Here is a 54353-nt window from a genome sequence, read left to right as displayed (position 1 = left end):
GTTTGAATTGACTGTGCTGAATCCGAAGATTCAATGGTCACTTCGTTTCATTGAAACCTAAATTGTTTCCGAAGAAACTATTTGGATTATCATCAACGAGTGCCCACACAGATTGATAGGTTTATATTGTTAAAGAGCTTTTCTAACTTATCCAGCAACTTAGTTGCTCGTCGTTAGGGGTGCGTATCTTACTCCGCACCGTGAGAGAGTCAAGCATTTTTTCAAATTTCTTTTTCTCTCACTCCCGACTCGCTGTGTGACTTTCGTCTCACTCCGTGTCGGTGGATGCGCAGTATAGGGAGTTGAGAAATTAGTACAAGCGTTTTTTGCAAAAAAACTTTCAACAGGTCATTAGTTAGCCAAAAGCGTGATATTTGCATATTTCTTCGTCACATTTGAGACATATCACAGCAATTGGTTGGAAAAACACCAACCATATACGTAAGATTCATGTGTCTATTCTGTTAATGGACAATCGATCTCTTTATCACTATGTGTAGTAATTAAAATGACGTCTAAAAAAAATCTGATTTTATGTGCTGGGCTGGCCGTCGTTGGGGGAATCGTCTTCTCTCAAGTCACTATCCCACCAGCCTTGAGTTTTCTCATTGGTGTTATCGCTACTGCTTTTTTATTTTCATTTTCTAGCCAGACACCTTCTATTCAATCAACGGACTCGGATCCATCGACTAAAACTCTGTATGTAGGCAACCTTCCTTATAAGGCCAATGAGAGTCACGTTCGCGATTTGTTTGCTGAATATGGACAGGTCTATGCAGTACGCTTAATGAAAGATAAGCGCACTGGAAAAAGAAGAGGGTTTGGTTTTGTCGTGATGGCTGCGGCAGATGCCAAGCCAGCTATCGCTAAACTTAATGAAAAGGAATATATGGAAAGAACGCTAAAAGTGAGAATTGCGAACGATCCTAAACACCCGGATGGTGGTAAACCAGAACAGGATTAAAACCTAGCTTCTTTAAACAAATGTTCAGTGCATCTTCCTGCCAAGGAGTTGCACTGGCATAAATCGACTTACTTCCCTCTTCCGTATCCTCAATTTCATCACTTAATAGTAATGCTTTTACTCGACGTGCAATGGCTGCACCCGAATCAATTAAAGTAACGTCCCCACCCAAAGCTTGATGAATTTCCTCTTTGATTAAAGGGAAGTGAGTACAACCGAGCACCGCAACGTCTACTTTATCGCGAAGCGGAAGCAGGATTTTTGTCAGTTCGTCTAGAGAAACGCTGTTGCCTCGCAACTTCTCTTCGGCCATATCCACCAAGCGAGTTGATCCCAACAGCTCAACTGGTTTGCCTTGCGCAAAGTCTCGTATTAACTCGTGAGTATATTGGCGTGTTACTGTCGCCGGAGTGGCGATCAGCCCTACCCCTTTTGATGCCAAAAGCGATGCGGGTTTAATCGCAGGGACAACACCAACAACGGGAATCGATAGATTTTCACGTAAGGAAGGAAGCACTATGGTGCTTGCCGTATTACAAGCAATGACAACAATGTCGACTTGGTGTTCTTCGACTAATGAAGAGACCAGTTGGTTAACTCGTGAAATGAGTACCGCCTGATCGAGTTCACCATAAGGGTAAGCCTGATTATCGAATAAGTATAAGTAGTCAAGATGCGGCAATAGGCGATGTATCTCTTGGAATACAGAAAGACCACCAACACCGGAGTCAAAAACTAGGACTTTTTTCTTACTTGCTACTCGCACGAGCCTTACCTAAAGAACAGAAACGTTGCGATCATACTGCTTAGATTTGTTTTGGCAATGCTTTAGCATGGTATCTTTGATGGCTGAATCTATCTCCAGATTCTACATCTCGCTTCGTTAGCTCGATATGCCCTTGAAAAGACGGCGAAGACGTGACCAGTGTGTGAAATTCACCATTTTCCCCACAGGGATCAATTTGACTTGGTAATGACTCTATTAGGACTTTGTCATACCAGCGACCACACCACTCTGGAGGGAGAACACTTCCGTCGATGGTGATCAACATCGTTTGAATACCACGCTCTATGATTTCCATCGCTAGTTTGTCGCTGCTCTCCCCTAATAGCGGAAAGACGCACTCCCAGCCAGCAGGTTCAATATAGCTGCGTCGGTACTCGGCAATGCCATTGCAAAACATATCGCCAAATGCGACAGCTTCTATGTTCAGACCACTACTTTGTAATGCATTAACGATGGTCGATTGATAAATGTCGTTACTCGGAAAGACTTCAGGCAGTTCGATAGTAATGAGCGGAAGCGCAAGTAAGTCTGCTTGCATTTGTACAACGTCAAGCGGAGTTGCTTGGAAAGGGACTTCTTTCCCTACGTAAGTCGTGTACAAACCGACAACTTGATAATTTGGATTCTCGTTAAGGCGCTCAAGCGTTAATGTCGAATCTTTACCGCTGGACCAACTGATCACCACTTGCTTAGGTTTCGTCATTCGATTTTCCACCACAAAATATTAAAAACCGCCCGAAGGCGGTTTGTGTTCATTCACGATTAGAATTCGTAGCCAACGTTTAGATAGTACGCTCGCTCCGCGGCAGGGTAACCTTTTGCCATCTCATACTCTTTATCAAATAGATTATCGATACGAGCGCTAATAGAGGTCGACTCATTCGGATAGTAAGTCACAGCCGTATCAACCAACGAGTAAGAAGAAAGCGTGATATCTTGTGAAGGCCAAGTGCTGTAATCCACATCTGGTCGGTTACCTACATACTGATAGCTAACCGACCAGTCCACTTTATCGAAGCTCACTAAAGCGTTCCACTTATACATTTCTTTAGCGCGGCGCTGCAATTGATGCCCTTTATCGTCTTCAGCATCTTTGTAATCCGCACTCAACTGGTGCTGCACAATCCCTGTATCAAACTCAGCAACAAGCTCCACACCTTGGATATGTGTTTCACCATCGACATTCAAATATTTGTATGTGGTTGGATGGTAATCGATAAGATTCGTGATTTTATAGTCATAACCCGTTACGGACCAAAAAACGCCTTGGACATCACCGCTGAATGCTAGCTCCCAAGCATCTGACTCTTCCGGCTTAAGATCTTTCTCACCGTACGTTGGGTCATACTGTTGATATAGGTTTGGAGCCTTAAACGCAGTACCAAAAGAAGCTTTAACCCCAAACTCTGGCACAAATTGGTAACCAGCCGCTAAACTGTAAGTGAACTCACTACCGTATTCTTCGTTATCATCCAAGCGAGCACTGCCCTCAAGCATTGCTTTATCAATACTAGTGGTTGCCATACCAAACAGAGCGCCATTGGTACGATCAAACGTTTTATTCGCACTCTTGTCTTTGTAAGATTCGTTGCGCCAATCAATACCACCAGCAAACGTCGTATTGTTGTTTAACAAGTAACTGTTGGTCCACTGGACATTTTGCTGTTCAAGTTCATCTTCAGTACCTGAGTGTTTGCCTTTTGCTTGCTCATAGTTCCAAGACTTCTGTTTCTGTGCCGTTACTTGTAGTTCTGACATCACGTTACCAGACTGATACTTACCGCCCAGAGTGGCAGAAAGGTCGTCTTTTTCTGCTTCGTAATAACCGCGACTGCCGTAGCTGCTGTCATATTGATAAACATTTTCGTAAGCACGTAGGTTACCAAATACAGACCACTGGTCATTGAAGTTATGCACGTAACCTAGCAGACCATTCTTTGTATCAAAGCCATGGCGATCGCCGTCATTAACTCCCGGTACAGGACGAACGTTATAGCCATCATCACTTTCACTACCAAGCGCGATATTCAGTTGGCCGCTCTCTGTGACTTTAATGCCAGATGCCACACTCAATTCTTGGTAATCTAAGCTACCTAAACCAGCGCTTAACTTCGTTCCTTCTTCGTCAGCACGCGCAATGGTGATGATATTGATCACGCCACCAATCGCTTCTGAACCATAAAGTGACGCACGCGCACCACGCACGTACTCAATCCGTTGAACGTAAGTAAGTGGGATTTGGTTAAAGTCCACAGCGCCCTTCGCTGCTCGCGCAAAACGTACGCCATCAACCAGTACTAGAACTTGGTCGGAACTGGTACCACGAACAAATAAAGACGCTAACTGACCACGACCACCATTTTGTGAAACTTGAATCCCCGTAAGACGGCGCAACACATCTGGTAGGGTTTTCGCTTGAATGCGATCAATGTCTTGTCGAGTAACCACTTCGACATCTGCCAACGTACGGCTTTCGGCTTGCTCAAAACGGTTTGCAGTAACAACGATGGTTTCGTCAGTGGAGGTTTCTTGGGCCTGTAGATAAGAGACAGGTGAAAGCAGCGATGCCAAAGTGATCGCCAGTGCGGATTTTCTCATTGTATTGTCCTAAATCGCGTAATTCCTTCCGAGCCCTGTCATCATGACAGTCCAGTGCTGTGGCTCAGTTGTTGGCAGGTATTCGGACTCAAGAGCACGGGTGTACCGCCTACTTGCTCGACTTCCCACATAAACTAATGCAGTGTCTGATGAGCGTTCGTTCTCTTTTACCGCTGCGCGTCAGTTCTGGATTCACACCAGATTCCCATTTCAGCCATCTAGATTGCTAGATAACACCAACTTGAGGCAAATATTATTCAGCTATTGATTATTTGTCCAGCCAATATTGCCCTTATAAGTTGTAACGTTTTGATTGATTTTGCTTTCTACTCTGTCTGTACGCACTATCTTTAAATCAATTCCAGTACAAAACTGGACATCCTATTGAGATTGAATAAAATCTGCGCTCTTAAATTGAATGCACCATAAAAGGTAAGATCATGGCTACTCTTGATGTAAATCCACAACGCTACCAAGAACAACTGGCTGAAAAAGTCGAACGTCTCACGGATATGTTCGCGCCATACAACATGCCAGAACTGGAAGTGTTTGAATCACCAGAGCAGCACTACCGCATGCGTGCTGAGTTCCGTGTTTGGCATGAAGGCGAAGATCTTTACTACATCATGTTCAACCAAGAAACTCGTGAGAAGTACCGTGTTGACCAATTCCCTGCAGCAAGCCGTCTGATCAACGACCTGATGCCGCTATTGGTTGAAGCGATGAAAGACAACGACTCACTACGTCGTAAACTGTTCCAGGTGGATTTCCTATCGACACTAAGTGGTGAGATTCTGGTTTCACTGCTTTACCATCGCCAACTTGATGAAGAGTGGATTGAAAACGCGAAAGCCCTTAAACAGCGTTTAAATGATGAAGGCTTCAATCTAAATATCATTGGTCGTGCTCGTAAGATGAAGATTGTCCTAGACCGCGACTACGTTATCGAGAAGCTCGATGTAAATGGTCAAAGCTACATCTACCAACAAGTAGAGAACAGCTTCACTCAGCCGAACGGCAAAGTCGCAGAGAAGATGCTGGAATGGGCGGTCGACTGTACCCAAGAAAGCACTGGTGACCTACTAGAACTTTACTGTGGTAACGGTAACTTCTCGCTGGCCTTGGCACAGAATTTCGACCGCGTCCTGGCAACTGAGCTAGCTAAACCATCGGTGGTATCTGCACAGTACAACATCGCTGCCAATAAGATTGATAACGTACAAATCTTACGTCTATCAGCAGAGGAATTTACTCAAGCGATCGAAGGTAAGCGTGAATTCCGTCGTCTACAAGATGCAGGTGTGGATCTGAAGAGCTACAACTGCAACACGATTTTTGTCGATCCACCACGTGCTGGGATGGATGCCGATACTTGTAAAATGGTGCAAGGTTACGAGCGCATCATGTACATCTCTTGTAACCCTGAGACTCTAAAAGAGAACTTGGACATTCTATGCGAAACACACAACGTGACGCGTTTTGCTCTGTTTGACCAATTCCCTTATACCCACCATATGGAAGCGGGCGTGCTATTGGAACGCAAAGCGTAACCCACCGCGTCAAATACAAAAAAAGCGAGCTCAATGGCTCGCTTTTTTTAATTTGATTCGTTTTGCTTATTCCGCAGAAGTCTTCTTGCTGACAAAACCTAGCTTCTTACCAATCCATGCGAGTAAGATCATTGAAACCATGATCGCAAAGAAGTTTGAGCCTGCTTCTGGGTATTGCGCTTTAATAAACGCAGAGTGACCAAACGCACCTACGAAGAAACACGCCAAGCCAACTAATGGGATATCTTCTGATACCGGATTATTTAGGTACTCTTGGTAAAGAGCTTGTACAGCCAGTACGAGTGCAATCAATGGGAAGATTGAAAACGATACTTCACTCATGGTCAACCATGACAACAAAGCATCACCACACATACCTGCAACCAGTGCCAAAATCAGCGTTTTCTTTTCAGATTTATTTCCATTCGACATTATTCTATCCCGCCTTTTAATCGGTTACGTTCACGTTCTTTGCGATACCAATAGGCCCCTTTGGCTATCATTCGCAATTGCATGATCAATCGCTCGGCGAGTTCATCGCGCTCACGTCGATCTAAATCTAAAGCTTCAGCCCCCGAACTGAAAACCAAAGTCACAGACGCTTCTGCTTGAGTATACGCCTCTTCTCTGGTCACGCCGGTGCTCATTAAATACTCGGTTAATTCTGCCGCAAAATGCTGGATTTCTCGAGCAACAGCGGTACGAAATTCAGCAGAAGTGCCGGAGCGCTCACGCAACAACAAACGAAAAACGTTCGGACTACTTTCAATGAATTCCATAAAGGTTTCGACCGAGGTACGAATTACGCTACCTTCTTTCACAATACGTTGACGCGCCTGACGCATCAGTTGACGTAGTAGCAAACCGCCTTCATCGACCATAGTTAAGCCTAGCTCATCCATATCTTTGAAGTGGCGGTAAAAAGAAGTCGGTGCAATCCCTGCCTCTCGGGCGACTTCTCGCAAGCTAAGGCTGGAAAAGCTGCGATCCGCACTTAATTGACTAAATGCCGCATCGATCAATGATCGACGTGTCTTCTCTTTTTGCTGTGCGCGGATTCCCATCGATTTCATTCTTAACTTGCTCTTTTTCTGTAGGGTACAAGAGCCTCAATATAACGCAATTTGCTCCTACGGAGAAAGATATGTTGCTTCGCTCGCTCTGAGCGCGGAGAACGTTACTATTGGCATGCATCTAATTGCAATGTTCTCGATGCAATTTATAGACATACAACATACCAAATCATCCTTTTGTTCGATTCTGCGTGATCACTTCCACTCTCTAACAGGCATTACGTGTACCAATAGAGTAAATGAGTTAAAATCGCGCTAAAGCAATGTTAAGCAAATATAACAAGGAAGGCATCATGGCGCATGTTAATCACTATGACGTGATCGTAATCGGTAGTGGCCCTGGCGGAGAAGGGGCTGCAATGGGATTAACCAAAGCGGGACTGAATGTTGCCATTGTCGAGAAAGAAAGCAGTGTCGGCGGCGGTTGTACTCACTGGGGTACCATTCCATCAAAAGCACTGCGTCATGCCGTTAGCCGCATCATCGAATTTAATAGCAACCCGCTATTTTGCCGAAACAACACCAGCGTTCATGCAACATTTTCTGACATTTTAGGTCATGCCAAGTCGGTCATTGATAAGCAAACTCGACTTCGTCAGGGCTTTTATGACCGTAACTCATGCACACTTTTGTTCGGGACCGCGCGATTTATCGATAACTACTCTATTGCAGTGATGCAAAGCGATGGTACAGAAGAAATCTATTCTGCGGATAAGTTTGTCATCGCGACGGGTTCTCGTCCGTATCAGCCTAACGACGTTGATTTCTTGCATGAGCGCATCTACGACAGTGATTCCATTTTGAGCCTGAAACACGACCCTCGCCATATCATCATTTACGGTGCAGGCGTTATCGGTTGTGAATACGCTTCTATCTTCCGCGGCCTTGGAGTGAAGACTGACCTTATCAATACCCGCGACCGCTTGTTGGAGTTTTTGGATAACGAAGTGTCAGATGCGCTGTCTTATCACTTCTGGAACAGCGGTGTGGTAATTCGTAATGATGAGACCTATGAAAAAATCGAAGGCACAGAAGATGGCGTGATTATTCACCTACAATCTGGCAAGAAGATGAAGGCGGACTGTTTGTTGTATGCGAATGGTCGAACAGGTAACACCGATAAGTTGAATTTGGGTGCAGTGGGTCTGGAAGCGGATTCTCGCGGACAACTAAAAGTAAACCGTAACTACCAAACCGATATTGAGCACATTTACGCTGTAGGCGATGTCATCGGTTACCCTAGCCTTGCAAGCGCCGCTTATGACCAAGGGCGATTTGTCGCACAAGCCATTACGAAAGGTCAGGCAGAAAACTATCTGATTGATGATATTCCAACAGGTATCTACACCATCCCAGAGATTAGCTCTGTGGGTAAAACCGAGCAAGAGCTAACAGCTGCGAAAGTACCGTATGAAGTAGGACGCTCTTCCTTCAAGCATCTAGCTCGTGCACAGATCGCAGGGAAAGACATCGGCAGCTTGAAGATATTGTTCCATCGTGAAACCAAAGAAATTTTAGGGATTCACTGCTTTGGCGAACGTGCCGCGGAAATTATCCACATCGGTCAAGCCATTATGGAGCAAAAAGGCTCAGCGAATACCATCGAGTATTTCGTCAATACCACCTTCAACTATCCGACGATGGCCGAAGCGTATCGTGTCGCTGCGTTGAATGGTTTGAACCGCTTGTTCTAATCTATGCTTCTTGATAGCAAACAGAAAAACAGCAGGCTTGGACCTGCTGTTTTTATATCAACATTGTGCGAGGAAAGTATCCTTGCGCCATTGGTAGAGAAAGATAACCCCCAAACCAACACCCCGCATCAACATAAAGCTCGTCATTGCAAACCACAGCGCGTGATTTTCCCACTCGGCGAATAAGTAAAAGACAACGAAGAAACTGCTGGTCGCGACAAACATACTATTGCGCATGTCTTTGCCTTTGGTTGCACCGACAAAAATGCCATCCAATAGAAAGCACCACATCGACGCAAGTGGCATCACCACCAGCCAAGGTAGATACACCGATGCTTGCTGTTGTACCGCCTCAATTGAAGTGATCATGGCGATCAACTCCGGTCCCGCCAAACCAAAGAGCGCGGTCAGTCCTAAGCAAATAATCAAACTCCAAAAGAAAGTGCCGACAAGCGATGCACTCAATTGTTGCCTATCTTTGGCGCCAATCGCCTTCCCGACCATGGCCTCCATTGCATAAGCAAAGCCATCCATGCCATACGAGATAATCATCAGGAAGCTCATCAGAACCGCATTTGCAGCGACAACCTCATCACCAAAGCTCGCGCCTTGGAACGTCATAAAGCTAAAAGCCGCTTGCAGACACAAAGAGCGTAAGAAAATATCGCGATTCAATTTCACGAATCGCCCTAAACCGTGTTGAGTGCTGGCTAGCAACTTTTGAGGTGATGGTAATTGCCTCTCTCGCCAGGTTTTCCAGACACACATGAGACCAAAACCCATGCCTGAGTAGTCAGCAATCACCGATGCAAGCGCAGCGCCTTCTACTTTCCACCCCAAACCCATCACAAACAACAAATCGAGGGCAATATTAGTCACGTTGGTGATGATCACCATCCACATTGGTGCTTTGGAATTTTGCGTTCCGAGCAGCCACCCCAACAACACAAAGTTCATTAGCGCAGCGGGGGCACTCCACACACGGATAGAGAAATATTGCATACCGTAGTGTTTTACCTCCGCGCTGGCGTCACTCCAACCAAAGATCAAATCAGCTATCGGGGTATGGGCAATAAGGAAGACTAACGCAAACAGCAGCGCCATAAGTGAGCCTTGCATAAACACCAAGGCAAGTTGCTTTCGGTCTTCACCGCCATAGGACTGCGCCGCCAACCCAGTAGTCGACATACGCAAAAAACCAAGCAGCCAAAACGTCACGCTGATCATGGTGCTGCCCAACGCAACACCACCCAAATACCAAGCGTGGTCTAGATGACCAATCACCGCAGCATCGACCAAACCGAGCAATGGAACAGTAATATTCGACAGCACCATAGGTATCGCTAAAGCTAAGACCTGGCGATGAACTTGTGGGTTAGATAAAGGAGAGAAGATTGAATTTGTCACAGGCACCTCATCAGTAAGATCGACGAGTGTACCTGAGCGCTTAACGACTAGCCAATTACCACTTGATATGAACGAGGACTGGCGTGAGGCGATGCTTCAACATTGGAATCTTATTAAGCCAACGCTGCCAAGCTTTCCAACGAGAACAGAATCTATCGAATGGCGAGAAAGCTTTCACCCACTGTGCCCATGGTAACCATTGCAATATCTGTTCTGCAGGCGCTTCAAAGCCATGAGCATAACGATCAGAGCCAAGCTTTTGTCCCCATTTGGTTTCCGTTAAATCTCCTGCCAACACCATACACAGTTCAGCAGAGACAAAATGTCGACCCAAGGTTTGAATAAATTTCGCGACTTGGCGCTCTGTGCAATCGAGCAGTGCCATTTCACATAAAATGAGTACTGGTGCTTGCTCTGGAATGGCTAACGTCTCTAGCCACGACATTTCATCCACACTGCCACAGCGATGTTCATAACGTTCATTTTTGTGGAACAAGCGCTGACGCCATACCAAATTTTCCGTCACGTCCAGCTCTATCCAATGGCAGCGCCCATTATCCAAACGATAAAAGCGGGTATCTAGCCCAGCTCCGACATTGATTATCCAAGCATCGGGATACTGCTGTAAGAAATGACTAACCTGCTGGTCACAAAGCTGAGTCAGCGTCACGTGCAGCAATTGCTTCTGCGCAATATCACCACTCAAACAATCCGGCGCCATCTTACAGCTCAAACACGCTTTAGCAGCTATCGGATCGTACACCAAGCCATTGTCGACCATGCTTTCACGGCTACGCAATAACAGTGGTTTTAATAAATGGTTAGGAACTTGATGTTTAGACTGAGACATGGGCATTTCCTGCGCCAGAGAGAAAACATAGACATTGAAATAGATGATAATGAATATCAATTACATTATCAAGCTTATAAATTGCTCAAAACAAACAAGGTCAGGATGATAAGCAAGCTTTTAGAGGAAGTAGAACAAAGAGAAGAGAAAAGACAAAACAGCCCAGAAGAACTGGGCTGCTAAAACACACTTACATCCAATCGGTATTGCGAATAATACCAACGGCTAAGCCTTCAATCGTAAGGTGCTGAGACGTTAAGTCCACTTGAATTGGGGCAAACTCTTCATTCTCAGCATGCAGTAATATGGTTGAACCTTTGCGCTCCAAACGCTTCACAGTCACATCATCATCAACACGCGCAACGACAACTTGACCATCTCTCACGTCTTGGGTCTTATGCACCGCGAGCAAATCACCATCCATAATCCCGATGTCTTTCATACTTTCGCCATTTACACGAAGTAAGAAATCCGCTTGCGGTTTGAACATCGCAGGATCGACTTGGTAATGCGCTTCTACGTGTTCCTGAGCCAATATGGGCTCACCCGCAGCAACTTGACCAATCAAAGGCAAGCCCTGTTCGTCATTAGCGGCAGAGTCATCAAGTAGGATACGAATCCCACGCGATGCACCTGGGATAATTTCAATTGCTTGCTTACGAGCAAGCGCTTTTAGGTGTTCCTCTGCGGCATTCGCAGAGCGGAAGCCAAGCTCACGCGCAATCTCTGCACGAGTTGGTGGCATTCCGGTGTCATCGATTTTACTTTTGATCAAATCGAAGACTTGTTGTTGGCGTGGCGTTAACGGCTTCATGTCTCACCTGTCTTTTTATACAGTTAACTGTGAGTATATCCAGTAAATGCTCAAATGAAAACCCAATTGGTTGTTTTTTAATTTATTTGTGGAGTGCACTTCGTTTGCTGACTAAGTTCATTATTCATGCGTTTAAAACACCGCCTTTTCAGTTAATCAAAGTAAAGCAACAACTTAGGAGTTCGACTAATTTACAGCCAATAAAATTAAAAGGTTTGACCAGTTTCTGGTATCCTTGCTGCGCTTAAATTTTATCGCCTAGGCTTATTTCTTTTGCCGTACTCATTTCTTTTTCTATAGAAGACATGCAAAGCGGACACTGAAATAAGGTTAGGCCTGTTTGAATACCTATTGAGGCTGTGAACTTTATGTCTTCTGGACAATCATTTTCACGTTCATTACTAAAACTACCTTTATCGGTACTGGTAAAGGGCACCACAATCCCGTCGAACCCGATTGAAGATCTGAATATCGACCTCGCTAAGCCGATTGTATATGCCCTACCGTTCCGCTCGAACGTGGATTTGCTGACACTGCAAAAACAAGCCATGAGCCTTGGTCTGCCTGACCCGCTCAGTCCGCTGGAAATCAATGGCAAAACGCTGAACCGTTTCGTCTTTATCGCTGCGCGTCCAACTGTGATGAACAACGATAATGATGTCCCAACCGACTCTGTCTCTCTGTTCACAGACTTGCTGGAACTGCATAAACTGGACAGTGAATTGGACGTTCAAATGATCCCTGCAACCGTGCTTTGGGGTCGTAAACCAGGTAAAGAAGAAAACCAAAAGCCTTACCTTCAGCCAATGAATGGCCCGCAAAAGGCGAAAGCGGTAATGGCAGCAGGACGCGACTGCTTGGTTCGCTTTAGTCCCGTGGTATCTCTGCGTTATATGGCAGACTCTCACGGTACCGACAGCGCAATTGCGCACAAATTGGCTCGCGTGGCGCGTATCCACTTCTCACGCCAGAAACTGGCTGCTTCAGGCCCAAACCTGCCTCAACGCCAAGTGTTGTTTGCTCGTTTATTAAAATCCCCAGCTATTGAACTGGCGATCGCTGACGAAGCCAAAAGCAAAAATATCTCGATTGATAAGGCACGTAAAGAAGCCCACGACATCATGGATGAGATCGCCGCCGACTTCTCCTACGGTCTAGTGAAAAACGGCGACCGCATCCTGAGTTGGCTATGGACAAAGCTGTACCAAGGGTTGCACATCAATAACGCCTCGACTGTGCGTCGTTTAGCGCAAGACGGCCACGAGATTGTGTACGTTCCGTGTCACCGTAGTCACATGGACTACCTACTGTTGTCTTACGTTTTATACCATGAAGGCATGGTGCCTCCGCACATTGCGGCAGGTATTAACCTGAACTTCTTCCCGGCCGGTCCTCTTTTCCGTCGTGGTGGGGCGTTCTTTATTCGTCGTAGTTTTAAAGGCAACAAGCTGTACTCAACCATTTTCCGTGAGTATCTAGCCGAGCTGTTTGCCAAAGGCTATTCAGTCGAGTACTTCAGTGAGGGTGGCCGTTCACGTACAGGTCGCTTACTGCAAGCGAAAACGGGTATGCTGGCTATGACCATCCAAGCAATGCTACGTGGTCTAAACCGCCCAGTAACATTAGTGCCGGTCTACATCGGTTACGAGCACGTAATGGAAGTAGGCACTTACGCTAAAGAGCTGCGTGGCAAACGCAAAGAGAAGGAAAACGCAGGGCTTGTACTGCGTACTCTGCGTAAACTGCGTAACTTTGGTTTGGGCTATGTGAACTTCGGTGAGCCAATTCAGCTCAACCAATACTTGAACGAGCACGCTCCTGAATGGACGAAAGACATCGACAGCATGGGTGGTAACAAACCACAATGGATGAACCCTGTGGTCAACGACCTTGCTAATAAGATGATGACGCACATCAACGATGCGGCGGCAGCAAACGCGTTGACCTTGTGTGCAACCGCACTGCTTGCCTCTCGTCAACGTGCACTTTCTCGTGACTCGCTGATCAACCAGATTGAGTGTTACTTAAAGCTACTCAAAAACAACCCGTACTCAAGCACCTCCACTATCCCTACCGAAAGTGCCGAGGAGTTGGTCGATCATGCAATTTCGCTTGATAAGTTCGTGATTGAAACCGATAGCATGGGTGACATCATTTCGCTGGATCGTAGCCAATCGATCCTGATGACCTACTACCGCAACAACATCATCCACTTGTTTGCTCTGCCATCATTAATTGCTCAGATGATCATTCGTCAGCGCAACCTTTCGGTAGAAAAGATTCAAGCGAATGTCGCGCAAATCTACCCATTCTTGAAGAAAGAGTTGTTCTTAAGCTATCAAGAAGACGAGTTGGATGAATTGGTCGTTAAAACACTGCATGAGTTTGCCGATCAGAAAATGATTAGCCTCGATGGTGATAAGCTGGAGATCAATCAGTCGAACAACCAGCCTTTGGTTCTGCTAGGTCGTACAATCACGGAAACACTGCAGCGCTACTCTATCGCGATGAACTTGCTTGTTGCTTACCCAGAGCTCGGTAAATCGGACCTAGAACAGAAGAGCCAAGATATTGCTCAACGTTTAGGACGCTTACACGGTATTAATGCGCCAGAATTCTTCGATAAAGGTGTGTTTACCGCGATGTTCAATACGCTCAAACAGCAAAAATACCTCGATAACGATGGTAACTGTGACACGAAGAAAACGCAGCAATTTGCACGATTACTATTCACTCTGCTTTATCCAGAAGTGAAACTGACGATCGAAGAGAGTATTCATCAACTTCAGTCGTAACCGTTTTACCTTCTTCCAAAATAAGAAAAAAGGCATCCAATCGGATGCCTTTTTGCTATTTCTTCGCTTACCAAAATGCGACCAATAACCCTATCGCTATCACCATGCCAACATAGTTGTTGTTGAGGAAAGCCTTAAAGCACAACTCCCGCTCACGGTGACGAATTAAGTGCTGCTGATAAACAAACAACGACGCAGCAATCAAAAGGGTCCAGTAGTAACTTTGTCCCAATTGGTAGAACTGCCCTAACCAAACCAACATCGCGAGCGTAATCAGTTGCAATACCCCAATGATGAGTTTGTCATGACGACCAAACAAAATTGCCGTCGATTTAATACCAATCTTTAAATCATCATCGCGATCGACCATCGCATACTGAGTATCATAAGCAATGGTCCATAAAGCGTTAATCAGAAACACAAACCAAACTATCAGTGGTAGCTCCCCGGTTTGTGCAGCCCACGCCATTGGAATTGCCCAGCTAAAAGCTAAGCCTAAAAAGAGTTGTGGAATATGAGTATAACGCTTCATAAATGGATAAATGAACGCCAACACGATGCCAGCGAAGGATAGCTGAATCGTCAACGGGTTCATGGTCAACACTAACAAGAATGAGCTGATACCCAAAACCAAAAATAATCCAATCGCTTCTTTTGCTGTCACTTTCCCTGATGGCAGTGGGCGTTGTTTGGTACGTTTTACATGGCCGTCGACTTTGCGGTCAGCAAAATCATTAATCACACACCCCGCGCTACGCATTAGGAATACACCCAATACAAACACGATAAATACATCCCAACTCGGCATCCCTTGGGCTGAGATAATCAGCGCCCAAATCGTTGGCCACATCAGTAACAGTGAACCAATCGGGCGATCCATGCGCATCAGTTGCCAATATGCTTTGGCTTTTTCTGCGGACATTTACACTGTCTCCTTAGCGTAAACTGGTGAATTAGATAAGAATAACTCGGCGACCAGCATCGGTTTGTGATTCATCCACAACCTTGAGCGTCGCGCTAACAAACGTCCTTCTGGTACGGCTACCCATCCCATTTGCAAAGAGTCTCGCTCAACGTTGTCTGCGCTGAACACTGTTAGTCCTAATGGGATATCCCCTTGTTGAGCCAAATCATACTGCTGATCAACTAAGGTTGAGCGAGGAATTAATGTCCGTCCGATAACCCAGTTATCATTGTCACCACACAAAATTACCTCTCGCAGTAAGCAATCTTGTTCGGACAATAACTGGCTTTCGTCCTGTTTTAACGTCGCCGCAGTGACGATCTGATTTTGTAGCAATTCTACCGTTAATGCTTGGCAGTGTTGCTTTAAACGACGTGACAAAGACCCTTGCTCTTCAAGCCAGTGCTTGGCAAATTCATTTGGAAATTCGAATTCTTCGGGGTTTTGCCACTCTACTTCCAATAAAGAAGCAAGATAGAGTGATGTTGGCTGATTCATACTAGTATTCAATTGGAGGCTTTATGCGTACAATAAAGCAACAACTTACCGTCCATAGTAATGTATGTAACCGTAAGTTCCGTTATTTGTTATAGACGGCCCATTGTATCAAGACTGAAGCGATTCGAATATCGCGATCCAGAGAAAGAAAAGTTAGAAATATGTACAAACGTTATATAGCCCAAATTATTTTTGCGTTAACCATACTGTTCGCCGCACCAAGTTGGGCTGAAACGGAAGAAGCTGGACCTAAGTTGGCATACTTTACCCTTGAGCCTGATCTCACTACTAACTTTTACACCAAAGGCAAAAAGTTAGGTTATGTGCAAGTGCGCATCGACATCATGGTAATGAGTCAACAAGATTTATCGATTGTTGAGCATCACCAACCTTTGATTCGCGATGCAGTGATTGAATTACTGGGTAAGCAAACAGAAGATACTATTAAGTCCCTTTCTGGCCGAGAAGATCTGCGCAAAACCTTAGTGACGACCCTCAACGAAACACTTTTGCCCGAAACAGGTAAAACCATCATTGCCGATTTGTTGTTTACAAAATACCTTTACCAATAAACCCAAATCGTTTTGAACATAAAAAAGACCGCTCTTGAGCGGTCTTTTCATTTCAGCTTTAGGCTTGCTGTTGGTATTTCATCTTGCCTGAATCAAACAGCGCAATCGCCATCCCCGACAGTAAACCCACTAAGTGAGCGGTGTTTGCAATCGCCATGAACGGCTGCACAAAACCAAGAACTAACCATACCAACATAAAAACGATGATTGGCTTGGGTAGCGTAAGGCCTAAATGTGGCAAGCGGTAACCCAATATCCACAAATAGCCAAGCAGTGCATAGACCACGCCAGACAAGCCGCCGAAGTTAGCCCCTTCAACATAGAACTGGCCTGCCCCTGAAAGCGCTGCCGACACCACAAAGAGTTGCAATAGCTTACCGGAACCGAGACGACGTTCGATGTCGCCACCCAACTGCCACCACCATAGTAAGTTAAACACGATGTGAGTTACTGAAAAGTGCAGTAACGCATGACTTAGCCATCGCCACACTTGCCATTGTTGTCCCTCAAAAGCCGGGAAGTGCAACAACTTAAACACGCCATTGCCAAAGCCAAACATTTGTAACAAGTAGAGGATGATACAGACTGTCATGATCAGCAAAGTCATGGGGCCAGCTTTCGCTTTGACCATGCTCATGATACTCGGGCTAGAATAATGAAATGTGCTCTTGCGAGTATCGGCAACGTCCCACGAGGCGGCGCTGTATTTTGAATCAGACGGGTTAGCAAGGAACAGCTTAAGTTCAGCTTCCGCTTCTATTTCATGTTGGCTATCGGTCAGCCACAGCGCAAATTGCCCGTCTCCTTCTGGCATCATTTCGATGTCAATTTGGCGAGAGGCCATATAATCAATAAAGGCTTGCGCCATACGTGGATTATTTAACGTTACCAATCTCTTCATTAACTTCTCACTATCGGTAGTTCTGCTCGATGCCAGGCTTCAAAGCCACCATCCACACTGTACACCTGTTCAAAGCCTTGGTTAACTAAATATTGCGCCGCACCTTGGCTACTAATGCCGTGGTAACACATCACCAGAATGGGTTGTTCGAACTCCACTTCATCCATAAACGCAACGATCGTATCGTTAGTTAAATGATACGCGGGCTCCGCATGCGCAACGGCAAACGATTGAGGGTCACGGATATCTACAAGCTTCGCATCACCCTGCTCGAGCAGCGCTTGCGCACCTTGTATATCGATATGCTTAAACTGATCCATTTACTTTCTCATTCTCTTATTAATATACCCAAGCAACCTCGAACCTAACGTGCTAATCAGCACCCGTGGTACAGCATAAAATCTATATTTGAAGCCGCTTGGGTATACTGCCGCTATTGTAACCTATCCAACGGCAAACTTAGACACATGGATAATCAGGGTTTTCAAAAGTGTACACATTCCAACCATTTGTGGATAAAGCTGTGAATTGCGTTGATAAAGTGTATTTGGATCTTTTGATCCACAATATGTAGTGATGATCCTGATCTAACTGTGTGTATATCTATAACTATCCCCAGATGGAAAAGTGCTTGAATCCCTTATTTTGTCCGGGTTTCGAACAGTTGATAAATAATTACTTCACAGAGTTATACACAGGTAGCACATAAAATCCGGATCGCAAACGCTATCGATTTTCGATCGACAATAAAAAAGCCGAGATCATATGATCTCGGCTTTCTATGAAAATCTTACTTTCAATTAGCAGTGGAAATTAAAATTCACCCACGGCCAATTTTAGTTTCTTCATTGCGTTTTTTTCTAGCTGGCGAATACGCTCGGCAGAAACACCGAACTCATCAGCTAAGTCTTGCAATGTTGCTTTCTCATCATCTAACCAACGAGAACGCACGATGCGCTGACTACGCTCATCCAAACTCGCTAATGCATGACCCAAGCGGTTGTTGGTGTGCATTTCCCAGTTTGCAGCTTCGATGTTGTCAGCCACATCAGACGATTTGTCTTCTAGGTACAGCATCGGCGCTGTGTAAGCGTTTGAGCTGTCGTCTTCATCAGTTGGCATATCAAAGGTTGAATCCACCGCCGCTAAGCGTGATTCCATCTCGCGAACTTCAGAAGGCTCAACACCTAACTCACGCGCAACGGTTTCGACTTCACCGTTGTTAAACCAACCCAAGCGCTTTTTCGACTTACGCAAATTGAAGAACAACTTACGTTGCGCTTTAGTGGTCGCAATTTTCACGATACGCCAGTTACGTAGCACGTATTCGTGGATCTCTGCTTTGATCCAGTGGACAGCAAAAGACACCAAGCGAACCCCTACTTCTGGGTTAAAACGCTTAACGGCTTTCATTAGACCGATGTTACCCTCTTGCACAAGGTCCGCCATTGGCAAACCGTAGCCAGAGTAACCACGAGCAACGTGAACAACGAATCGTAGGTGCGAAAGAATTAGACCTTTTGCAGCCTCAATCTCACCTTTGTAGTGTAATCGTTCTGCCAGCTCACGCTCTTCGTCTGCAGTCAGCATTGGGTAGCTGTTTACTGAGCGAATATAGCTATCAAGGCTATCTTGCGTGACTAGAGCCATCGGATACGCTTCTTTTGTCATTCAATTCCTCATCAATCTCTGATCTGGAGCATTACATTGCAAATTTAGCTTCGATATCTTGAACTCAAAATGAACAAGTTTCAAGAAGGGGAAGCAATTATCCATAAACATTCGGTCTAAACAAGGGATCCAGATTAGCTAGTGCTAATAAAATCCAAGTAGTAAGACCTTCATCACTTAAACTGGTTCAATTTCTTTTAAATGTCGTTGCGCAGAAAAGCGCGCCACAATGCATCCCAAAAGACTACCAATGATGATTAATAGCAAAGATTCATCCCAGCTTAGACCAATCAGGCGAAACTGGCTGTCGTACAACGCAGCAAGATCTTCCACCGCACTATTCATAACAATGGTCACTAAAGCCGTTACCAACCACGCGATGGTGGCACCTAATACGCCAAACCACATCCCCGTGTACAAATAAGGGCGCAGAATAAAACTGTCCGTCGCACCGATCAGTTTCATGGTTTGAATTTCTTCTTTATTCGCCAGCACATTAAATCGCAACGTGTTGCCAACGATTAAAAATACCGCACCGAGCATCAACACTGTCAGAGTAATGACAATAATACTCGCGAGAGTTTTGATCGCATCAAGACGCGCCAGCCAATCTTCATCAAGTCTCACGTCGGTCACATCTTGTTGCTCTCGAACGTCTTTGGCTAATGACTGAATATCACTCTTTAGCTCCGAGGCTGGCGTAATCACCAACACACCGGGTAGCGCATAGCCACTTAAAAGGCTGATAGCCTGATCGAATCCTGCATATTGGCTTAAATCAGATAGACCTTGTTGCGGTGAAATATATTCCACCTCTTTTACCAAAGGCCAAGTTTCAATTTGATCTTTGAGAACCATCACACGTGCATCCGGCATGCCTTCTACTAAGTAAGCACTAACTTGCGAGGGAGATGCCACATCTTCCGCGGCACCCGCGACGTTTTTGCCCAGTAGATACAAACAAGCTGGCATAGCAAGTGCCATTGAAATCACGGCTAGGGTCAGGATATTACCTAAAGGTCGTTGCCATAACGCGCTAAAAGAGGATTTTGCTTGTTTTGCGTGGACAGAGAAAAAACCATCGGTATTTGCACGCTTGGCACTGCGGCCTTTCCCCTTCTTTTGGGAGTGCTTGTTACCTGCCATAGTCTTCTACCTCACTTAGGAAGCCTTGGTTTAATTCAAAATGACGATACTGTGGGCGAGTGTTTACTAACCCCACATCGTGCGTGGCGAGTAAGATGGTCACTCCCGCACGATTAAATTCTTCGAACAACCGCAATACGCGATTGGATAGTTCGGGATCGAGGTTACCTGTCGGCTCATCAGCCACCAGCAACGTTGGTCGATTGACTACGGCACGAGCAATACCGACGCGTTGTTGCTCACCACCAGAGAGTTGGCTCGGCAGGCAACGAGCCTTATCAAGCAAGCCCGTTTTATCTAACGCCGCAGAAACGCGGCGTTTGATTTCGTTTTCAGAAATCGATTCGATGCGCATCGGCAGAGCGACATTGTCGTATACGCTGCGATCCATCAATAGACGATGATCTTGAAAAACAATCCCAATATTGCGGCGCAAAAAAGGGATGTCTTTGCTTGGAATACGCGTGATGTCGTGGCCATTAAAATGGATTTTCCCATCAGTTGGTCGCTCTATCGCGCAGATCAATTTCAGCAAGGTACTTTTACCAGCCCCAGAATGCCCGCCTAAAAACGCCATTTCACCGCGCCTCAGGTGAAAATCGACTTTTTGCAGTGCTTGTCGACCACCTCGGTAAGCTTTGCTTACTTGCTGAAATTTGATCACCGTTGATTTCCTCTAACTCTTTTTATTCTTCACGACTAAACAGTGCGTCAATAAACTCTTGAGTTTCAAATGGACGCAAGTCTTCGATACCTTCACCCACACCAATGTAACGAATTGGAATACCAAACTGATCAGCAATAGCGAAAATTACGCCGCCCTTGGCTGTACCATCCAGCTTAGTCAAAGTAATCCCGGTTAGAGGGGCAACATCACTGAAAAGTTTCGCTTGGCTGATGGCATTTTGCCCTGTACCTGCGTCTAGCGTCAGCATGATCTCGTGTGGTGCAGAGTCATCAATTTTCTTCATCACACGTACAATCTTACGCAGCTCTTCCATTAGGTTCGCTTTGTTCTGTAGACGACCCGCTGTATCAGCAATCACAACATCCACACCACGTGCTTTTGCCGCTTCAATCGCATCATAGATAACAGAAGCACTGTCTGCGCCAGTATGTTGAGCAATCACAGGAACATTATTACGTTCACCCCACACTTGTAGCTGCTCAACCGCTGCGGCACGGAAAGTATCGCCCGCTGCAAGCATCACTTTTTTACCTTGAGTTTGGAACTGCTTGGCAAGCTTACCGATGGTCGTGGTTTTACCCACGCCATTTACACCCACCATTAAGATAACGTAAGGCGTTTTGTTGCTATCGATTTCTAGTGGCTGCTCGACTTTAGAAAGAATCTCAGCCATTTCTTCTTTCAACAAACCATAAAGGGCTTCGCCGTCTTTCAGATCGCCACGTGTGGCTTTTTCTGTCAGGTTGTTGATAATTTTTGTTGTGGTATTCATGCCCACATCAGCAATAAGCAGTTGCTCTTCTAGCTCTTCAAATAAGTCTTCATCGATTTTCTTACCGCTGAACAGACCGAAGAAGCCAGCGCCGATGTTTGCTTTTGTGCGGCTTAGGCTGCGTTTGAGGCGAGCAAAAAAGCTTTCTGTTGGCTTTTCTTGTTCTTGAACACGAGGCGCGGCCGATACGACTTCTGGCTCCTCTGCTTCTGCTTCTGCTTCTGCTGGGGCAGCCTCTGATTGTTTCGCTTCTTCAAGTTCTGGCGTTGCTTCCGCTTGCTCAGCAGCTGCGTCGGTTTGCTGCTCTTCAGAAGGCGCTTCCACTGCTTCTTCTTTTACTGTTTCTTCAGTTTTTGGTTTTGGGCTTTGTTCTTCGTCACCAAAACCTAGCCACGAAAGTAATCCGCGCTTCTTTTTTTCCGTCATCTGGGGCTATCCTAGATTGTTCTTTTATCTATTAATGACTCTTTTTTGACAAGATTATTATCTGTCTAAAAAAGGCTAATGACAAAGTTGTGAAAACTTTCCGATTAGGTAATTCTAATCTTATTAGTGTTACACTCTGTCATCTTGAATATTCTGGGCTGTATCCAAGCTCCAAGCTCACGGCTTGGGCGATTAGATATAGTATCACTTTATTAGCGGTCAAAAAATCTATGGTAAGACGTCGCCAGCAAAACTCATCACAAAAAAAGCCAACAACGGGCTTTGTTCGCATTATTAGTGGCTTATGGAGAGGCAGAAAACTTCCTGTACACGATGCTGAAGGCTTACGCCCAACGACCGATCGCGTCAAAGAAACGCTATTTAACTGGCTGGCTCAAGATGTGCCGCAAGCAAAATGTCTCGACTTGTTTGCCGGCTCCGGCGGCTTAGGCTTTGAGTCGGCTTCGCGCCAAGCAGAGCAAGTGACCATGGTCGAGCTGAACCCACAAGCTTTCCAGCAATTACAGAAGAACGTGACATCTCTTAACGCGAACAACATCCAAGTAGTGAATACCGACGCACTGAGCTTTTTAAAACAGCCGGGTACTGCGCACCATGTGGTGTTTATTGACCCACCGTTTCGTAAGGGACTATTGGATGAAACCGTGGCTCTGCTAGAACAAAATGGCTGGCTCGCGGAAGACGCGATGATTTATATTGAAACAGAAAAAGAACTCAATATTGCCGACTTACCAGAAAACTGGCAGTTACATCGAGAAAAAACAGCAGGCCAAGTGAGTTACCGTCTGTATGAACGTACCTCCGCATAGCGCCTCGATTTAAAAGGACACTTAAATGAAAGCATTAATTCTGCTGGCCAAAGCGGCTATCGCCTTTGTTTGGTTAGTATTGATCCTCAATATCTTTATGCCGTTTCCCGGTAATGCCGCGATTGCGCTGTACATCATGACCGCTTTTTTGTTCATCATGCACGGTTTACAAATGGCCATCTTCATTGGCGCATTTGGCGACAAAATTAAAATGAGCAGTTGGGAAAAATATTCCATCCTGATCTTTGGTATTTTTGCCCTGCTCGATATTCGTCGTAAACACATGATGTAATCGCCCAAATACTAAAAAGCCGCTCTCAAGAGCGGCTTTTTTATTGCGTTTATTCCGTCACCCAAGATAACTCTTAACACCATCCAAAAACATTTGAGTGGAGATCATCACCAGCAACAAGCCCATTAAACGCTCTACCGCTTTTAGACCACGCTCGCCCAACAAACGATTAAAGAAGCCATAAAACATTAGAATAAAAAATGTTGCGCCCCACGCAATCACAACTGATGCGGACATTTCCAACATTTTTTCTGGATGCTGTGAAGATAGCAAAAGCAATGCTGCAATCACTGAAGGGCCCGCGATCATAGGAATGGCCATCGGAACAATAAAGGGCTCCTCCCCTGCCGCCAGTCCAGTGATACTGCCAGCGCTCGGAAAGATCATCTTAATCGCGATAATGAAGAGAATAATGCCACCTGAAATGCTGAGCGTTTCTGGCTGGACATGCAAAAAACTTAAGATGCTTTGTCCTGCAAACAGAAACAACATCAAGATTAGTAAGGCAAACAGTAGTTCACGAATCAATACCTTACGGCGACGCTTAGGATCGATGTGCTTGAGAATAGACAACACAATCGGCAAATTACCGAGAGGGTCCATGATTAGAAACAGCATGGTCGCTGCAGAAAGAATGTCCATATTCTGGCCTCACCTAAAAAATGGCGGCCAGTGTATAGCAAACTGACAACGTGAGTACATGGCTGAGGGCGAAAACAGCATATTCACCCTCGCATCATAGCCGCCGCTTAGTGATTGCAGACACGCGCCATATTGACCACAAACTTACCTTCAAGCTCACGGATTTTGTCGCGTTTGAGCAAAAATGCTAGCAATGTATCTAAGTCTAGATTATTCAGTTTACAGGTGTGAAAGCGAACGGTGTTGCCAAAGTGCTGTGCCAGCGCTTCGCGATCCATTGGCGTTTCTCGAAGTAGGTTTAGCAGCTCGTGGGCATGGATTTCACTCATTATTGACTCCAGTCATCAAGAACAATACGTCCAGTTTACTGAAATCTTCGGGAGCTGCTTTGACTTAAATTAGTAAATGATAGAGGCAACAATGAGGGCGTGGGCAAAGAAGTAGCTACCACTTACCCACAAATAGGCGTGTTTCATCGGTTTTCGGTAACCGTGTATCGCATACGCCAACGCCGAATAGATCAAAACTAGGGTTCCGCTGAAACCGATAGCATTAGCATAGCTCGGGGCCTGCAACCAAACTTCACCCGCCGCCCAAGCAAGCTGAACCAACATCATCCCCATGATCACAACAGGAAACACCAGAGAGTCGAGTTGAGGTAGCAACAAAAAGAACGCCACGATACTCGCTGCGAGCAGTAGGGCCAACAGCCACCAGACAATCTCACCATTAAGCTGCACCCAAAATGACTTGCTATAGCACACCTGAGCAAGCAAATACGCAGCAAAGTAAATTAGCTTGCGAGTTTTAAACGAGTGCAGCGTATCTGCCACCATAGACACAATAAGCCCACCCGCAATCCAGTAGGTATATGTTGCGGATGCGCCTTGAGTTAACACCAACACAAGAAGAAGTAGCAGAGTAAAGATTTTAAACACGAGGGATTGTGTCGGGTTAGCTTGTTTTGCTCCCAACACGGAATACACACCTGATAGCCCTATCGCCAACCAACTCCACATGCCGTATACACCTTTTACTTAAACTCGCCGCTAGTCTAGGTAGACCAGTTTTGATGTAAAGACACAATCTGCGAAAGTTGGATCTCGCTAGCGATTCGAAACATTTTGTAACCCTCAGTCTGCACAACAATTAAGTCGATGAGCCTTAATGACGGCCATAAATATGGGGCAGAGCCCTATCCCATGAGCCAAGTTCATCAAATCACACGGCACAATAACCCGCGCTTAGTCAGGCCATTTAACTAAAAAGCAGCCCAACGGCCTTGGTAACCCATCACGTCAAAAACTGATGACTAAACCATCAGACTGTATACATCACAGGCAACAAGAATAAATAACAGACACAAAACAGAAAATCGTCTTGGTAGCGAGCTAAGATAGTAGAAACCACCGATGAACAGATTAGAACAATATGAAAAATCAAACTTAACTCAATAACAAAAACATCAAATAACGAACGTAAGCTAATGATAAATAAAGCCACATTCTCAATAACCATCGAAAACACCGACTTCATAAACCATCAAATCACTAAACACTTTTTAAGCCCATATTTTCTCATTAGATAAGAAAATTCCCCTTTCACACCTCAACTCAATGATGCACCTCCATAGCACATCTTTTTATTTTCTCAATTTTTGAGAAACACAGACAAAATCGGCAATCAACATACCAACCGAAACAAAAAACAATTTCCAAGCCAACAACAAACCAAGATTGACACTTTAAAATCATATACTTAAATAAAATACGAACAACAATCACACAATACGAGCATTTTAAATACAACACAAAAAACACAGTTTCATTAGTCAAAAACACGTAAAAAAATACAAGTTAAGTGTATTTTTTGAAAAGATTATCGAGCATATGTTGATCAAACCCCAAAAACAGTGCTATATTAAATTCATCGAGTTCATCAAAGATTAAGGGGTAGTGTTATGATTTCATCTTCTCAAAAACAAGGGCTGGTAATGATTGCAGTGGTTGTGGGTTTAATGACACTGCCAATGATGTACTAACCTACTGATTAAAAATAAAAAAGGACGCAAATGCGTCCTTTTTTATTTATCTGTGTTTTTCTACTGTATGTGTTTGGACAAGATATCCCAGTGCATGTAGTAGAAACCAAGAGCGGCGAGCGTAATCAACGTCATTAGCAAAATTGCTGCACGCCAAATAAAACGAGAGCTTCTTGGCGTTAGCTCTTTTTCACAAGCGTCACATGCCGCCATAAAGCCTTTCCGATCATCCAGCTTATAATCGTCTTCGTGAACCACTTTATTACGCACAGTAGCGATAAAACGAAGTTTCGCTATCACGTCATGTGGTAAACGTTCTTCACAACTATTAATAAGTTGGTGTAACCCTTTCCCTTCTGCATGGTACTGAGTACGCAAAAGTTTTTCGATCGTTCGGGTACGCATGACTACTTTTTCAATATCTGACATCGTAACCCTCCTTACCAGACCCTTCCCGTGTTCGTTATTTTTATTCTTCTATAAATTTAGAGCTTTTTCGAGCCGTTAAGTGCAATTTTACTTTCAATTTGTGCCCTTGAGCGCATATAGCCAGACAAGTGAAAGCTGCTTAGTTCAGCTTTAGTGACGTAGCTTGCAGATGAAGCAACGATTTCATCGCGTCCCCATTGAGATAAACCGTGAAGTGCGCCGAATAAAATTCATGTCCCTTTCATTAGATTATGAATAAGTTATCTCAACTCATCGTTTCATCAATGAGTTCTGTAGAATAGAGCTCAATGAAACATCGGAGGTTAACATGCCAATCTCACTTATTGTCGCCCTGTTCGCCCTTATTGCTTTGGGCGCATGGGTATTTTTTCGTTTCTATAGCAAGCACTATGTGGGCGAAGACGCTCCAGAACAAAGTGCACAGGTAACTATTTTAGATAAGCAAGCTATCGACATCCCAGATGCACCACCAGGCCAAGACGACCAAGAATATTGGATTTATGTCCAACGCGGTTCTATTGGCCCTAAACGAGAGTTCCAAATTGGAGTGCACTACTACCATGCACTCAACCCTGGAGATAAAGGAACGCTAACCTATCGTGGTAACAAATTCCTTCACTTCGCCATCAAACGTTAAGGCAGTAACCAACGAGTCTTGGCAGAGCGAGAAAATAGATAGCTCATCGCCAAGGCTCCAGCTCCACTGATAATGATCCAGACTGGAATCACCCATGCGGGATGTCCGGTGTACCAACCAAACGCTTTCATCGGCCATAAGAAAATTGGGTGAAGTAAGTAAATCCCCAAGCTGTGCTGACTGATCACACTCACCACTTTTTGTACTTTTGGTGACAAGCCTTCCCCAAAGTAACGACCGATCATGAAAATCATCGAAGCTGCTAGAATGACATTCAGTGTTTTGTAAGATAGCCAGCGTCCAACCGTGTACTTCTCAGCCTCTAGACTGTTTGTCACGACCATAGTAAATGTCACAGCCAACGCGACGAGACCAAACCCTGTAAATAAGGTCACCATAGAGCGGTTCAAAGGCACTTTTTGAAATAGAACATAACCCAGAGGAAGGTAACCCATGTAGAGCCACATTTGGTTACTCCATGGACCATCAATCTTGAACAAAAACAGCGTGCTGGTGAAAAGCCAAAATGCGAGATAGGTATACAACACATTGTCATCAACGTTGCGTACCATCCATTGGAACAACGGAATCACAAAATACAGAGGTATAAAGTAATAGAAAAAACCGAGGTGGTAATACGTTGCGTGAAATGGGCTATTGCTTAACACCTCTTTTACGGTTTCAAAATCAAACCCTTGAGCCGTCCAGCCAGAGAGGTATGCATAAAACATCGACCAAATAAGAAATGGGACTAAGACTTTGCCTAAACGCCTTTTGATATAATACTTACCGTCAAATGGTCGAGTGTCACTGAGCATCAACGCTCCGGTGATCAGAATGAAAACTGGCACCGCCCAGCGGGTAACGCTATTAACGCCTACGGCCGTCAACCATTGGTCAAACGGAATCACTCCTAACTCATTTCGATAAGGGGCCAAGACGTGAATGGCGATCACTGCCACCGCAGCAAAGCAGCGCAATAAATCAAAAAACAGAACCCTTTCTCTCATACCTTTCCCTACTTTGAGTCGCTTATCGTTTATAGCATAGGGTAAATCTCAGCCAGTGAAATGGTTAACAATCTGTTTTTGCTTATTTTTAACGCAACAATGACCTACAACGGGGATTTCATCGCCACTCTAATCCGTTGGCGGGAACAAAAACCAAACATCAGCATGAACTCACGAGACCGAATCCACACCACTTGATTACGCCGCGTGACGTACAAGAAACAAAAAATGGCTCCAAGTTGGAGCCATTTTGTACGATCTACAGATAAAAACACCGGGCAAAATTTACGCTGTGGCAACGTTAGCTTTTGGCAACTTAATCGAAATCAACGTCGTCAGCGCCAAGAAAGCAAAGGAGACCCATAAGCACGCCGCAAGACCAGCCTCTTGGTAGATCCAACCCGATAATACCGTGCCAATCAAACGTCCCATCGCATTGGCCATGTAATAGAAACCCACATCCAGAGATACGCCATCGCCTTTGGCATAGCTCACAATCAGATACGAGTGCAGTGAAGAGTTAATGGCAAACACAGCGCCAAAAATCATTAACCCCACAACAATCACCAACTCAGGCTGCCAACCGATTTGCACACCATAAGCAATACCGCCCGTAATTAACGCAAGAATTCCTGCCCATACTAATGCTGCACTACCATCAGGCACGCGACCTTGCGCTTTGCCAGTAATACGCGGCGCAAAGCCTTGCACAAACCCATAAGCAATGACCCATGCGGCTAAAAAGCCACCGACCCACAAGTGATCCCAGCCAAACACACTGCCAAGATAAATAGGCAGAGCGACCACAAACCACACATCACGCGCCCCAAACAAGAACATACGCGCCGCAGATAAAATATTTATAGATTCGGACTTGGAGAAAATTTGGCGAAACTTAGGTTTGCTCTTTGCTTTACCCATGTCTGCTTCTAGCCAGATCATGCTGCAAACAAACACCAATGCCAGCACACTCGACATAATAAACATCGAGTTTTGGAAGCCCACCCAAGATAGCAGCAAGCCACCAACAAAAAAGCCCGCCCCTTTGAGTGCATTCTTCGAGCCTGTCAAAATCGCCACCCATTTGTAGAGTGCGCCTTGCTGCTCGTCTGGTACTAATGTTTTAATCGCACTCTTGGCACTCATCTTGTTGAGATCTTTGGCAATCCCCGACAAAGCTTGCGCCGCCATCACCCAAGGAATCGTCAGCCATGCGTTGGGTACTGCCAGCATCAACAACGCAAACACTTGCATAGCTAAACCAATGTTCATGGTTTTGTTCAGGCCTAACCTTGCGCCCAACCACCCACCAATCAAATTGGTCACCACACCAAAAAATTCATAAAAAAGGAACAGTGAGGCAATAGCTAACGTGGAATAACCCAAGTCGTGAAAATAGAGCACCACCAGCATACGCAGCGCTCCGTCGGTCACGGTAAAGTTCCAATAGTTAAACGTCACTAACATGTACTGACGAATACTTTTGCTCAATTGAGAAATCATATTGACCTCTTATGTACAGCGATAGAAGCATTTAGATCATCATGTGCCAAATGCTTATTAACCTGTACACCAACCATAAGGCGATACAACCTTAGTTCGAATTCACAAACACACCGAAATTTACAAATGGACAAATATAACCAATAAAAACAAAAATTTAGACTAAAATCTTTAGTTTTACTGCTGACCTATTTTCCATTATATAAACTGGAAAATAGCTTTTGGATCATGATGTTCCAAAAGCTATTTAAGCTGATCAAGCGTCTTGCGCCACGCGTTCGATGTACTCAAGCTGCACCGGTTTTGTAAACGCACCAGGGCGAAGAGCCTGCACTTCTCGCACGATATCTTCTAACTGCCATTTCTTCTCTAGCAGCAAGTGAGCCGCAAACAAACCTGTGCGACCCGAGCCGCCCATGCAGTGCATCGCGACTTTGCCACCTTGAGCAAGAATCGCATGCAGTTCCGGACTGGCTTGGTGCCACTTCGCCGCAAATTCGTCACTTGGTGCGCAGTCATCTTCAATCTCGATCTGGAACCATTTCATGCCCAGTTGCTGAGTGGTGTCACCCAAAGCCGCAACGTCTTTCGCTGCTAGCTCAGCATTGTCCAATGCCGTAACCACGGCTTGAACACCCTGCTCTTTTAATTGCTGTAAAGACGTTTGCAAATCGACGCCTTTCGTACCCGGGCACGGTGTTAGGACTAATGCACCAGAGTCCAAATCTAATTGCCATGTAGGATGAGACATTGTGAACTCCGGTTATGCCAGACCAACGTTACGAACCAATTCTGCGGTGCGCGTTGCGTAACCCATTTCATTGTCGTACCAGGCGTAAATCTTCACCATTCGTGAGCCAACCACCATGGTGGATTGTGCATCAACGATGGTTGAGCGTTGGTCGCCTTTGTAATCGATCGACACTAACGGACGTTCCTCAAAGCCAAGAATGCCTTTTAACTCCCCTTCCGACGCCTCTTTCAGCAAAGCGTTCACTTCTTCTGCTGTGGTATCGCGTTTTACATCGAAGATGATGTCGGTCAATGACGCATTCGCCAATGGTACACGTACCGCGTGGCCGTTAATCTTGCCTTTTAAATCTGGGAAAATTTCCACAATCGCAGTCGCACTACCAGTAGTGGTCGGGATAAGACTCATGCCGCACGCACGAGCACGGCGCAGATCTTTGTGCGGTGCATCCAAAATGGTTTGCGTATTGGTCAAATCGTGAATTGTCGTGAAAGAGGATTGCTCAATGCCCAACTTCTCATGAATGACTTTCACAACAGGCGCAATACAGTTTGTTGTGCACGAAGCGGCTGTCACGATACGATGTTTTTCAGGGTCGAAAATATGATCGTTCACGCCAACAACAATGTTCGCAATGCCTTCTTCTTTCACTGGCGCACTCACCACCACGCGCTTCACACCTTGATCGAGGTATTGGTCTAGGTACGAGGTTTTGCGGTGTACACCTGTCGCTTCAATCACAACATCGCAGCCAGACCAGTTCACGGCGTCGATATCACGTTGCTGAGTCGTGGCGATGCGCTTGCCGTTGATGACGAGTTCATTGCCCTCAACCTGCACTTCATGGTGCCAACGACCTTGCACTGAATCGAACTCTAATAAATGGCCAAGCGTCGCTGCATCACCTGCGACATCGTTGATTTTCACAAACTCTAACTCTGGCCAGTCGAATGCCGCTCGCAGTGCTAAACGACCAATTCGACCAAAGCCATTAATTCCTACTTTAATTGTCATAGTTTTACCCTTTAATCTTCTACCTTGAATCTCTGTGTGCTATTAACAGCAAGCCTCACGACTTTTATCGTGCAAGCGTGTGATGTCGTCTTGGTACTCTTGCTTCAAACAGTTTGATGCCACTAAGTCTTCAATCAGCTTACGCATCCAACCTGGTAATTGCTGCGATAACTCGTAGTACACCCATTGCCCTCGGCGTTTATCCACCAAGATGCCACTGGAGCGTAACTGAGCAAGATGACGAGAAACTTTCGGCTGACTCTCTTGCAACGCAAACGCCAAATCACCCACGCAAGTTTCGCCTTCACGGGCCACCAGCATTAAACAACGTACGCGCGTTTCATCGGATAACAGCTTGAAAAACTGATGTGGAAGCATAATAAACATACCTATATATGGATATGCGTATATATTTATTTAACTCTGAGATGTCGTCAAGAGTGATCCCATCATCGTCATAAAAGTTTCACATCGAAACAGCCAATAAAGATTGAGAGAAGAACGGTTAGAGAGAATAAAGATACGGCAGAAATTTACGCGGTTGCGACGTTTTGACTCCAGCGAACCGCTTCGCCTAACGAGAGCTTGACCTCTTCCAAAGACAATCCCAGCTGCGTCGTGATTTTTTCAACGCCTGACCAGTCGGCACGCTCGTAACACTCTTCGAGAGAAATCAGCGCACCATAAACCCCCTTGCGATGTAATAAGGCTTGTTGTACAGATTCGCTAAGTGGCAATTGCTTGACTAAAGATTCCACCGACAAATCAAGCATCGCATCTAAAATCGATAATAAACCGACCATAAACCCTTGTTCGTTGAGGTGGGAAAATGGCTGATAACGCGACATTAATTGGCAGAACTGCGCTCGTTGTAATGAAAGGTGATACAGCTCTCGAGGCTTGTTACTAGAGATATACGACGCCACGACCAAGGAGACAAACTGCTTAAGATTATCCTGACCAAGGTAGATCAAGGCCTGACGAAACGAGCTGATTTCGACAGCGAGGTTTGGCGCTTGCGTATTTACAAAGCGCAATAATTTGTACGACAACGCGACATCTTGCGTAATGATGGTTTCAATACGAGAAAAGTCTGGCTCTGGTGAGCAGACTTCACGAAAAAGCTGTAGCGCTAACACTTGCTCAGGGCTCACGTATTTTGTTTGCGAAACTAATGGCTTACTAAAAAAGTAGCCTTGGAAAAACTTAAAGCCAGCCGCTTTGGCTTGCTCAAACTCTTCTGCGGTTTCAACACGTTCCGCCAAAAAGTGGTATTTGACGCGTTTAGCAAGGTGACCTTTGACCAACGCACACGCTTTTTCCAGCCCCATTGCCATGATATCGAGTTTAACGATGTGCACGTAAGGTAAGAAGCGACGCCACTCCGGCGTTAAGGTGAAATCATCCAGCGCGATCAAATAACCTTCTCGATACAACTCGCGAATCGCATCGAGAAGATCATCGGTCGGCTGGCAAGTTTCCAGTACTTCGACGACGATTTTGTTTTTTGGCAAGCTGCGCGGTAAGCGGCGCACCAAGCTTTGATGAGGAAAATTGATAAAGCATCGCGAAGAAGCAATCACTGGGTTAGTGCCCAGTGATAGGAAATTCTCGACAATTAATCGGTATGTTGCTCGGTTTGACTCAATATGCGAAGGGTATGCGTTACTCTCCCCATCTCGAAACAACAATTCATAACCCAGCGTCTGTCTTTTGCGGTTAAAGATCGGCTGGCGAGCAACATACGTTGTATTCATGCTAAAGAAGGACCTATAAATGGCTTATGACTTTGCAGCTGCTAATAATGCACCACAACCCATAAACATTGAACCGAAGACTTTGTTTATTTTCCCCATGATTTTATCGGAGCGAATAAAACGTCCCATTTGCGCCGCCAAGGTGGTGTAACCCAACATCACGCACGCGTCGATCACAACAGTCGTAACACCAAGCACCAACAGTTGCGTCAGTTGGTCTTGTGCCGGGTCAATAAACTGTGGAAACAACGCCACCAGAAAAACAATCGATTTAGGGTTCGTTAGGTTAATCAAAATAGCTTTGTACAAGAGTGCCATGCCAGACATGTCTTTGTGGCTCTCAGCCGCCACCAAGCTGGAGGTGTCTCGCCATTTCTGGATACCCAACCAAACCAAATAAGCCGCACCAACCCATTTAATGACAGAAAATGCCGTTGCCGACTGTGCGACCAGCGCACCAATTCCCGCCCCAACTAACGCAATGTGAATGGCCAAACCAATTTGGAGACCGATCACAGCCCCCAAAGATTTGCGAGTACCGTAACTCAAACCATTGCTGATTGAGTTCACCGTGCCAGACCCCGGAGCCAAACTAAAAACGATTGCAGTTACTACATAAGCTAACCAGACGTGGGTATCCATTGCATTTCCTCACTAATTCTTCGATGATACATCGCGTAAACAACGTATCTTCAGGTAATCGACTAATGGCTACTAACCATTCACCTTTGACTTATACTCAAGAGTCATTATTTGAGCAAGCAATTGGTGGTCCGATCGCGGCACTTTGGCAAACTCGCCAAGAAGGCTTTGTTAAAGGAACTGAGAAAAAGAACATTTACTGGTGCAAACTGACCAACCCAGAACATAAAAAAGCCGTGCTCATCGTTAATGGGCGCATTGAATCTTCCTGGAAATACCAAGAACTGTTTTACGATCTCTATCGCCAAGGCTTCGACGTCTATTCCTTTGACCACCGCGGACAAGGTTTATCAGATCGTCTATTGTCTGACTCAGATATGGGTCACGTCTATGACTTTACTGATTATATTGACGATATGGACGTGGTCGTAAACAAACACGACCTTAGCGACTATCAGCAATGTTTCATCATTGCCCACTCCATGGGCGGCGCAATCGCTACACGTTATCTGCAAACTCACCCAGAACATCCCTTTACTGGTTTGATTCTCAGTGCGCCTATGTTTGGTATTAATCTGCCATGGTACTTATCGCCAATAGCGATTCCAGTGACACAGATTATGTCAGCGGTATCCACTTTGCCACGTTATGCGCCAGGACATCAGGCCTACTTTCCTAAACCCTTTGAAGATAACCCGCTCAGCCAAAGCTATGGTCGCTACCAATGGTTCCGAAATCTCTATACGGAAAAACCGGAACTGCAAGTCGGTGGACCGAGCACACGATGGGTATGGCAAGGGCTAATGGCAGCAAAACAATGCTTTTTATTGACTCGCCAAGTCAAAGTACCGGTGCTCCTGATTCAAGCTGGGAACGATCGTATTGTCAGCAATCTGGCACAAAAACGTTTTATCGATAAATTGCGTAAAACCAACCCACATGCGGAGCTACTTTCTATCGAAGGCGCACAGCATGAGATCTTATTCGAGACCGACCAGTATCGTAATCAAGCACTCGATGCGATCTTCCGCTTTATGAATGACCCGAAATCATCGCCAAACGAAAAAACATAATAAGAACTCTAGGCGACCATTTCACGGCCATGATTAAAGAGGAAATGTCTGCACATTGATTTACCCTCTTTTTCATCCTCATTTTGACGTACACTGCTTAGGTCTGGCTGCGTTTAACCACGTAGATGCAACCGACCAAAGTTCCCCCGCATTCGGAGCAGCATGATCTAGTCAGTCTGCTGTACTCCGTTTGCAATCACCTGTTCCACACTATCCAAACCGTTTACGAGGACTTCATGAGCACATCGCTACCTTGCAAAGAGATCACTAAAATCGTTGCCTCAGATCTGGATGGCACGTTACTCGCACCAAACCATCAGCTCAGTGCTTACTCAAAAGAGACGCTAAAAGCGCTGCATGAAAAGGGTTACACCTTTGTCTTTGCAACAGGCCGTCACCACGTAGACGTTGCGAGCATCCGTCGTCAGGTCGGTATTCCGGCTTACATGATCACCTCGAACGGTGCCCGTGTGCATGACCAGGAAGACCAGCTGATGTACAGCGAGAATGTCCCTGCAGAGCTGGTTCAAGGCGTGATCGACACGATCAAGCACGATCAAGAAATACTTATCCACATGTATCAAAATGACAGTTGGTTGATGAACAAAGACGACGAAACATTGCGTGATTTCCATGACGAATTCACATACGTCTTATTCGATGAAGACCAAGCGCCAACTGACGGTATTGCGAAAATCTTCTTCACCCATCCGGCACAAGATCACGAACGCTTGGTGGTGTTTGAAAACAAACTACGTGAACAATTTGGCGATAAGCTGAATATTGCGTTTTCAACACCATGGTGCTTGGAAGTAATGAGTGCAGGTGTGTCTAAAGGCCATGCTCTTGAAGCGGTAGCGAAAAAACTCGGCCTCACGTTAGAAAATTGCGTGGCATTTGGTGATGGCATGAATGACGTAGAAATGCTGTCGATGGCAGGTAAAGGATTGGTCATGGGTACATCACACGAGAAAGTGATGAAAGCATTGCCAAATAACGAAGTGATTGGCAGCAATGCAGAAGATGCGGTTGCACACTACCTACAAGATCACTTGCTGTAAGCTGCAAATACTCCAAACAATAACAAAGGGCTGCACATTCGCGCCCTTTTCTTTTATCGCTGACTTGGCCACTTCTCTTTGCCAAGGATCGCTTCCCACTCTTCTTCTGTCACAGGCATGATCGACAAGCGATTTCCACGTTTCACCAATGGCATGTTCTCAAGTTCTGGCATCGCTTTCATCACCGATAACGGAATCACTCGCGCCGTTTTACGCACAAACTCGACATCCACCATAATCCAACGCGGGTTATCTGGGTCTGACTTTGGATCGTAATAATCGCTTTCAGGATCGAACTGGAAATGATCGGGATAGGCTTCTCTCACGACTTTAGCAATACCGGCAACGCCAACATTCTTGCAAGAAGAGTGATAAATCAGGACTAAATCGCCCACCTTCACTTGGTCACGCATCATATTGCGCGCCTGATAATTACGAACTCCCTCCCAACATGAAACCTTTTGGGTTCGAAGCGTGTCAATAGAAAAGGTATCTGGTTCAGTTTTAAATAACCAATATGCCATAATGCCATCCGATGCCGATTGAGTAACAATAATGAGGAAGATATAACATGAAGGCTTTGAAAAACCCAGTGGCGCTTGCCACTCTGCTGGTTCTGCAAGCATGTAGTTCGCAGCCGCCACAATCTGGCTCTGCCGACCCAGCTTCTCCACCAGCCACCTTAGATAAGCCTGACACCATTCAACCTCAAACCTTTATGCTACGTGGAAAAGTGATCGTCGGTCACGAGAGCCAATACATCATGCCTTGTGGCAGCGACAAGCAATATTGGTTACAACTGTCACCACAGCAAATGCAACGAGCAATTCAGTTAAATAACGAGCCTTACCAAACCATGTATGGCGAGGTTATCGGCCATCTCAACCCACCGGGCATCGATGGGTTTTCTGCCGATTTCGATGCTAACTTTGTCGTGGAACAAGTGAACTTCCTGACAACGGAAAACCCAAACCGTTGTCAGCAACCAAACAAACCAACTCGCGTGTTTGGTAATGAGCCTTCTTGGTCGGCAAGCTTTGAGGCTAATGGACTGACATTCCAACAAATCGGCAAACAAACCACAAAATTAGCGATTAAGAGCAGTCAACTTCAACCTCGCCAGCGCACATATCAACTACAAGATGGTGAACTTCGCCTAACAGAAAACCTCTGCTCAGATACGATGAGTGATTCTTTGTATGGCTGGAAAGCGACGCTAAAACATGATGGCGACACTTATCAAGGTTGTGGTACAGCTGCAAACGTGGACGCTACGCTTGGCTGGGCCAATACCTATGTCGCGACTTCAACCCAATCACAAGGTTTTGAGGTGCAAATGACCTTAAACCCAGACCACAGCGCCACAACAAAATACAGTTACGCCAATGGGCAGGCACCGTTAATCGAGCGTGGGTACTGGCAACAATTAAGTCCGTCTCAGGTTCAAGTCGTCATGACGCATCATCAACAACAAAGACTGATGTCAGAGCGACTGTTTACGCGAGAAGGTAATCAGCTCAAAGCGACCAAAGAAAAAGTCGGTAACTTGGTATACCCAATCGCCGATGGTGGTTTAGTGCTTTACCCTGCCACCACTCGTGATGAGGGCATGATGCAACCAGCCGAGAAACGCGCCAACAAGCCCATCAGCAGTGCAGACGTACCTTCTAGTGCGGAGTTTGACTCAAAAGTAGATGCCGCCGTGCGCAACTACTTCTTCATTCACCAAACCAACCCCAACAACAACCAGTACCGTTGGCTAACTTATGACCTCAACGGCGATGGTAACGAAGAGCTATTAGTACAGCTGGATTGGTGTGGTTCCGGTGGCTGTACATTGCTGATCTTTGAACATCACGAAAAAGAGTGGCGCTTCAATAGCCGCATCACACTGGTACAAAGCCCGATTATGCTCGGCCAACAAACCTCTCATGGCTGGCGAGATCTTATTTTTAATGTCAGCGGTGGCGGATCTAAGGCAGCCCAACACGTGATGCAATACAGTGGGGTTAGCTACCCACTCAACCCAAGCATGGCACCAACGGCAACGCCAAACCAAATCAGTGGCGTGCGTCTGTTCTCGGATGGGGTTAGCCCTGTGCGCGAAGGAGTTCGTCTGTAATGTCGCAACCGTGCCCAAATTGTGGTTTTCAATTCAACTGTATGTGCTCACTGGTGCCGAAACTTACCAACGAGCACAACATCTTGCTGTTGATGCATCCAAATGAACTGTCGCGTGATACTAATACCGGTCAGCTACTAGAGCAGTGCCAACTCAATATTGAGCGAGTAATCTGGGACCGAAAACAACCACCAGCAGACTTGCTCGCTCGATTATCTGATCCGTCGCTGTATCCAGTGCTTCTATTCCCAAGTGAAGAAAGCGTCACACTCGAACATGTGGCGCTCCAAAGCCAGCAACAAACCAAAAATCCGCTGTTTATTATTTTGGACGCTACCTGGCAAGAGGCGCGCAAGATGATCAACAAGAGCCGTTGGTTAGAAAGTATCCCTACTATGGCGCTGTCTGCCTCGGCAGACTCGCAATATCAGCTGCGACGCAACCAACAACAAGGTAACTTGTGCACGTTTGAAGTCGCCGCACATTTACTCGGACAACTAGGCGAGCAAAATAACCAGCAAAAAATGCTCACATTCTTTGCTCACTACCTTGGACTATTTCAAGCCGAAAAAAGTGGACACGCTCTCAAGCAATCACCGAGCTCACGCAACTAAAACCGAATTACTCAAAATAAAAAAACGCAGCCAAGGCTGCGTTTTTATTTTGAATGGTTTCACGTGAAACAGCATTAAAATAATCGGGTCGGCTCACCCAGATAATAGCCTTGCAGATAGTCGACGCCCATATCCTGCGCGATTTTGCACACCTCTCGATTGTGGACAAACTCCGCCACCGTCTCCGCGTTAAACACCTGACATAAACGCACCAACTGAGAAGCTATTTTGCGCTGCTTTAAGTCTTTATCGATATCACGGATCAAGCTGCCATCGAGCTTTATGACTTCCGGCTCCAGCTTTAGGATTTCATCAATATTGGAATAGCCTGAGCCAAAATCATCAACAATAATACGCGCTCCTAAGCTTCTGAAATGACTGCATACTTCGATCATTCGACCGTAGTCTTTGATTTGCTCAGATTCCAACACTTCCAAACCAATTCGCCTAGGGTCATTGAGCTGACAAATTTCATGCTCTAAAAGCATTAAAGTTTTATCACTAAGCAAATCTTGCGGCGATAAGTTAATAGAAAAGTCACCTTGCCTATCTCGCATGTAATGTAACGTAGAATGGATCATGTGCCGACTCAATCGAGTATAAAGATGCGTATCGGAAATAATAGGCAGGAAGCGCCCTGGCGCAATCACCGCTCCATCCTCCTCCAAAATGCGAACCAAACATTCTTGGCTTGCCAATTTATGGCTATCCGCATGCACTATCGGCTGGCTATAGGTAATGATGTTCTGTTTGAGAATGGCTTTACTGACGCAACTCAACCATCCAAGCTGCTCTTTACGCACATCCTCACTGACTTCGATGTCTTTCGCATTGCAGATATGGGTATTACTGCGCACACCGGAGCGCCTCGCTTCAATGCCTTTGAGCAATAGCTCATCCGCAGAAGCTGATGGAAAATCTCGACGACTCACTAAGCCACCGCACAGCGAGATAGAAAGATAATCTATTTCGCGCAGACCAATTGGCTCAAAATTAGTTTGCTCTACCGCGTCGGCAAAACGAGTAAAGTGCTGTTTGATGGTTTCGCTGCTTTGGTCAGCTTTAAATATGAACGCCCACTCACCAACTCCAATACTATAAAGCTGCAAAGCCGTTGGCATGCCAAAACGCTTTCGCAGTCGATTCGTAAAATGCATTGAGAGGTCTTTAAGTAGCTGATCCCCTACTCTATAACCGTATTTTTCATTGATATGGCTGAAGTTAAGTAGCTTTAGAGTCAGCAAGTGCTCATCCAAATCAATGCTACTCAGCCGCTCTTGCAGCGCGACTCGGTTTTGTAATCCAGTGCGACTATCTCGCCGATAGCTTTCTTGTAACTTGCGCGTTTGGCGATCGAGTTGATACCCCATATGCGCGTTCATATGGTTGAGGTCGCCAATCGCATTTCGAATCAAGCTAAACAATGGTGAAATAGAGGAGCTAACGGGCGACTTAGGCAAGTTCAATGCTTGTACTTCATCTCCCTCTCGCATCGCTAAATACGTCAGACTGTGATGAAGAATTTCTGGCTGTCCAATACCGCCATGCAGTTCCCCCATACAATAACTACCAAACGTCGTCGCGATATCTTTGAAGGCTTGGACTTCGTCGCTGCTGTCAATAAAGTCTAACCGTGACGCGCAGTTAAAAATCATCACGACTTCAGGTTGGTGCATGGCTAACTCAACCACACCATGTCGCACCTGTTCGAGCGTTAATGAGGGGTGGTTATAGCAAAATTGTACTTCGTCACCAAGACACCAAGGCCTGTCGAAACTCATACTGCCATCAGCGTGCAGCTCCGTTACCGTGCAAACTTCCTTGCGCCCCAAACTTTCTCGATACAAAGGAAAGCTGAGCAACTGACTCAGCGTCACATCATGGCCATCCGCCAAGTAACGCTTGTATACGTCCAACGCTTTCTGTTCACCTAAGCAATACAAGCGCGTTCCTTTTGCATGGGTGACTTTATGTGGCATGCCAATCGGGTTCCATTCCGAATACGCATCCGTCCATAACTTCAATGTATCACTGTGCAAAGCTACGGCGACCACAGCGTTATCGTAAACTCGGTTTTGATATAGCACCCAACAGCCATCATCAATACTTTGCGCCAACCCTCCAGAGATCACGACTTCTTCACTGGCGAAGGTTTGAAACAAGGGATAGTCACGTCGTTCAATTTGCACAGCAAAGCTGAGGATCACTTGCGAATTATGCTGCAACAGAAGCGAGCGTTTGAGCTCTCCACCATCAATATCGGGGGAGTAAGAGTAGGTTTGGACGGCAGAAGTAAGCGTGGTTTGTTCGAACTCAGTCACACTGATCAGGCAACCAGAGGTAAATATCTCCCCCTCCAGAATGACATTACGCGTACTATGCCCCATGACATGAGCATTCGGCAGCAACAATAAAACAGCGTCCGAAAGTGTGGTCGCAAAGTCGCGTGATTGAGTCGACAATATTTGCACCAAATATTGTTTACTTGAAGAGAACTGAGAAGTGACTAAAAAGTCATTTAACTGACTGACATCATAAACCAGTTTTGAAAAAGCTCGCATGCGCCTACCACTGCCGTAACACTATCTTCACCACGACGTGTGGCGTTACTCTTTTTACTTAATAGTGAATAATTTACGTGGCTTTACGCTGATTTTCTAGACACAAAATGAGATTAGAATGGATTAATGCGAAAGCAATTAAAAAAGTGTGAGTAACGGCTGCAAACTATTGATTTCAATATCAGGTAAAGTACGTGTTTTTGAATGGTTAATGACATTTTTATTCATATCATTGAACCAACAAGCCGCAAAACCAGCCGACTTTGCACCATGCACATCCGTGGTTAGGTGATCACCGACATGCAGAATATTCTCTGCTGGAATATCCAAGAACCGTTTCGCCTTAGTAAACATATCGGTGGCGGGTTTCGCTAACCCATCAGGCCCCGCTTTGAGCACACATTGAAAATACGGCGTTAAGCCAATTTTATCTAAATCGACGTTGCCGTTTGTGATCGCCACGAGCGGAACTCGCTCTCCCAATTGTGTCAAAACATCTAAGCTTGATTGGGGCACTTCAAACTGACTGCGCCAATCCAAAGCGAGCTGCACACCCTCTTCAGCTGCGGCTTGAGCTTGCGCTTCATCATAGCCAACTGAAAGAAAACCATGCTTTAGCTGCACTAAACGCCAAAGCGTCACATCGCTTCTGAGACCCGGTCTCTGCTGGAGCACATGTTTTTTTACCTGCATCCAATCAGCCTTATCCATGTGCGCCACGGCAGGATGTGTTTGCTGCAACCAAGCCAACAACTCACGCTCCATACGGATAATCACCGGGTAATTGTCATACAGCGTGTCATCAAGATCGAAGGTCATGGCCTTAATAGGCTCGATACGGCGATAAAATTTCATACTTCGGCTCACTCCCCGCTCTTTTTACGTGCGCGTGGGTGGGCTTGGTCGTAGGCTTGCGCTAAATGTTGGAAATCCAAGTGCGTGTAGATTTGGGTCGTCGAAATGTTCTCGTGCCCTAAAAGCTCTTGCACCGCACGTAAGTTATTGCTGGATTCGAGCATATGTGTCGCAAACGAGTGACGCAATTTATGCGGACTAATATGGCTCGCCACAGACTGTTTCTGTCCCCATTCTGCCATACGTTTTTGCACGCTACGGTGCGAAATACGCGTTCCGAGTTTAGACACAAACAAGGCGGGTTCACCTGGCGCAGCAAGATCGCCCCTGACTTTCAACCACTTGGCAACCCATTCAGTTGCCATGCCAGAGAATGGAACTTTACGTTCTTTGTCGCCTTTACCGATAACACGAAGCTCGCCACTGCGCAGTTGTACATCACGTACATCCACACTCACCAACTCAGCCAAACGCAAGCCAGCACCGTACATCAGCTCCATCATGGCACGATCACGCACAGCCAACGGGTCGTCTTCGTTGACCTCAAGCAGTTGGCTCACTTCATCAACATCGAGGTTTTTCGGCAACGGGCGCTTTTTACGTGGCGCTGAAACCCCTTTGGCAGGATTAGCTGACATCTCGCCACGCAGAATAAGGAAATCGAAAAAGCTACGCAGCGATGAGAGGCGCGTCGCTAAACTGCTGGCTTTCATGCCTTCCCGCATGCCCTTACCTGCTAATTGGCGCACCCAGCCTGCATCCACTTGAGACCAATCTTTAAGTCCCATTTCAGCCAAGTGCTGCGCCATGGTTTCTAGCTGCTGTTTGTAATTGCGTTGAGTATGTAGGCTGAGCCCCTTTTCGCTTCGTAAGAATTCATAGAAGCGCTCAAGAGGCTTTTGCAGACTATTTGGCAGAGGAGTGTTGGGAGTTGTCGTCATCGTAACTTTGCCATACCAATGTTTGAGCGAGATGTGCCACTACTAATGATAGGTGACGCAAAAACAAGGTATCCATATCTGGTTGAAAATGACCGCCATCCTCACTAGAGAACGCTAGCACGCCCAGTGTTTGCTGTTTCACGAGCGGTAGTACCACATAGGACCCCATTTCCGGCACATCCATATTGCCAAACAAAGCTTCACGATCCACTTTGCGAAGACGTCCTAAGTACGCGTCTTTGCCATTTAGGTGGGTGGTCGCAAAACGTTGATAACTTTCCTTACTCAATTGAATAGATGCGTCGCATTGACTAAACAATCGAACAAACGCGCGTAAGCCAAGTGCTTTAGCTTTCTCTTCAATAGAATGAATGACTTGTTTAAAGTCACCACACTTTAGAATCTGCCCCTGCAAATCCATAAATTCGTAAAAGGTGCGATCGTTGTTCGCCGCAAGCGACATCAGTGTGGTGATCTCTTCCTCTAACTCTTCAATGCGCTGACGTTGGCGATTCATTTGTATGTGCACCAAAGACACCGCACCCAAGTCTGAGTGTGGGAAAGATAGACGATCCACAAGCTCTGGACGCTGCACAAAAAAATCGGGATGATCTTTGAGGTACTCGGCCACCACTTCAGCCGTTAAGGCATCTGCTTCTACTTGAGACAAACCGTTTCCTTTTTCTTCTACTAGCAAGACAATTGACCATCAAATACATGCGTTGTAGGTCCGGTCATAAACAACGGCTTACCCGGACCTTGCCACGCAATTCGCAGTTCACCACCTGGTAGAGAAACCTTAACGTTTTCATCCAACAGACCCTGAAGAATCCCTACCGCTACCGCCGCGCATGCGCCACTACCACAAGCTTGTGTTTCACCTGCGCCTCGCTCGTAAACTCGAAGACGAATATGGTCACGACTCACCACCTGCATAAAGCCAGCGTTGACGCGCTCTGGAAAACGCTCGTGCGACTCAAGCAGCGGGCCTAATGTATCGACATCAGCAGTATCCACGTCATCGACCACCGTCACCACATGCGGGTTACCCATGCTTACCGCGCCACAGAACAGCGTTTTTTCACCAGCGCGCATGATGTAGGTTTTCTCTTTTTGCTTGGCTTTAAAAGGAATTTTGTTCGGCTCAAACTCTGGAACACCCATGTTGACCGTCACTTCTCCATCATCTTCGATGTTGAGAATCATCTTTCCTTTTTTGGTGCTTACGCTGATGCTGTATTTATTGGTCAACCCTTTCAAGCGAACAAAGCGCGCGAAGCAGCGCGCGCCATTCCCGCACTGCTCGACTTCACTACCATCGGCATTGAAAATCCGATAATGGAAATCAGTTTCAGGGTCGTAAGGGGCTTCTACCACGAGCAATTGGTCAAAACCAACGCCGGTATGACGATCCGCCAAACGGCGGATCAGGTCTTGCGAGAAAAACACGTTCTGGGTAATACAGTCGACGACCATGAAGTCGTTGCCCAAACCGTGCATTTTGGAAAAGTGGAAATGCATTTGTTGTGTGTTACTCCGGTAGAATCTGTTCCAGCTGCCACAAACTGGTCAGCTCCTCACGCTGGCGAACCAAGTGGCTTTGTTTACCATCCACCATTACTTCTGCCGCTCGGGTACGAGTATTGTAGTTCGAAGACATCACAAAACCATAGGCACCTGCTGAACGAACCGCGAGTAGATCACCTTCTTGCAAAACGAGTGCGCGATCTTTACCCAAGAAGTCGCCGGTTTCACAAATAGGGCCAACCAAATCGTAAGTCTGTGCTTCACCCATACGCGGCGAAACTGGCACGATATCTTGCCATGCTTGGTATAGTGCAGGACGCATCAAGTCGTTCATTGCCGCATCGATGATGGCAAAGTTCTTGTGCTCAGTATGTTTTAAAAACTCAACACGCGTTAGCAAGATACCTGCATTCGCAGCAATTGCTCGGCCCGGCTCAAAAATCAGCTCCAAGTCTTGGTGATTTTCAAGACGACCAAGTAACGCTTTGGCGTAATCTGAAGGCTGAGGTGGTAATTCATCACGATAGACCACACCTAAACCGCCGCCGACATCAAGGTGACGAATGTTAATGCCTTGCGCTTTTAAATCATCAATCAGGGCTAATAAACGGTCTGTCGCGTCGATAAATGGGTCGATATTGGTGAGCTGAGAACCAATGTGGCAGTCGATACCTTGCACATTCAAGTTCGGCAGGCTTTGCGCGAATTTATAAACATCTGGCGCACGATCAAATGCAATGCCGAATTTATTGTCGCGAAGACCAGTCGAAATGTAAGGGTGTGTTTTCGCGTCGACATCTGGATTGATACGCAGAGAAATTGGCGCAATCACACCAAGCTCACCCGCAACCTTATTCAAACGTTCTAGCTCGGGCTCAGATTCAACGTTGAAACATTTGATACCTAGCTCAAGAGCACGCTTCATTTCTGCAGGTGTTTTCCCAACACCCGAGAAGACGACTTTCTTCGGATCACCGCCTGCGGCAATCACACGCTCAAGTTCACCACCTGATACGATATCAAAGCCCGAACCCAAACGCGCTAGTGCGTTCAATACGCCTAGGTTTGAGTTCGCTTTCACCGCGTAGCAAACTAGATGAGGATGTTGACCCACAGCACTATCAAACGCCTTCCAGTGGCGCTCTAGCGTGGCTCGAGAATATACGTAAAGAGGAGTGCCATATTGCTCTGCAAGAGCTTGAAGTGGGACGTCTTCGGCCCAAAGCTGGCCATCATCCTGATAGTTGAAGTAATCCAAAATTCGCTTCCCTTATTTTATTCGACTGCTGAACCCTAATTTCACCCTAAGGCGCGGTTATTTATTGTGATTGCTCATTCTGTTGAGTGTCATCTGGAATGTATAGTGAGCCAGACTGGCCACATCCCGCTAACGTCGCGGCAACCATCACAAACAACACAGTAACTAATTTTTTCATTTCGCATATCGTGATTATTGAATCAATGCCCCCTATAATCGCACCACACTCAGGAAAAGCAATAGGATAGACGGATGAACGATACTGAATTTCATCAACTGGTGGATGCGCAGATGCAAATCATCGAAGAATCCATCGATGATTCAGGCGCAGACATTGATTACGAAGTCACTGGCAACGTAATGACATTGGAATTTGAAGACCGCAGCCAAATCATCATTAACCGCCAAGAGCCGATGCATGAGATCTGGCTAGCGTCCAAATCTGGTGGTTTCCACTTCAAGCTTATTGAAGATAAATGGACCTGCTCAAAAACGGGCATGGAGCTATTTGAAATGGTGAAGCAAGAGTGTGAAAAGCACGCGGGCGAAGCCATTGATTGGGCATAATGTCCGTCAATCGTCACCAAAACAAAAAGAGCACCGAAGTGCTCTTTTTGTTTATTGATACGGGTTTAATTACGCGTTCACCGCTTTCGTCGGACGATGCGGCGAGCAACCATCATTACGATAAGGGATGATATAAGCATTGCCCTCTTCTGGATGGATAATCTGGTAGTACTGCGGCAGGTTAAAGTTGATAAATTTCGACGCAACACGACTGTCGTCTTTTACTGATGTGTAAAAGCTGTTCACGGACGAAATCATCTCGTCTTTGGAGCCACTAAACTGGTGATACACTTCAACTTGGTTTGACTCATCCAACACATAAATATTGAAGCCATCTTCATTATCTTCAAAGAAGAACTGCACTAGACCTTCACTAGCAAAACCATCCACCGCTTCTGGCATTTGATACTCTTGCTCACGATCGAGCATTAATAGCGGCGAGCCTTTAAGTTTGTTAGTAGAAATGCTGCGATAGAAATCAATGGAGTTTTCTAACTTCTGCACCGACACACCACGACGTTCAAAGAACAGCCCGTAAGTTTGGTTACCAAGGCGCATCGCTTTAAAGCGGCGGCGTTTTTCTTGCTCTACTGGCTTCAAGCGTAAGTCGATACATTCCGCTAAAAGCTGGTAGACCATATTACGCATCACACCACGCATGTTCTTCGCATAACAGAACACATCCACCGATTCTGGTGGCAACGCGTCTTGGTGCATTTTGCCCAGAATGGTTTTCAGTGCGTCCAGCATCGCCGTTTCCCCTTTGAAATGCAGCGTACGCACTTCATGCCAGGAGTTACGGTAAACCAAGTCGACACTGCCGACTAAGTTTTTATGTTCCGGACCAAAACTGAAGATATCGGTATTTTTTACATCCACTTTCAGTGAACGGCCCGAAAGCTCTGACGTAGGATCATTTTCAAAGTTGATGAACATCGCTAGCTGGCTTATTTCACATGGGCTCGCTAATGCCTGCATCGTCGGACGGCGCTTACGCAGCGCAAAGGTATTTCGTAAGTCGCTCACCATTTGGTAGAACTTATCGATATCCAGTTGCGCTTCACGCACCACCGCGTGCAAACGAGTCGACTCGGTGATTAAACCATTAAAGAATGCCCAAGAGACTAACTTGCTCAAGTATTCATGATGTTCTAAGTATGGCTGCCCCAAAATGCGGTGCGCGATCAGAGGTTGTTTATAGAGATACCAACCAGACTTGTTCACACCACCATCTTTCACTTCGATGAAGCTTAAATCCGGTTCATGCAAATCAGGGGAAATCTGTGGGTTGAGCAACGTCACTTTGCCCGGCAACACTTCAAAAGCGGCGTAAAGCTTACGAGCCAAAATACTGATGTCTTGCGGGCTGATAGCGGAGGTAATGTCGTTGCGACGCGCAAATTGAATCAAATTACGGTAGCTCTGCATCAACGCATCCAGCAACGCATGATGCACCACTTTTACCTGTTCAACTTTCCAGTTGCGGCGATCATCGAGCTCAGCAACAACGCTGGCATCCCAATCCCATTTTGCAATCATGTCGCTCAGCGCTTCACGGCGCCAAGCCACTGAACCAACATCCGGTTCACGCGACAACTTTTCATGGGTTTTGAGATAGAAGCAACGGCGCACCAAATCCAAACGAGTGTCGTCTTGGATTCGCTCTAAATAGCGAGTCACTTTTTCCAGCATTAAGTAGTATGCATCCATGCCATAGAGGTCTGGCTCATGGGCAAAGAAACGACGCTTGGTGTCGATGCTTAGCAGTTGCGTATGCGGGTATTCCCACGAATAAGCTTCAAGCAGAATGGCTTTTAATACCGATTTGTAGGGAGAATCGATACTTTTGTATAGCTGCCACAAGTTCGAGCCGAAGTACTCTTCAGCAGGAATGCGGTTCAATTTACCAAAGTCGATCCATTCACTACAGTCGATGTAACCATCACTGCACAATTGAGAAACATACTCGTCGTAACACTCTTCCATTTCTGGCGGCACTATTTGCCATAATAAACGCTGTCCAGCAATACGCACCGCGCTGCGATAGAATTCATCAAGCAAAAGTAAGTGCTGAGATGAGCCACAGTTATCACCCGTCATCTCTTCAGAATGGTTGCTTCTAAAGCGTTCTTCATCCATTAAGAAGAAGTTCGCCTCCACCCCTTGGCTTTGTGCCCAGTCGGTGATCAGCAAGCATTTATTGGTCAGCAATTCTCGCTCGTCACAATCCATATCTGGCGAAATACACACCCAAATATCTAAATCACTAGAAGTACTTTGACCAATTGATGAGGTACTGCCCATGGTGTATAAGCCCAAGATAGCCGGCTTCTCAGCCGTCTTAAGTGGCTGACCAATCGCAAGTTGAATGTCATCAATGAATTGCTGCTGAATGCTATTTAGCGCCAGCCCATGCACACCAAACGGGACATCGGCATCGTAATAGCCAGGAATCACAGGGTGGTTGTAGTTCAACAAGGCAGGAATCAAGTGGAAGACTTGCTGGCTTTGCGAATCCATAAGCGCCAGCGCGCGATCAACTCGCTGCTGATTCAAATTATCTAGTCGCTGAATGATTTTTGGGGTGTAAGCCTGCAAGGGGAATTCCTTGGTTGAACAATCACGAAAATCTGCTGACGTTTTAAACCAAAACGGCCTAAAAACGTGATCAATTTAACACTTTTATTGGTGCGGGTAAAGTTTCACGCCCACGCACCACTCAGGGTGCAAAACCATACTTTAGTCACAAAATTAATCGCGCGGTAGTGTCGCTCTTATTACCTATTACTAATAATAGTCCTTAGTCTAATTGAGAATCCAGTCACACTATTTTCATAACGTCATGTAATTCCATTCATAGCTCTCAGAGATAACGAACTAACAGTAAGCATTTCTTGATGAGAATGGTAGGATAAACCCAAATCCAAACAGCATTGAGAAGATCATGACACAATCCACACCTATTCGCATTGCAACTCGAAAAAGCCCTCTTGCTTTATGGCAAGCTTACTTTGTCAAAGACGCCCTTCAAGCCGCTCACCCTGGTTTGGAAGTCGAGTTAGTAACTATGGTGACCAAAGGTGACGTGATTTTAGATACACCGCTAGCAAAAGTTGGCGGCAAAGGCTTATTCGTAAAAGAGCTTGAAGTCGCAATGCTAGAAGGCCGTGCAGACCTTGCCGTTCACTCAATGAAGGACGTGCCCGTCGATTTCCCGGAAGGTCTTGGCCTCGTGACCATTTGTGAACGTGAAGACCCTCGTGATGCTTTCGTTTCCAATACCTATAGCAACATTGATGAACTCCCTCAAGGTGCAGTGGTTGGTACTTGCAGTTTGCGCCGTCAATGCCAACTGAAAGAATATCGTCCAGATATCATCATTAAAGAGCTTCGCGGTAATGTGGGCACTCGCCTTGGTAAACTAGATGCGGGTGAATACGATGCGATCATTCTTGCTGCGGCAGGCCTTAAACGATTGAAGCTTGAAGAGCGCATTCGTAGCTTTATCGAGCCAGAGCAATCATTACCTGCGGTTGGCCAAGGTGCTGTCGGTATTGAGTGCCGCCTTGACGATGAAAGGCTGCTTAAGCTACTTGAGCCACTTAACCACCAAGACACTGTAGACCGCGTTTTGTGTGAGCGCGCAATGAACCTGACGCTAGAAGGCGGCTGTCAGGTACCTATCGGCAGCTATGCCCTGCTAGATGGCGATAACATTTGGCTACGCGCATTAGTTGGCGAACCAGATGGCAGCGAAATTGTTCGTGGTGAAATCCGTGGCCATCGTAAAGACGGCGAAACGTTAGGAGTGCAGTTAGCCAATGAACTACTGGATAACGGCGCTCGTGAAATCCTAACTAAGCTGTACGCAGATCACGAATAATCATGGCAGTGTTGGTCACTCGGCCGGGAGAGCAAGGCAGCGCGCTTTGCTCTCTGCTCGAAAGGCACGGCATTTCCGCATATCACCATCCTCTGATCGACATTGTCGCCGATCTCACGGACACGCACCTCTCTAAACACCTGCATCAAGCTCAAATTGTTATCGCTGTTAGTCGACATGCCGTGCAATGTGCACAGCAAATCATAGCCAGCAACGAGACATCATGGCCGAAACAAGCCATTTACCTTGCCGTTGGTCAAAAAACAGCACACTATTTAAGCAAATGTACCCAACAGAAAGTACACTATCCCCAAGTCAGTGATAGTGAACATTTATTGCGACTGCCAGAGCTCAATAATGTGGCCCAACAACAGGTTCTTATCCTTCGTGGGAACGGTGGAAGAGAGCTGATCAAAGATGCATTGGTGAGACGTGGCGCAAAAGTTCACTATAGTGAGACTTACAAGAGAGAATTCATCCCATTCGATCCAGTAAGCTGTGTCTCACTATGGAAAACCCTACAAATTGACCAGATCATCGTCACCAGTGGTGAGCAACTGGATTATTTGTGCAGCCAATTGACGTCAGAGCAATTGACTTGGCTTAATCAACAAGAGTTGTATATCCCCAGTCAGCGTATCGCTGACATCGCACTTCAAAGGGGGTTCACTCGGGTGAGATGCACGGGAAGCGCATCCAACCAAGAATTACTGGCGGCTCTCCAGCCCTAGCTACACAGGATATAGGCATGACAAGTAAAAATAACGACCAAAAAAATAACGATAAAAACCTTTCCGAAGAAACCTCATCGGCACCGCTAGCCGAAAAAAGCACATCGCAGCAGGATGCGGCCCCTAAAAAAGAACAGCCAAAAGTGGCCGAGCCCCCAAAAACCGCCGAGCCAGCCAAAGTCGAATTTGAAGAAAAACAAGGCAAGCGCGGAGTTAAACTAGGCACAGTCGCTATCATCTTATCGATTATTTTTGGCGGTGGCCTCGCATACAAGCTACATCAGCAGCAAGCCGATTACCAAGCGCAGATCGCCCAACTAAAAAGTCAGCTAGAAAGCACTCAAGCTTCCATGAAGCAAGAGCTCAGCCGGGTACAAGAAGAAACCATCGAGAAAGCAACGACCGTGACACACAAAGCGGAAGTGGTACTGGGACAGCAACAGAAGAGCATTGAAAGCTTACAGCTTGCCGTTGCCGATGTGAAAGGTCGTCGACCAAACGACTGGCTACTTGCTGAAGCCGATTACCTCGTCAAATTAGCAGGTCGTAAACTGTTCTTAGAACATGACGTAGAAAGCGCAACTCAACTAATGGAAAGTGCTGATCAACGCATTGCAGCACTGAATGACCCTAGCCTCGTCAAACTACGTAAAGCAATGGCGAACGATATCACCAAACTTCGTACTATCCCGCTGATTGACCGTGATGGATTGGTACTACGCTTAACTGCTCTGCAACAGCAAGTAGACAAGCTACCTCTCGCCAATGCACTACTCCCAGAAGCAGAAGCCGTAGAGAACACTGAAGTGTCGGAAGATATTGCAAACTGGCAAGATAACTTAATGACCTCTCTGAAGGACTTTTCAGAAAACTTCATTACCTTCCGCACGCGCGATGGTAACGTCATTCCACTGCTTTCTCCTGAGCAACACTTTTACCTAAAAGAAAACATCAAAGCCAAATTGGAGACCGCAATAAAAGCGGTGTACCAAGAGCAAGGTGAAATTTACACCACGTCTCTAAAAACGGCCGACAAATGGGCATTAGCTTTCTTCAACCAAGGCGATAATTCCGTTAAAGAGTTCAACAAAACTGTTAACCAGTTAAGCCAGCAAAACATTCAAGTGGAATACCCAACGAAACTGCAAAGTCAGTCTCAACTATCAGATGTCATCCGTGAGCGCCTACGTCGCGAAGTCACAACGATGACAGGTATGGAGGATAAGTAATGTTTCGTCTTATTTTCCTATTTGTTGTACTAGGTGCAGGACTATTTGTTGGCACTCAATTTTCTGGTCAGCAAGGCTATGTACTCATCTCCATCGCTGAGAAAACGATCGAGATGAGCGTAACGACATTGGTCGTATTCGTTATCGCAGCACTCGCAGGTCTTTTTCTACTTGAGTACCTAATTAAAAAGCTAGTTTACGCAAGTTCTACAACATGGAACTACTTCAGTGTGCGCAAAATGCGCCATTCCCGTCGATACACCAATGAAGGCATTATTAAACTCCTTGAAGGAGACTGGAAAGGTGCCGAGAAAAAAGTGACTCGCTGGGCGAATCATCACGATATGCCGCTACTTTGTTACTTAGTCGCGTCTGAAGCCGCACAAGGTCAAGGTGATAAAGCAAAACGTGATCACTACCTGGAGCTAGCAAGCCAGCAAGAGAATGCTCATCTTGCAGTAGAGCTAACTCGTGCTAAACAGTTTATTCGCGATAACGAGTTCGAGGCTGCTTTCGATACTTTGCAATCGTTAAAAGGTCAGTATGCGAGTAATTCGATTGTATTGAACTTGCTGAAAACAACGTACATGCAGCTAAAATTGTGGCAACCTCTTATTGACCTCTTGCCACAACTCACCAAAGCAAAACTCATCACGGAAGAAGAACACGCAGAGCTGATTCAAAAGGCGCAATGCGGCTTACTCCATGAAGTAGCGCAACAACAGGGTAGCGAAGGGCTTATTTCTCATTGGAATAGCCTTGCACGCAAAGTAAAACAAGACACACACCTAGTCTCCTGTTTTGCTCGTGAGTTGATAGCCCGGAAAGCAGATGCTGAAGCCTTTACTGTGCTAAAAGAAGCATTGAAAAAACAACCGGCTCCTGAGCTTTATCAACTACTGCCAGATCTAAACCTGCCAGATATCCACCCTGTCGTGGTTTTCTTAGAGGGGGTAGTGAAGAAAGAGCCAGATAACGCCGCTGCGCATAGCGCATTAGCGCACTTCTATTTCCGTCAAGAGAAGTGGCAAGAAGCCCAAGACCACTTTGAGATCGCCTTAAAGCTTCGCTCTGACGTCTCTGATTATGCATTCCTAGCAGATACACTAGAGAAGCAGAATCTAACTAAAGCCGCTCACGAAGTCTCTCGTAAAGCTCTCACGCTCGTCCAGAACGACTAAGTAGCAGTCATCTAACCAAGCCGGCAGTTTACTGTCGGCTTTTTTATTGCCTGTCACTCATCAACACTCCACAAACCTGCAATATCCACTAGAGCTAATGCCCTGCAATCTCCTGAGCTTCATTGGGAAGCCCTAGCAAAGCTTCCTTAATTCGTTCCAAGCAGCACTCCATTAAGCCCAATAAAATCCTCTAAAAAATAGCTTGCACACTTTCTTCAAGGCGAACAACCAAATATAAGTTTCTAGGAAGGAGCTCTACTAACAAAATACAGGTAACTTGAAATAGTGCAGGAAGCAAAATAGGTACATAAGCTCCGATACTCTCCATTATCTTCAATGAAGGGCTGTCCTATACAATGCTTAGAGAGTGTTTATTGTACCAACTAGGGCAAGATAGCGAAGAGCCATTAGGTAACACTAAGAGCGCTAACGCACGTAACATCGAGTAAAGAGTAAAAACAAGTCTCTTGTTAACAGAAACACTTCACCCTTAGAGGTAGGAATGCCAATACTCAGACTTGATGGCTCTCGTTAGAAGATAAAGTTATAGACTTCTGTCGCTGCACAACCCGTGGATAACGAGAACGCGCTTAAAGCAAGACTTCTCAAGTGACATAGTGCAGGGATACCTAGTCCGGGGATACGATCAGCTAAGGGATTGATTCCAGTCCCTAACGAATTTCCAAGCGTCAGAAACGAATAAAGCCTCGCTATTTCTAGCGAGGCTTCTGAATAGTGGCGGAGAGATAGGGATTTGAACCCTAGATACGCTATTAACGTATGCCGGTTTTCAAGACCGGTGCTTTCAACCACTCAGCCATCTCTCCACAAATTGTCATCAACAGATTAGTACACTGATGATATTGTTACTTGTCTATGCAAATAACGATATTTAAAGCCTGGCGATGTCCTACTCTCACATGGGGAAGCCCCACACTACCATCGGCGCTATTTCGTTTCACTTCTGAGTTCGGCATGGAAATCAGGTGGGTCCAAAACGCTATGGTCGCC

Annotated in this window: 53 protein-coding genes, 1 tRNA gene, 1 rRNA gene, 1 pseudogene and 1 riboswitch; of the genes and pseudogenes, 18 read left to right on the top strand and 38 right to left on the bottom strand. The window is 45.9% G+C overall.

Translation table 11 applies throughout. The annotated features are described in order from the left end of the window. Nucleotides 1–508 precede the first annotated feature (508 nt). A complete protein-coding gene (locus NL644_RS22365; protein ID WP_031780357.1) occupies nt 509–964 on the top strand; it encodes an RNA-binding protein in 456 nt (151 codons plus the stop codon). On the opposite strand, the gene murI is transcribed toward NL644_RS22365, so the two are convergent. The 3 genes from murI to btuB are packed head-to-tail and all read right to left on the bottom strand — an operon-like array spanning nt 927 to nt 4349. After that, nucleotides 927–1730: a glutamate racemase gene (murI, locus tag NL644_RS22360; RefSeq protein ID WP_046874611.1), complete on the bottom strand. Its 804-nt coding sequence runs from the start codon at nt 1728–1730 to the stop codon at nt 927–929. The two genes, NL644_RS22365 and murI, sit on opposite strands and share 38 nt — an antisense overlap. Nucleotides 1731–1770: 40 nt before the next feature. Further along, nucleotides 1771–2454 (bottom strand): ATPase, encoded by a 684-nt coding sequence (locus NL644_RS22355; protein WP_114324091.1) that lies wholly within the window; start codon nt 2452–2454, stop codon nt 1771–1773. 59 nt (nt 2455–2513) lie between these two features. After that, a complete protein-coding gene (gene btuB / locus NL644_RS22350) occupies nt 2514–4349 on the bottom strand; it encodes a TonB-dependent vitamin B12 receptor (protein WP_253658810.1) in 1836 nt (611 codons plus the stop codon). Between the two features lie 55 nt (nt 4350–4404). Beyond that, a riboswitch (cobalamin riboswitch) is annotated at nt 4405–4605 on the bottom strand. A gap of 184 nt (nt 4606–4789) precedes the next feature. Here btuB and trmA point away from each other — a divergent pair. After that, on the top strand, nt 4790–5899 hold the full coding sequence (trmA, locus tag NL644_RS22345; protein ID WP_012841302.1) for a tRNA (uridine(54)-C5)-methyltransferase TrmA: 1110 nt from the start codon (nt 4790–4792) through the stop codon (nt 5897–5899). Nucleotides 5900–5965: 66 nt separating this feature from the next. Here the strand turns inward: trmA and NL644_RS22340 are convergent, their stop codons facing one another. Further along, on the bottom strand, nt 5966–6331 hold the full coding sequence (locus NL644_RS22340) for a YijD family membrane protein (protein ID WP_005378634.1): 366 nt from the start codon (nt 6329–6331) through the stop codon (nt 5966–5968). Continuing rightward, complete coding sequence (gene fabR, locus NL644_RS22335; RefSeq protein WP_005378632.1) at nt 6331–6972, bottom strand: HTH-type transcriptional repressor FabR; 642 nt, start codon at nt 6970–6972, stop codon at nt 6331–6333. Before fabR ends, NL644_RS22340 begins: the two co-directional genes overlap by 1 nt. Before the next feature lie 263 nt (nt 6973–7235). Between fabR and sthA the strand changes: the two genes are divergently transcribed. After that, nucleotides 7236–8666 carry a Si-specific NAD(P)(+) transhydrogenase gene (gene sthA, locus NL644_RS22330; protein WP_005389689.1) on the top strand — a complete coding sequence of 477 codons (1431 nt, stop codon included), beginning with the start codon at nt 7236–7238 and terminating at the stop codon, nt 8664–8666. A gap of 57 nt (nt 8667–8723) precedes the next feature. Here the strand turns inward: sthA and dinF are convergent, their stop codons facing one another. Beyond that, on the bottom strand, nt 8724–10073 hold the full coding sequence (gene dinF / locus NL644_RS22325) for an MATE family efflux transporter DinF (protein ID WP_181869566.1): 1350 nt from the start codon (nt 10071–10073) through the stop codon (nt 8724–8726). A 55-nt stretch (nt 10074–10128) separates the two neighbouring features. Continuing rightward, nucleotides 10129–10923: a class I SAM-dependent methyltransferase gene (locus NL644_RS22320; RefSeq protein WP_005393777.1), complete on the bottom strand. Its 795-nt coding sequence runs from the start codon at nt 10921–10923 to the stop codon at nt 10129–10131. Between NL644_RS22320 and NL644_RS22315 the strand changes: the two genes are divergently transcribed. Continuing rightward, nucleotides 10906–11106, top strand: a complete 201-nt coding sequence (locus NL644_RS22315) for a hypothetical protein (RefSeq protein ID WP_114324088.1) — start codon at nt 10906–10908, stop codon at nt 11104–11106. The genes NL644_RS22320 and NL644_RS22315 overlap by 18 nt on opposite strands. Before the next feature lie 7 nt (nt 11107–11113). Here NL644_RS22315 and lexA read toward each other — a convergent pair whose 3' ends face one another. Further along, nucleotides 11114–11737, bottom strand: a complete 624-nt coding sequence (gene lexA / locus NL644_RS22310) for a transcriptional repressor LexA (protein ID WP_005393778.1) — start codon at nt 11735–11737, stop codon at nt 11114–11116. A 368-nt stretch (nt 11738–12105) separates the two neighbouring features. Between lexA and plsB the strand changes: the two genes are divergently transcribed. Further along, on the top strand, nt 12106–14532 hold the full coding sequence (gene plsB / locus NL644_RS22305; protein WP_047010238.1) for a glycerol-3-phosphate 1-O-acyltransferase PlsB: 2427 nt from the start codon (nt 12106–12108) through the stop codon (nt 14530–14532). 67 nt (nt 14533–14599) lie between these two features. Here the strand turns inward: plsB and ubiA are convergent, their stop codons facing one another. Beyond that, a complete protein-coding gene (gene ubiA, locus NL644_RS22300; protein ID WP_005393780.1) occupies nt 14600–15454 on the bottom strand; it encodes a 4-hydroxybenzoate octaprenyltransferase in 855 nt (284 codons plus the stop codon). Further along, entirely contained in the window at nt 15455–15994 is a 540-nt protein-coding gene (locus NL644_RS22295) for a chorismate lyase (RefSeq protein WP_005393781.1), read from the bottom strand. It abuts the gene before it with no gap. Between the two features lie 161 nt (nt 15995–16155). On the opposite strand from NL644_RS22295, the gene NL644_RS22290 reads away from it, so the two are divergent. Continuing rightward, nucleotides 16156–16566: a flagellar basal body-associated protein FliL gene (locus NL644_RS22290; RefSeq protein ID WP_046874381.1), complete on the top strand. Its 411-nt coding sequence runs from the start codon at nt 16156–16158 to the stop codon at nt 16564–16566. Nucleotides 16567–16624: 58 nt separating this feature from the next. Here NL644_RS22290 and glpG read toward each other — a convergent pair whose 3' ends face one another. The 6 genes from glpG to ftsY all read right to left on the bottom strand — a co-directional run bounded on the left by glpG (nt 16625) and on the right by ftsY (nt 22170). Then, nucleotides 16625–17467: a rhomboid family intramembrane serine protease GlpG gene (gene glpG, locus NL644_RS22285; protein ID WP_253658809.1), complete on the bottom strand. Its 843-nt coding sequence runs from the start codon at nt 17465–17467 to the stop codon at nt 16625–16627. Further along, on the bottom strand, nt 17467–17787 hold the full coding sequence (gene glpE / locus NL644_RS22280; RefSeq protein WP_114324086.1) for a thiosulfate sulfurtransferase GlpE: 321 nt from the start codon (nt 17785–17787) through the stop codon (nt 17467–17469). Before glpE ends, glpG begins: the two co-directional genes overlap by 1 nt. 493 nt (nt 17788–18280) lie before the next feature. Next, nucleotides 18281–19138, bottom strand: a complete 858-nt coding sequence (gene rpoH, locus NL644_RS22275) for an RNA polymerase sigma factor RpoH (protein WP_005378693.1) — start codon at nt 19136–19138, stop codon at nt 18281–18283. A 177-nt stretch (nt 19139–19315) separates the two neighbouring features. Beyond that, nucleotides 19316–20284 (bottom strand): permease-like cell division protein FtsX, encoded by a 969-nt coding sequence (ftsX, locus tag NL644_RS22270; protein WP_253658808.1) that lies wholly within the window; start codon nt 20282–20284, stop codon nt 19316–19318. Then, nucleotides 20274–20948, bottom strand: coding sequence for a cell division ATP-binding protein FtsE (gene ftsE, locus NL644_RS22265; protein WP_005393800.1), 675 nt, complete (start codon nt 20946–20948; stop codon nt 20274–20276). Before ftsE ends, ftsX begins: the two co-directional genes overlap by 11 nt. Before the next feature lie 22 nt (nt 20949–20970). After that, nucleotides 20971–22170 (bottom strand): signal recognition particle-docking protein FtsY, encoded by a 1200-nt coding sequence (ftsY, locus tag NL644_RS22260; protein ID WP_114324085.1) that lies wholly within the window; start codon nt 22168–22170, stop codon nt 20971–20973. Nucleotides 22171–22400: 230 nt separating this feature from the next. Here ftsY and rsmD point away from each other — a divergent pair, with 230 nt between their 5' ends. Together rsmD and NL644_RS22250 are read left to right on the top strand one after the other, a co-directional pair. Further along, nucleotides 22401–23000: a 16S rRNA (guanine(966)-N(2))-methyltransferase RsmD gene (gene rsmD / locus NL644_RS22255; RefSeq protein WP_114324084.1), complete on the top strand. Its 600-nt coding sequence runs from the start codon at nt 22401–22403 to the stop codon at nt 22998–23000. A 25-nt stretch (nt 23001–23025) separates the two neighbouring features. Then, nucleotides 23026–23292 carry a DUF1145 domain-containing protein gene (locus NL644_RS22250; protein ID WP_005393805.1) on the top strand — a complete coding sequence of 89 codons (267 nt, stop codon included), beginning with the start codon at nt 23026–23028 and terminating at the stop codon, nt 23290–23292. A 57-nt stretch (nt 23293–23349) separates the two neighbouring features. Here NL644_RS22250 and NL644_RS22245 read toward each other — a convergent pair whose 3' ends face one another. From NL644_RS22245 to NL644_RS22230, 4 genes are all read right to left on the bottom strand, one after another. Next, entirely contained in the window at nt 23350–23934 is a 585-nt protein-coding gene (locus NL644_RS22245; RefSeq protein ID WP_005393807.1) for a YhgN family NAAT transporter, read from the bottom strand. A gap of 107 nt (nt 23935–24041) precedes the next feature. Further along, complete coding sequence (locus NL644_RS22240) at nt 24042–24263, bottom strand: YecH family metal-binding protein (RefSeq protein WP_048626825.1); 222 nt, start codon at nt 24261–24263, stop codon at nt 24042–24044. 69 nt (nt 24264–24332) lie between these two features. Continuing rightward, nucleotides 24333–24953 (bottom strand): lysoplasmalogenase, encoded by a 621-nt coding sequence (locus NL644_RS22235; RefSeq protein ID WP_005393811.1) that lies wholly within the window; start codon nt 24951–24953, stop codon nt 24333–24335. 1082 nt (nt 24954–26035) lie between these two features. Then, nucleotides 26036–26404, bottom strand: a complete 369-nt coding sequence (locus NL644_RS22230) for a hypothetical protein (RefSeq protein WP_005393815.1) — start codon at nt 26402–26404, stop codon at nt 26036–26038. A gap of 328 nt (nt 26405–26732) precedes the next feature. On the opposite strand from NL644_RS22230, the gene NL644_RS22225 reads away from it, so the two are divergent. Continuing rightward, nucleotides 26733–27062 carry a DUF2500 domain-containing protein gene (locus NL644_RS22225; RefSeq protein ID WP_005393817.1) on the top strand — a complete coding sequence of 110 codons (330 nt, stop codon included), beginning with the start codon at nt 26733–26735 and terminating at the stop codon, nt 27060–27062. On the opposite strand, the gene NL644_RS22220 is transcribed toward NL644_RS22225, so the two are convergent. The 7 genes from NL644_RS22220 to rhtB form a co-directional block, all read right to left on the bottom strand. After that, a complete protein-coding gene (locus tag NL644_RS22220; protein WP_005393819.1) occupies nt 27059–28072 on the bottom strand; it encodes an acyltransferase in 1014 nt (337 codons plus the stop codon). The genes NL644_RS22225 and NL644_RS22220 overlap by 4 nt on opposite strands. 285 nt (nt 28073–28357) lie before the next feature. After that, on the bottom strand, nt 28358–29575 hold the full coding sequence (gene arsJ, locus NL644_RS22215; RefSeq protein WP_145533187.1) for an organoarsenical effux MFS transporter ArsJ: 1218 nt from the start codon (nt 29573–29575) through the stop codon (nt 28358–28360). Between the two features lie 256 nt (nt 29576–29831). Then, nucleotides 29832–30326, bottom strand: a complete 495-nt coding sequence (locus tag NL644_RS22210) for a cyclin-dependent kinase inhibitor 3 family protein (RefSeq protein ID WP_253658807.1) — start codon at nt 30324–30326, stop codon at nt 29832–29834. A gap of 12 nt (nt 30327–30338) precedes the next feature. Beyond that, nucleotides 30339–31340, bottom strand: coding sequence for an ArsJ-associated glyceraldehyde-3-phosphate dehydrogenase (locus NL644_RS22205; protein ID WP_085344482.1), 1002 nt, complete (start codon nt 31338–31340; stop codon nt 30339–30341). Between the two features lie 42 nt (nt 31341–31382). Continuing rightward, complete coding sequence (locus tag NL644_RS22200) at nt 31383–31718, bottom strand: metalloregulator ArsR/SmtB family transcription factor (protein WP_005393826.1); 336 nt, start codon at nt 31716–31718, stop codon at nt 31383–31385. A 155-nt stretch (nt 31719–31873) separates the two neighbouring features. Then, nucleotides 31874–33097: an EAL and HDOD domain-containing protein gene (locus NL644_RS22195; RefSeq protein WP_253658806.1), complete on the bottom strand. Its 1224-nt coding sequence runs from the start codon at nt 33095–33097 to the stop codon at nt 31874–31876. Between the two features lie 24 nt (nt 33098–33121). After that, the gene (gene rhtB, locus NL644_RS22190; RefSeq protein ID WP_005393828.1) at nt 33122–33739 is read right to left on the bottom strand and encodes a homoserine/homoserine lactone efflux protein; all 618 of its coding nucleotides are present in this window, start codon (nt 33737–33739) and stop codon (nt 33122–33124) included. A gap of 65 nt (nt 33740–33804) precedes the next feature. On the opposite strand from rhtB, the gene NL644_RS22185 reads away from it, so the two are divergent. Both NL644_RS22185 and NL644_RS22180 read left to right on the top strand, forming a co-directional pair. Beyond that, entirely contained in the window at nt 33805–34812 is a 1008-nt protein-coding gene (locus NL644_RS22185; RefSeq protein ID WP_047010230.1) for an alpha/beta fold hydrolase, read from the top strand. A 236-nt stretch (nt 34813–35048) separates the two neighbouring features. Continuing rightward, nucleotides 35049–35873 carry a Cof-type HAD-IIB family hydrolase gene (locus tag NL644_RS22180; protein WP_005393831.1) on the top strand — a complete coding sequence of 275 codons (825 nt, stop codon included), beginning with the start codon at nt 35049–35051 and terminating at the stop codon, nt 35871–35873. A gap of 53 nt (nt 35874–35926) precedes the next feature. Here NL644_RS22180 and NL644_RS22175 read toward each other — a convergent pair whose 3' ends face one another. Then, entirely contained in the window at nt 35927–36397 is a 471-nt protein-coding gene (locus tag NL644_RS22175) for an EVE domain-containing protein (RefSeq protein WP_253658805.1), read from the bottom strand. Between the two features lie 47 nt (nt 36398–36444). Between NL644_RS22175 and NL644_RS22170 the strand changes: the two genes are divergently transcribed. Beyond that, nucleotides 36445–37995 carry a COG3650 family protein gene (locus tag NL644_RS22170; RefSeq protein WP_253658804.1) on the top strand — a complete coding sequence of 517 codons (1551 nt, stop codon included), beginning with the start codon at nt 36445–36447 and terminating at the stop codon, nt 37993–37995. Then, complete coding sequence (locus NL644_RS22165) at nt 37995–38609, top strand: tRNA-uridine aminocarboxypropyltransferase (RefSeq protein ID WP_253658803.1); 615 nt, start codon at nt 37995–37997, stop codon at nt 38607–38609. The genes NL644_RS22170 and NL644_RS22165 overlap by 1 nt, the downstream gene beginning before the upstream one ends. A gap of 74 nt (nt 38610–38683) precedes the next feature. On the opposite strand, the gene NL644_RS22160 is transcribed toward NL644_RS22165, so the two are convergent. From NL644_RS22160 to NL644_RS22130, 7 genes and pseudogenes are all read right to left on the bottom strand, one after another. Beyond that, on the bottom strand, nt 38684–41170 hold the full coding sequence (locus NL644_RS22160) for an EAL domain-containing protein (RefSeq protein WP_253658802.1): 2487 nt from the start codon (nt 41168–41170) through the stop codon (nt 38684–38686). 138 nt (nt 41171–41308) lie between these two features. Beyond that, the gene (yigB, locus tag NL644_RS22155) at nt 41309–42025 is read right to left on the bottom strand and encodes a 5-amino-6-(5-phospho-D-ribitylamino)uracil phosphatase YigB (RefSeq protein ID WP_085344496.1); all 717 of its coding nucleotides are present in this window, start codon (nt 42023–42025) and stop codon (nt 41309–41311) included. 8 nt (nt 42026–42033) lie between these two features. Further along, nucleotides 42034–42966 (bottom strand): tyrosine recombinase XerC, encoded by a 933-nt coding sequence (xerC, locus tag NL644_RS22150; protein WP_085344475.1) that lies wholly within the window; start codon nt 42964–42966, stop codon nt 42034–42036. Next, the gene (locus NL644_RS22145; protein ID WP_006743009.1) at nt 42932–43663 is read right to left on the bottom strand and encodes a DUF484 family protein; all 732 of its coding nucleotides are present in this window, start codon (nt 43661–43663) and stop codon (nt 42932–42934) included. The genes xerC and NL644_RS22145 overlap by 35 nt, the downstream gene beginning before the upstream one ends. Beyond that, on the bottom strand, nt 43657–44487 hold the full coding sequence (gene dapF, locus NL644_RS22140) for a diaminopimelate epimerase (protein WP_006743008.1): 831 nt from the start codon (nt 44485–44487) through the stop codon (nt 43657–43659). The genes NL644_RS22145 and dapF overlap by 7 nt, the downstream gene beginning before the upstream one ends. Nucleotides 44488–44497: 10 nt before the next feature. Then, nucleotides 44498–45751 carry a diaminopimelate decarboxylase gene (gene lysA / locus NL644_RS22135; RefSeq protein ID WP_253658801.1) on the bottom strand — a complete coding sequence of 418 codons (1254 nt, stop codon included), beginning with the start codon at nt 45749–45751 and terminating at the stop codon, nt 44498–44500. A 61-nt stretch (nt 45752–45812) separates the two neighbouring features. After that, a pseudogene (locus NL644_RS22130) lies at nt 45813–46024 on the bottom strand (lipoprotein). Between NL644_RS22130 and cyaY the strand changes: the two are divergent. Further along, the gene (gene cyaY, locus NL644_RS22125) at nt 46004–46318 is read left to right on the top strand and encodes an iron donor protein CyaY (RefSeq protein WP_012841286.1); all 315 of its coding nucleotides are present in this window, start codon (nt 46004–46006) and stop codon (nt 46316–46318) included. The pseudogene NL644_RS22130 and the gene cyaY overlap by 21 nt on opposite strands. 69 nt (nt 46319–46387) lie before the next feature. Here cyaY and NL644_RS22120 read toward each other — a convergent pair whose 3' ends face one another. Beyond that, entirely contained in the window at nt 46388–48916 is a 2529-nt protein-coding gene (locus NL644_RS22120; RefSeq protein ID WP_253658800.1) for a class I adenylate cyclase, read from the bottom strand. Nucleotides 48917–49262: 346 nt separating this feature from the next. Here NL644_RS22120 and hemC point away from each other — a divergent pair, with 346 nt between their 5' ends. From hemC to NL644_RS22100, 4 genes are read left to right on the top strand one after another with little or no spacing between them, the layout of a single operon-like run. Next, nucleotides 49263–50201, top strand: a complete 939-nt coding sequence (gene hemC / locus NL644_RS22115; protein ID WP_005393847.1) for a hydroxymethylbilane synthase — start codon at nt 49263–49265, stop codon at nt 50199–50201. A gap of 2 nt (nt 50202–50203) precedes the next feature. Continuing rightward, a complete protein-coding gene (locus NL644_RS22110; protein WP_053807593.1) occupies nt 50204–50932 on the top strand; it encodes a uroporphyrinogen-III synthase in 729 nt (242 codons plus the stop codon). A 17-nt stretch (nt 50933–50949) separates the two neighbouring features. Further along, nucleotides 50950–52161 carry a uroporphyrinogen-III C-methyltransferase gene (locus NL644_RS22105; RefSeq protein WP_150915986.1) on the top strand — a complete coding sequence of 404 codons (1212 nt, stop codon included), beginning with the start codon at nt 50950–50952 and terminating at the stop codon, nt 52159–52161. Continuing rightward, nucleotides 52161–53342 (top strand): heme biosynthesis protein HemY, encoded by a 1182-nt coding sequence (locus NL644_RS22100; RefSeq protein WP_170903542.1) that lies wholly within the window; start codon nt 52161–52163, stop codon nt 53340–53342. The genes NL644_RS22105 and NL644_RS22100 overlap by 1 nt, the downstream gene beginning before the upstream one ends. Before the next feature lie 736 nt (nt 53343–54078). On the opposite strand, the gene NL644_RS22095 is transcribed toward NL644_RS22100, so the two are convergent. Continuing rightward, nucleotides 54079–54169: transfer RNA gene (locus tag NL644_RS22095), tRNA-Ser, on the bottom strand. A gap of 70 nt (nt 54170–54239) precedes the next feature. Further along, a 5S ribosomal RNA gene (gene rrf / locus NL644_RS22090) occupies nt 54240–54353 on the bottom strand; the annotation flags it as partial.

The sequence above is a fragment of the Vibrio sp. Y10_XG_PY6 genome, from assembly GCF_024181795.1.
GTDB classification, from domain to species: domain Bacteria; phylum Pseudomonadota; class Gammaproteobacteria; order Enterobacterales; family Vibrionaceae; genus Vibrio; species Vibrio diabolicus.
The sequence above is the reverse complement of the archived record's forward strand: the minus strand, read 5'-3'. Positions and strand labels throughout refer to the sequence as shown.

Coding starts and splice junctions, on each gene's coding strand:
- NL644_RS22160 (WP_253658802.1), bottom strand. CDS start 41,170: ATGCGAGCTTTTTCAAAACTGGTTTATGATGTCAGTCAGTTAAATGAC.
- sthA (WP_005389689.1), top strand. CDS start 7,236: ATGTTAAGCAAATATAACAAGGAAGGCATCATGGCGCATGTTAATCAC.
- btuB (WP_253658810.1), bottom strand. CDS start 4,349: ATGAGAAAATCCGCACTGGCGATCACTTTGGCATCGCTGCTTTCACCT.
- NL644_RS22290 (WP_046874381.1), top strand. CDS start 16,156: ATGTACAAACGTTATATAGCCCAAATTATTTTTGCGTTAACCATACTG.
- NL644_RS22100 (WP_170903542.1), top strand. CDS start 52,161: ATGTTTCGTCTTATTTTCCTATTTGTTGTACTAGGTGCAGGACTATTT.
- rsmD (WP_114324084.1), top strand. CDS start 22,401: ATGGTAAGACGTCGCCAGCAAAACTCATCACAAAAAAAGCCAACAACG.
- NL644_RS22320 (WP_005393777.1), bottom strand. CDS start 10,923: ATGTCTCAGTCTAAACATCAAGTTCCTAACCATTTATTAAAACCACTG.
- NL644_RS22200 (WP_005393826.1), bottom strand. CDS start 31,718: ATGCTTCCACATCAGTTTTTCAAGCTGTTATCCGATGAAACGCGCGTA.
- NL644_RS22235 (WP_005393811.1), bottom strand. CDS start 24,953: ATGTGGAGTTGGTTGGCGATAGGGCTATCAGGTGTGTATTCCGTGTTG.
- NL644_RS22225 (WP_005393817.1), top strand. CDS start 26,733: ATGCCAATCTCACTTATTGTCGCCCTGTTCGCCCTTATTGCTTTGGGC.
- glpE (WP_114324086.1), bottom strand. CDS start 17,787: ATGGATCAGTTTAAGCATATCGATATACAAGGTGCGCAAGCGCTGCTC.
- ubiA (WP_005393780.1), bottom strand. CDS start 15,454: ATGTCCGCAGAAAAAGCCAAAGCATATTGGCAACTGATGCGCATGGAT.
- NL644_RS22220 (WP_005393819.1), bottom strand. CDS start 28,072: ATGAGAGAAAGGGTTCTGTTTTTTGATTTATTGCGCTGCTTTGCTGCG.
- yigB (WP_085344496.1), bottom strand. CDS start 42,025: ATGAAATTTTATCGCCGTATCGAGCCTATTAAGGCCATGACCTTCGAT.
- dapF (WP_006743008.1), bottom strand. CDS start 44,487: ATGCATTTCCACTTTTCCAAAATGCACGGTTTGGGCAACGACTTCATG.
- NL644_RS22245 (WP_005393807.1), bottom strand. CDS start 23,934: ATGGACATTCTTTCTGCAGCGACCATGCTGTTTCTAATCATGGACCCT.
- NL644_RS22340 (WP_005378634.1), bottom strand. CDS start 6,331: ATGTCGAATGGAAATAAATCTGAAAAGAAAACGCTGATTTTGGCACTG.
- NL644_RS22110 (WP_053807593.1), top strand. CDS start 50,204: ATGGCAGTGTTGGTCACTCGGCCGGGAGAGCAAGGCAGCGCGCTTTGC.
- xerC (WP_085344475.1), bottom strand. CDS start 42,966: ATGACGACAACTCCCAACACTCCTCTGCCAAATAGTCTGCAAAAGCCT.
- NL644_RS22180 (WP_005393831.1), top strand. CDS start 35,049: ATGAGCACATCGCTACCTTGCAAAGAGATCACTAAAATCGTTGCCTCA.
- glpG (WP_253658809.1), bottom strand. CDS start 17,467: ATGAAGAGATTGGTAACGTTAAATAATCCACGTATGGCGCAAGCCTTT.
- NL644_RS22205 (WP_085344482.1), bottom strand. CDS start 31,340: ATGACAATTAAAGTAGGAATTAATGGCTTTGGTCGAATTGGTCGTTTA.
- NL644_RS22170 (WP_253658804.1), top strand. CDS start 36,445: ATGAAGGCTTTGAAAAACCCAGTGGCGCTTGCCACTCTGCTGGTTCTG.
- NL644_RS22105 (WP_150915986.1), top strand. CDS start 50,950: ATGACAAGTAAAAATAACGACCAAAAAAATAACGATAAAAACCTTTCC.
- NL644_RS22315 (WP_114324088.1), top strand. CDS start 10,906: ATGTTTAGACTGAGACATGGGCATTTCCTGCGCCAGAGAGAAAACATA.
- rpoH (WP_005378693.1), bottom strand. CDS start 19,138: ATGACAAAAGAAGCGTATCCGATGGCTCTAGTCACGCAAGATAGCCTT.
- ftsY (WP_114324085.1), bottom strand. CDS start 22,170: ATGACGGAAAAAAAGAAGCGCGGATTACTTTCGTGGCTAGGTTTTGGT.
- rhtB (WP_005393828.1), bottom strand. CDS start 33,739: ATGGATACCCACGTCTGGTTAGCTTATGTAGTAACTGCAATCGTTTTT.
- ftsX (WP_253658808.1), bottom strand. CDS start 20,284: ATGGCAGGTAACAAGCACTCCCAAAAGAAGGGGAAAGGCCGCAGTGCC.
- hemC (WP_005393847.1), top strand. CDS start 49,263: ATGACACAATCCACACCTATTCGCATTGCAACTCGAAAAAGCCCTCTT.
- NL644_RS22250 (WP_005393805.1), top strand. CDS start 23,026: ATGAAAGCATTAATTCTGCTGGCCAAAGCGGCTATCGCCTTTGTTTGG.
- fabR (WP_005378632.1), bottom strand. CDS start 6,972: ATGAAATCGATGGGAATCCGCGCACAGCAAAAAGAGAAGACACGTCGA.
- NL644_RS22355 (WP_114324091.1), bottom strand. CDS start 2,454: ATGACGAAACCTAAGCAAGTGGTGATCAGTTGGTCCAGCGGTAAAGAT.
- arsJ (WP_145533187.1), bottom strand. CDS start 29,575: ATGATTTCTCAATTGAGCAAAAGTATTCGTCAGTACATGTTAGTGACG.
- plsB (WP_047010238.1), top strand. CDS start 12,106: ATGTCTTCTGGACAATCATTTTCACGTTCATTACTAAAACTACCTTTA.
- NL644_RS22210 (WP_253658807.1), bottom strand. CDS start 30,326: ATGTCTCATCCTACATGGCAATTAGATTTGGACTCTGGTGCATTAGTC.
- NL644_RS22185 (WP_047010230.1), top strand. CDS start 33,805: ATGGCTACTAACCATTCACCTTTGACTTATACTCAAGAGTCATTATTT.
- NL644_RS22230 (WP_005393815.1), bottom strand. CDS start 26,404: ATGTCAGATATTGAAAAAGTAGTCATGCGTACCCGAACGATCGAAAAA.
- NL644_RS22240 (WP_048626825.1), bottom strand. CDS start 24,263: ATGAGTGAAATCCATGCCCACGAGCTGCTAAACCTACTTCGAGAAACG.
- lexA (WP_005393778.1), bottom strand. CDS start 11,737: ATGAAGCCGTTAACGCCACGCCAACAACAAGTCTTCGATTTGATCAAA.
- NL644_RS22175 (WP_253658805.1), bottom strand. CDS start 36,397: ATGGCATATTGGTTATTTAAAACTGAACCAGATACCTTTTCTATTGAC.
- trmA (WP_012841302.1), top strand. CDS start 4,790: ATGGCTACTCTTGATGTAAATCCACAACGCTACCAAGAACAACTGGCT.
- NL644_RS22165 (WP_253658803.1), top strand. CDS start 37,995: ATGTCGCAACCGTGCCCAAATTGTGGTTTTCAATTCAACTGTATGTGC.
- NL644_RS22365 (WP_031780357.1), top strand. CDS start 509: ATGACGTCTAAAAAAAATCTGATTTTATGTGCTGGGCTGGCCGTCGTT.
- NL644_RS22195 (WP_253658806.1), bottom strand. CDS start 33,097: ATGAATACAACGTATGTTGCTCGCCAGCCGATCTTTAACCGCAAAAGA.
- NL644_RS22295 (WP_005393781.1), bottom strand. CDS start 15,994: ATGAATCAGCCAACATCACTCTATCTTGCTTCTTTATTGGAAGTAGAG.
- cyaY (WP_012841286.1), top strand. CDS start 46,004: ATGAACGATACTGAATTTCATCAACTGGTGGATGCGCAGATGCAAATC.